Consider the following 56055-nt stretch of genomic DNA (forward strand, 5'->3'; position numbering starts at 1 on the left):
AGGCCTGCTGTTCTGCTGGCTGATCGCCGGCGGCGCGGCCATCAACCATGTGGTGGCCAGCCTGTTTGCATGAGCCTTGCCGGCTTCGGGCCGGGCGAGCCGACGCGGGAGCCGAAAACTTCGTACAATAAGCGTGTTTTGACTCTCAATCCGGCCCCGGCCCCACCCAGGAACACCCATGCATCTCTCGAACTGGCTGCTTTTCTGCAGCGTTGCCCTGCTCGTCACGTTTTCTCCCGGCCCGGCCGTCCTGCTGGCCATCTCGAATGCCATCGCCGTCGGCCCCCGCCGCGCCATGATCAGCAGCATGGGCAATGGTTTTGGCCTGTTCATCATTTCCGGCGTGGCCATGGCCGGCATGGGCGTCGTGCTGGCCACCTCGGCCACGGCCTTCATGCTGCTGAAACTGGCTGGCGCCTTGTACCTGGTGTACCTGGGCATCAAGCAATGGCGCAGCAAGACCAGCATCGTGGCCAATGCGCCCGTGGTACCGGGCGTGGCCAATCCGAATTCGTTCTGGAAACTGTTCCGCCAGGGCTTGACGGTGGCGCTGACGAATCCCAAGGCCATCCTGTTCTTTTCGGCCCTGTTCCCGCAATTCATCACGCCAGGCGAGCCCGTGGCCATCCAGTTCACCGTGCTGACGACTTCGTTTGTCGCCTGCGCCATGCTGGCCCACTTGTTCTACGCCAACCTGGCGCGCCTGCTGAAAACGCAGCTGGCCACGCCGGGCCGCGCCAGGCTGTTCAACCGCATCTCGGGCGGCGCCTTCGTGCTGCTGGGCCTGAGCCTGCTGCGCCTGCGCGCCAAGGCGGCGTAACTAGTCCTTTTCCGTCAAGAACGCCTCGATGCTGGCCGCCAGGGCCAGCGGCGTTTCATTCATCGGATAGTGTCCCGCATTGGCCAGCACTTCCAGCCTGGCCTGCGGGTACCACGCCAGATACGTGCGGCGCATCAGGTCCGCATCGAAACGGGGATCGTGCTCCCCCACCAGCGCCAGCAAGGGCAACGCACAGGCCGCCCGCATGGCTTCCCCGCTGAAATCCGTCCCGCTCCACGCCAGGAAATAGGCGGCAAACGCCGCCTGGTCAGAACTTTCCCACGAGTATTGCGCCTTCCAGTCCAGCCAGGTGGCGGGCAAGCGTCCGCCCGTGCTGCGGTCGATGATGGCGCGCCGCGCATCCACGTTCGCGCTGGCGTCGAGGAACAGTTGCCGGGCCGCCCCGTCCAGCGCCACGCCGCAGCTGGGCACGGGCGCCACGGCCACCAGCTTGCGCAAGCGCAAGGGCGCCAGCAAGGCCAGCCTTTCCAGCGCCATGCCGCCCATGGAATGGCCCACCACGCTGAACGTGGCAAAGTCCAGCGCATCGGCCAGCGCCAGCGCGTCGCGGGCGACCTCGTCCAGCGAATAATCGCCGGCCGCGCCCCGCATGCCGCCATAGCCGCGGCAATCCATGAAGACATAGCTGAAAGCGCCGCCATCGAGGGCCGCTTCCATGGGCGCAAACGCGTGCGCATCGCCAAACCAGCCGTGCAGGACGATGACGGCGTGGGGACCATGGCCCACGCGGTGATAAGTATTGATCATGCTCGCTCCCGACAAAGAGCCGATGGTAAGCGTTGATCCGGCGGCCCGCCTTCGCCGACAGGTCAAATACTGTAGAGTATGGGCCATGGATGATTTTTATACGGAAGTGCCGCGCGCCCTGATCGCCACCGCGCGCGACTATGCGCCCGACGACATATTCCCCAGCCACAGCCATGCGCGCGGGCAATTCGCATATGCGGCACGGGGCGTCATCACGGTGCATACGCCGCAAGGCAACTGGCTGGTGCCGCCGCAACGGGCGTGCTGGGTACCGGCCCATCTGGCGCACGGCATGCGCATGCATGGCGCGGTGACCATGCACAATGTGTTCATCGATCCAGCCGCCATCGCCGGGACGGCCTTGCCGTCCGCTTGCCAGGTGCTGGAAGCGGCGCCGCTGCTGCGCCAGCTGCTGGCCGAGGCCGTGACGGTGGATGCCTTGTACGGGGAACAAACGCGCGCGGGTCGATTGATGGCCTTGCTGCTCGACGAGATAGCCGCTGCCCGGCCCCTGCCCCTGAGCGCGCCCCTGCCGCAGGAACCGCGGCTGGCGCGCCTGTGCATGGAAATACTGCGGCAACCGAGCCTGGACACGGACCTGGACGCGATGGCGGCGCAGGCGGGCATGAGCCGGCGCACCTTTACGCGCCAGTTCCGCGCCCAGACGGGTCTCGGCTTTGCCCAATGGCGGCAGCAAGCGTGTCTGCTGGCGGCCATCACGCGGCTGGCCGACGGACAAGCCGTCACCCGCATCGCGCTCGACCTCGGCTATGCCAGCCCCAGCGCTTTCACGGCCGCGTTTCGCCGCGTGCTGGGGCAAGCACCCAGCGATTATTTAGCCTAGGAAATGATGGCGGCGATGCGCTGCGACAATGCCTGTGCCAGTTTCTGCACATGGTAGCCGTCGACAAAGCCATGATGGGCCTGGGCGGAAAACGGTATGCGCATGCGGCCGTCCTGCTGCACGGGGCCGAATTTGCCCCAGGTAAAGGTCGGAATATCGGCGTCGCGGTGGCGGAAGATCGGGTGTTCGATGGCCGCCAGTTCCAGCCATGGCAGGCAAGTGATGAAGATATTGTTGCGCTGCTCGCGCTCGGTCTCTCCTTCGCCCGTATTGATCAGCGCGGCGCTCGCTTCGGCGACGCGTTTCGCTTCCAGGCTGCGCGCGATGAAGAGATCAAGCTGGTCCGTCATCGCGAAACGCGTGTAATTGAGATTGTCGTCGCCGTTGATGACGGTGTAGGAAGCGGGAAAATCGTCGATCTTGATCACGTCGCCCTGGTAGATGCGGTACATGAAATTGTCTATGTCCCTGACCGTATTGAGCAGGCAAAACAGGAAAAAGTGAAACACGGGAATTTTTCCTTCCTTGCACCACGGCCGGAAATCCGGCACGTCGAGCTGGAAATTGATGTTGACGAGGGGATTGTCAAACGCCCGGAACAAGTCATAGCGGTCGCGCCGCTTTTCAAAATTTTTCATGCGGCGAGTGTAGACGATGGGGGGACTGGCGGGCAAGTCATGCCATAGGCGCATGAAAGGTTTTTTGATATTCCTTATTCGACAGTCAATGTGTTTTTTATCTGAATTTGGCCGCCGACCGGAATAACCGGGTCGCAAGCCTCCCCGTATCGGGAGGCATATTTTCGCTGGATTTCCTTACCCGGCCTGATTCATCTCGTCATCGATCATATTGGTAAACAGGTCGAAACTCAGGATACCCGTGCCGATGCATGAAAATACTGTCGTACCCGCCGCATCCTTGATCGTCAATCTCTCGGTCCAGTCATTCTGATTCATGCACTTCAGGCTGGCGCCAGGCCAGGTGACGCCGTCCACATGCAAGCCCTGCGCCGACAAGGCCAGTTCCTGTGTCTTGAAATTCAGGAAATTGCCGAACAAGCGCTTCTTGTACACGTCGCCGCTGCTGATATAGCGGAAAGTCACGCGCTCGCCGTCCGCCAGTTTCTGTGTCAAGACGGGCATGCGGTATTCCAGGTAACGGGAGCGAAATTCGTCCATGAACTCGTCAAAGCGCTTGAGTTCTCCGGTAGCCCATATCCAGGGCTGGTCGGCGCCCGTGCGGTAGGCAAGGTTATTGATCATGCCGGTCATGGCGGTGGAACCGCCGGCAAACAGATACAGGTCTTCGATATCGGCAAAGGCGGCGTAGCTGCGAATGCCGTTCAATTCATGCACCACACCGTCTTCATGCAATTCAAAACGGCTTTTCCGCCGCTTGAGCATTACCGCGCGCATGACCAGCACCAGCACGGCGAGCAGCAAGAGAAAAGCCGCCGTGCCATACAAAATAGTCAAATTGCTGTGCGTACCCAGCTTGGCGCCGTTACGCAAGGTCATGGCCTGCGTATCGGTCAGTGTTTTCTCAGGCATGGTCGTGCTCAGGTACAACACAAAACCTGCCACTGCCGCCAGGATCGCCGCAAATACCGCAAACAGCATAGGCACCGTCTTGCCATGAAAATACACGGCGAGTGCTTTATTGGTTTGCGGGATACTCAAATTGCCCATGTAATCTTCCTGTTAAATGATAGGGAGGGTTTTACAACCCGGAGGTCGAAATATATTCGGCCCGGATTGTCTCCCATCTATTACAGGAATGGCCACACGCACGTACACTCGATACTGATTTCTTACAGTAATGACCGTGATTACTGGCCGGCCACAGTTATTATCTGGCATTGCAGAATTTCCCGGGCCACCTCGGCCACGCCTTCTTCCAGTTCTCCCATTGTCGGTGCATGGGCGAAGCGTTGCAATTCCCCGTCCAATTCGCATGCCAGCTCCCGTGAATGGCGCACGATGCCCTGCAACACAAAATACTTCCATTGTTCGTCATTACCGGCCAGCACCGTTTTTATATGGGGCGCGAGGCGCACACCGATGCCGGCCAGGTACGGCAGCAGCACGCCGGCCACGGGCCAGTTCGCATCTTGCACCCATTCCAGGATCTGCGGCATGGCGGGAGCAACGTCGTCCCACGGCAAAGCGATCAGGGCTTGCGCATGCTGCGTATCGTGTTTATCGCGCGGCAATGGCAGAGGCATGGACGGCGTCCGTGTCATGCGGCGGCGCCGTGCGCCAGTCCCCGCTGCACTTTCCACGCCAACGGTAAAGTGAGCAGCAATACGGCCGCCAGCGCCAGCAGGGCCGTGGGCACGCTCGTATGGTCGCCCAGCGCGCCGAACAGCACGGGCGACAGCGCGCCGCCGCCGATGCTGCCCGTGTAGAACAGGGCAAACGCGTGCTCGCGCTTGCCGGGGGCAGCCAGTTCCGGCACCACGCCGTACAGCACGGACGAAGTGCCGTTCAGCGCCAGCCCCAGCAAAGGCAGCATGGCCATGACGCCGGCCAGCGGCAGCAACAGGGCCGCCACGATGAGCAAGGACGTCATCGATTCCGTCAGCCACACGGTCTTCATCATGCCGATGCGCGCGCCCAGGTAGCCGCACAGCAGCTTGCCGAAGGCGCCGCCCACGAACAGCAAGGATAGCGCCACGCCGATGCCGGCCGTGCCCGCGCCCTTGCTTTTCAATAAAAATGGCAGAAAGGTGAGAAAACCCATGCGCACGGCGCTGTCCAGGGTGCCCGTGGCCAGCAAGGCGCGAAAGCTGGCGGCCGAACCGCTGCCTGCGATGGGCTTGAGCGCTTTCTTCTGGCTGGCCTGGATGTCGCCCGGTTTCGGCAACAGCCACCACAGCAAGCCGGCGGCCGCCAGGCCCAGCAGTCCTAGCAAGGAAACGCTCGCTTGCCAGCTGCATACCAGCAACAGCAAGCCCACCAGGGCCGGGATCAGGGTCTTGCCGATATCGCCGGCGAAATTGTAGTGCGACAACGCTTCCTTCACGCCGCCGCCCGCCTCGTGCGTGTCGGTAACGATGGACGAGGCCAGCGGATGCTGCGTGCTGGCGCCCAGGCCGCCCAGCAGCAGGGCAAACAGCAGCACGCCCAGGCCGCCCGCCTGCCCCGCGACCAGGTAGGCAACGCCGGCCAGCGCCGTGCCGCCCACCAGCATGCGTTCGCGCCCCCAGCGCTTGGCCAGGCGGCTGGCCAGCAGCTGGAAACCGGCCATCATGCCCGAGTACGAACCGCGCAACAGGCCCACCATCGCGTAGCTGATGGCAAATTGCGCCTGCCAGATGGGCAGGAGCACATAGATCACGTCCGTCAAGCCGTCATGCACGGCATGCGCGCTGCAGGCGGCGAACAGCGAACGGCGGCGCAGGGATTTGTCGGAAGGAGACGATACGGAGGGAGCAGCAGCGGCGGATGGTTCAGTCATGACTTCGGCAGGAAAACGATGTGGACAGTGCAAGCTTACTACAGGGGCTGGCGGTGCAGCAGCACCTTGCCATACGTGCTCCAGCTACGCGTGCCGCCCACGCCAGGATCGATGGCGAAGCGGCAACCCTGCACATAGGTAATCGCCGCCTCGACCAGTTCCGCTGGCAGGCCCGGCGCTTCAGCCACGATGCGTGCGGGAGTTCCTTCGCTGCCGATAAACATGCGCAGCACGACGCCGCTGTCATTGCTGGCCGATTTGTCGAGGTTGTTATAGCCCTGGACGCGCTGGGAAGGCTGGCAGCTGCCGGGTACCAGCAAGGGACGCACGAGCTCGGTATCGTCGAGGCCCCATACATATTGAACGCTGAAATTTTCCTTGGCCGCTCTGTCAGCCGGGAACACGCACTGGCGCACATTGCTCAGCGCCGCATCGTCCAACACTTTCCACCCTGAACTGCGTGTCACGGACGCCGTTGCCACCTTGCCATCCTGCCCTACGGAAAAGCGCATGCTCGTCTTGCCATCGAGTTCATAGCGACGCGCTTCCTGCGGATACACCTGGGGCGGACAGGTCGCGCCCGGCATCGCCTGGCCAAGCCCGGGCAGGATGGCCAGCACCGCTGCCACACAGCGTAATGGGAAGCTTGCTTCATGCATCGGCATCGTGACTCCAGCAATTGCTATTAAATAAGTTTTCAATTTTAGCAAATTGCCATGGATACCAACAAGCCGCTGGACAAGCGACGGCAGGCGCGCCACCGTGCAACGATGGCGCGCCTGCCCATGCAGAACCTTGCTTGCCCGCTTATTTGGCCATCGCATCCTTGGCCATCGCATCCTTCTTCATTTCATCTTTTTTCATTTCATCTTTCTTCATGCCGTCTTTTGCCATGCCATCCTTGGCCATGTGATCCTTTTTCATGTGCTTCTTGGCCATGGGCTTGTGCATGCCATCCTTGTCCATCGCATCCTTGTGCATGGCATCGGCCGAGGCGTCCTTGGCCATCGGGTCTTTTTTCATGGCGTCCTGGGCGAACGCGGCGCCCGACAGGAAGATGGCGGAAGCGAGGATGGCGGCGAAGGTGGTGGTCGTGGTTTTCATGATATGTCCTTGTCTCAGTGTTGGATGGGCGAGATTGCCCGGTGGTAAAGCTGTTGCCGTGCTACGGGTGCTGCTTGCTGATAAATAAAAGGAAGGCCGGGAGGCGGTCAGGGCCAGGCGCATTGCCGCAGGCAGTACGATTACCGCACTGGCCGCCTCTCCGGCCGTCCTAGGAACCGCCGAACCAGTTGTAGCCCTGGTTCTCCCAATACCCTCCCGGGTAGGTATTCGTGACGAAAATGGCCTGGATGTGCTTGGGATTCTTGTAGCCCAGCTTGGTCGGCATGCGCAGTTTCATGGGGTAGCCATACTTGGGCGGCAATTCCTTCCCGTCGTAGGTCAGGGCCATGATGGTTTGCGGATGCAGGGCCGTGGCCATGTCGATGCTGGTAAAGTAATCGTCGGCGCACTGGAAGCCGATGTATTTCGCCGTCGTGTCGGCGCCTACCCGCTTCAAAAAGTGGGAAAACGGCACGCCGCCCCACTTGCCGATGGCGCTCCAGCCTTCCACGCAGATGTGGCGCGTCACCTGCGTTTCCTGCGGCAAGGCGCGCAGCTGCGGCAGACTCCACGGCTTTTTGTCGGCGATCAAGCCGCTCAATTCCAGGCGCCAGGCGTCGCCATCGACCTCTTCCACTTCGTCTTCGCCGTAGTACGCGTTGAAGGGAAACGGCCGCGTGATCATCGAGTCCGGGTAGGTCGGCGCCAGTTTGTTCGGGTCGAAGAGCCAGCCCTGCACCCGGTCGTTGAAGCGCGAGACGGCCGTCAGCGCTGTCTCGATGCCGGACGCGTCGCTGACGTTGCAGCCGGTCAGCAAGGACAGGCCGCCCAGGGTCAGGCTGCGCTGCAGGAACAGGCGCCGCGACGGCTGTTTGATCTGGCGCAAGGCATCCGCCAGCATGGCCTGGCCCTGCTCTTGCACAATGATGGTTTTTTTCATGATCGTTTCCTTTAGCGGCCGCGCAGCATGGCGACCAGGGTGCGCGGCACCAGCGCCACCATCAGCAGGTGCACGCCGACAAAACCCGTCAGCAGCGCCATGGCGATGAAATGCACGCGGCGCGCGCTGTCGTAGCCGCCCATCAGCTCGCGCAGCAGGGGGAACTGCACGGATTTCCACAACACCAGGCCGGACAGCACCAGCACGATGCAGTCGAGCATGACGAACAGATAGGCAGCGCGCTGCACCATGTTGTAATGGCGGGGGTCCGCATGGGTCAGCTTGCCTTTCAGCGCGGCGGCAAAATCGGCCAGCAGCAGGCGCGGCGTCAGGGGAAAGAACTGGCGCCGCAGCCGTCCCGAGGCGATGTTGATCGCCAGGTACAGCAAGCCATTGCCTACCAGCAGCCACATGGCGGCGAAATGCCATTGCAGGGCGCCGCCCAGCCAGCCGCCCAGGGTCAGCGCGCGCGGCAGCTCGAATGGGAAGAACGGCGCCGCGTTGTAGATGCGCCAGCCGCTGGTGGCCAGCACCACCACGGCCACGGCGTTGAGCCAGTGCGTGAGGCGCAGCCAGGCGGGGTGGATCGTGGCGGTGGACATGGTAGGCGTATGCATCACAACACTCCTTTCGCGCATTGCGCAGTACTGACGGCTTGCAGGATGGCGCTGCTGTCGGCCCGCTGCACGAAGGCCACCACTTGCAGCTGCTCCGGGCGCCAGCTGGCGGGCAGCTTGACTTCGCGGCGCAGCTGGGCGCGGCCTTGCGCCAGCGCAACCGGCCCCAGCCACAAGCGCACGGCCGCATCGTGATGCAGGGTGGCGCCCCGGTTCTCGCCGCGCAGCACTTTCGACACGATGGCGCTTTCGCTGATGGCCACGTACAGCTGGCCGTTCGTCTGCGCATCGGGCGCACTGGCATTGGCTTCCAGCAGTAATTTCCCGCCGGCCCCCGGCGTGGCGGACAGGCCGATGTTGACGGCTGCCGCGGTCGCGTTGATGCGGCGGATGGCGGCCGGCAGCTGCGCATCCCAGCCACGCAATTCCGTGCCGCCCACAAAGAACTGGGGCGTATAGGCTACGTGGCGGGGCTGGTGGCGCAGCAGTTCGGCCTGGCGCGCATCGAATTGCGCCTGCGCCAGCGGGTCCGCCCAGCCGATCTGGTCCCAGTACGTGACGTGCAGGGCCAGCGGCACGACCAGGCTGGCCGCCCCCGCTTCCTTGCGCAAGGCGTTCAGGCGCTGGTCGGCGGGCGGGCAGCTGGAGCAGCCTTCGCTGCTGTACAGTTCCACCAGCGCCGCCGTCTGCGGCCCGCTTTGCACGGCGCAGCGCTGGCTGGCGGCCAGCTGCGCCATGGCCGGAGCTGCCACGACCGTGCCCAGGACGGGAAGTAAAAGTATTGCCAGGCGGTGCTTGATGTCCATGGTCTTTCACCGGTATATTGAATGAAGAAGCGTGCTTGCCTGTCAATTCGCCGCGATGGGCGGATTGGTTACAGCCGCCTCCCATTATTTTTAAATTTATTTTTTCCATTGCCTGTCACCAAAGGCCTGCATGCAACGAATACCTGTAAGCGAACACCTGCATGGCACGGAATTGCGGCTGCATGGCCTGATGCTGCGCGGGCTCGACGGCGATGCGGCGGCCTACCGCAGCTTCCTGCAAGCCACCAGCGGCCATTTGCGCGCGTTCCTGCGGCGGCGCCTGCAGCGCTGGCCCGACGAGGTGGAAGATCTGGTGCAGGAATGCTTGCTGGCCATCCACAACCAGCGCCTGACGTACGATACGGGCGTGCCGCTGACGTCGTGGATCCATGCGATCGCGCGCTACAAATTGATCGACTGGCTGCGCCGGCATGCGCGGCGCGAAGCGCAGCACTTGCCGTACGACGAAGAAGATGGCACGCAGGAACTGTTTTCCAGCGCCGACGCGGAGGCGGCCGAAGCCAGCCGCGACCTGGGCAAATTGCTGGCCAGCTTGCCCGCGCAGCAGCGCGACGCCATCGTGCATACCAAGCTCGACGGCTGGTCCGTGCGCGACACGGCAGCCGCCATGGGCATTTCGGAAGCCAGCGTCAAAGTGGCCGTGCATCGCGGCTTGAAGGCACTGGCGGCCAATTTAAGGACAGGCAATGAAGGAGCTGCACCATGAAAACCGATGACTTGATCGCCATGCTGGCCAGCGGCCCCGACGTGGCCGCCGCTGAACCGCCGGGCGCGTACTGGCGCGCCGTCGCCACCCTGGGCGCCGGGCTGCTGGCCAGCGTGGCGCTGATGGCCATGCTGCTGGGCGTGCGGCCCAACCTGGAACAGCTGGCCCTGCTGCCGGATTTCTGGATCAAGGTCGGTTTCGTCATTTTCCTCTCCCTGGCGGCCTGGCAAGTCACCCGCCGCCTGTGCGTGCCGGGTGCGCAGACGCGCGCCCTGCCCCTGCTGATCGCCGTGCCCCTGCTGCTGATGTGGGCGCTGGGCGCCCTCATCCTGAACGAAGCGCCGCCCGAACAGCGCGCCGAACTGTTCTGGGGCGCCACCTGGCGCAGCTGCCCCTTGCTGATCGCCATGCTGTCGCTGCCCCTGCTGGCCGCCGTGCTGCGCCTGATGCGCCAATTGGCGCCCACGCGCCTGCGCCTGGCGGGTGCGGCCGCCGGTTTCGCCGCCGGCACCCTGGCCGCCCTCGTGTACTGCCTGCACTGCCCGGAGCTGGCCGCCAGCTTCGTCGGCTTCTGGTACGTGCTGGGCATGCTGGTACCCACGGCCATCGGCACCGCCCTCGGCCCCAGAGTGCTGGCCTGGTAAGGCACTCTCGCAGCAGGTGCGGCGCCCGTCAAGCGGCCATTGCACGCCTATCGACTTCATATCCGCAAAAGTCACGCATTCCCACGCGCAACCTTTGCCTTTGCATACGCGCTGACATAGAGCAACAGGCTATCGCCACCAGCCGCCGGATTGTCTTTTCTTGTCCACAAAATATTTATTCTTACTGATATGCAATACGCGCGTAGATTCGACTGCGTGCGCCAGCCCCTGACGATCGACGGCCGTTCATTCCGCTACCAAAAAATAAATTGTGGGGAATTGAATCTGATCGTGCTGGCGCCCCGTACAAGTGATGCAGCCCCGTAATTTCCGCAAGTCCTGCCACTGCGCATAACAATTCAGGGAGAATCGACATGTCTTTGTACCATTCGAGAACCGCACTGGGCACCGCCCTCCTGGGCAACCTGCTGGCCGTATCTTTCACTTTGGCCCTCGCGCCAGCCGCCCATGCTTCCAGCCACCGCGAAGCGCCATTCATCACGCAAAACCCGAAAGTCGACGCCACCGACTTCTATATGTTCCGCAGCTATGAAGCGGGCCGCGGCGCCTACACCACGCTGGTGGCCGACTATATTCCCCTGCAGGACGCGTATGGCGGCCCGAATTACTTCGCCATGGATCCCAACGCCCTGTACGAAATCCACATCGACAACAATGGCGACGGCAAGGAAGACCTCACCTTCCAGTTCCGCTTCACCAACACCATCAAGGATGGCCAGTTCACCGTGGGCGGCAAGAAAGTCTCGATTCCGCTCGTCATCAACGGCGGCGCCATCGACACGGTCAATCCGGCCGGCCTGAACGTGCGCGAAACCTACAGCGTGACGGTGGTGCGGGGCGACCGCCGCACGGGCACGCGCAGCAGCGTCACCAATGCCACGGGCGGCGGCACGACGTTCGACAAGCCCGTCGACAACATCGGCAACAAGGCCATCCCCAACTATGCCGCGTATGCCGCGCAGCACGTCTACACGGTCAACATCCCCGGCTGCGCCACGCCGGCCCGCATGTTCGTTGGCCAGCGCAAGGACCCGTTCGTCGTGAACCTGGGCGAAACGTTCGACTTGATTAACATCAAGGCACCCGCCACGGAGTTTGCCGCAAATGCGGAGTCGGCCGCCAAGGATGACCTGGCCCGGAAAAACGTCACGGCCATCGAGATGGAAGTGCCGACAGCCTGCCTGACGGCGGGCAGCGACCCCGTCATCGGCGGCTGGACCACGGCCAGCCTGCGCCAGGGCCGCCTGCTGAATCCGGCGCCCGGGACTACCACCACGGCGTCGAAGGAAGGCGGCGCGTGGGTGCAAGTGTCGCGCCTGGGTATGCCGCTGGTGAATGAACTGGTGATCGGCCTGAAGGACAAGGACCGCTTCAACGCCAGCAAACCGTCGGGCGATGCGCAATTTGCCGACTACGTCACCAACCCGACGGCGCCGGCCCTGGTGGAAGTGCTGTTCGGCTCGGCAGGCGCCAAGGCGCCCACCAACTTCCCCCGCAATGACCTGGTGGCCACCTTCCTCACGGGCATCAAGGGCGTGAACCAGCCTGTGACGGTGGTGGCCTCTGAAATGCTGCGCCTGAATACCTCGATTGCCGCCACGGCCGTCGGCGGGCAAAACCGCCTGGGCGTGATCGGCGGCGACAATGCGGGCTTCCCGAACGGCCGGCGCCCCGGCGACGACGTGGTCGACGTGGTGCTGCGCGTGGCCATGGGCAAGCTGTGCACGCTGAACATCGGCTGCGCCCCTGCCGATGCACCCGCCGGCGGCCTGCATTTCACGGATGGCGCTTTCCTCGACGAAACCTACTTCACGGCAGGCTTCCCCTATCTGAAAACGCCCGTGGCCGGTTCGCCGCAAATGTAAGCCCGACAGGAGAACGCGATGAAAAAACTGTATGCAATCAGCGCCCTGGCGCTCACGGCCCTGCTGGCCGGCTGCGGTGGCGGCGGCAGTAGCAGCCACGGCGGCGATAACGGCGGCGTCAATCCCCCGCCCGTGGTCTTGCTCGACGCCTTCTATGTGGCCGTCAGCAACGTCATCCTGACCACCAGCGATGACAAGGACGGCGTCGCCATCGACGCCATCATGGCGACGTCTCCGGAAAATACGGAGCCCGTGCCGCTGTAACGCGCAGTCAGCAAGTGCGGGCGCCGGAGACAGCGTTCTCCGGCGCCCCGCCCTTGCCGCCCCACTCCACCATCGACGGCGTCCACGATGAAAACACCGATTTCCCTGCTGTGCGCCTGCCTGCCCTTGCTGGCATGGGCCGCGCCCTACACGCCGAAGGATGGCGGCACCGTCATCGAACAGCTGCCGCGCCGCGCCGACGCCACGCAGATCGCCCTGCGCGGCCTGCGCCAGCAACTCAACGCCACGCCGGGCGACCTGGGCCTGGCCACGGGCCTGGCCCAGCGCTACATTGCCCTGGCGCGCAGCGAGACGGATCCCCGCTACCTGGGCTATGCGCAGGCGGCGCTGGCGCCCTGGTGGCGGCAGGCGGCGGCGCCCCTGCCCGTGCGCCTGCTGCGCGCCACCATTTTGCAAAGCACCCACCAGTTCGGCCCCGCCCTGCAAGACCTCGACGCCGTCATCGCCCAGGAACCGGCAAATGGCCAGGCCTGGCTGACGCGCGCCACCGTGCTCACCGTGCAGGGCGACTACGCGAAGGCAACGGCCGCCTGCGCGCGCCTGTCGGCGCTCACCACCCAGCTCGTCACCGTCACCTGCATTGCCAACGTGGCCAGCGTCACGGGCCGCGCCGCCACCAGCGAGCGCCTGCTGGACCTGACCCTGCAAAGGAGTGCGGGCGCCGCGCCCGGACTGGAAAGCTGGGCACTGACCCTGCTGGCGGAAATGGCCACGCGGCGCGGCGAAACGGCGCTGGCCGAGGCCCGCTACAAAAAAGCGCTGGCGCAGCAGCCGCGCGACAGCTACCTGCTGGGCGCCTACACGGATTTCCTGCTCGACCAGCAGCGCCCGCAGGACGTCGTCAAGCTGCTGCAAGACCAGCAGCGCATCGACGCCCTGCTGCTGCGCCATGCGCTGGCCCTGCAGGCGCTGCCCGGCCGGCAAACGGCATTCCTGGCCGCGAAAGCGGAACTGGCGGCCCGCTTCCGCGCCGCCATGCAGCGCGGCGACACCGTGCACCAGCGCGAGCAAGCCCGTTTCGCCCTGTTCCTGCAGCAGGATATCCCCGCTGCCCTGCAACTGGCGCAGCAGAACTGGGCCATCCAGAAGGAAGTGCCGGACATGCGCATCCTGCTCGAAGCGGCCCTGGCGGCGCGCAACTACGGCGCAGCCCAGCCCGTGCTGGCCTGGATCGCCGCCAACGGCGTGGAAGACACGGCCCTGCAGCGCCTCGTCCGGCAGCTGGGCCCTCAGGATGGCGCGAAAATCAGCGCCGCGCAAAAGGCAGGTGTGCTGTGAACGCCCGCCTCGCCCTGTGCCTGTTCCTGCTGTGCGCGTGGCTAGCACCCGCGCAGGCGCACAAGCCCAGCGACAGCTACCTGAGTCTGTCCGTGCATGGCCAGCAGATCGACGGCCAGTGGGATATCGCGCTGCGCGACCTCGATTTCGCCATCGGCCTGGACGGCAATGGCGACGGCGCGCTGACGTGGGACGAGATCCGCGCGCGCCACGAGGCCATCGCCGCCTATGCGCTGCAGCGCCTGCAGGTGGCCAGCGACCAGGGCGTGTGCCCGTTGAAAGCCGTCGAGCAGCTGATCGACAACCATACGGACGGTGCCTACAACGTGCTGCGCTTTACGGCTACCTGCCCCGGCAACGCCGCGCCAGCCACCTTAAGCATCGGCTACACCTTGTTCGCCGACCTGGACCCGCAGCACAAGGGGCTGCTCAAGATCGACAGCGGCGGCGCCACGCAGACGGCCATCTTCGACCCGGACAGCCCCCGCCAGACGATGTCGCTGGCCGCGCCCAACCGCCTGGCCCAGTTCGGCGCCTACGTCAAACATGGCATCTGGCATATCTGGATCGGCTACGACCATATTCTGTTTTTGCTGTCGCTGCTGCTGCCGGCCGTGCTGCTGCCGGACTTGCGCGACCAGCAGCAAGGCTTGCGGGCGGCGTTCTATGACGTGCTGAAGGTCGTCACGGCATTCACGCTCGCCCATTCCATCACCCTGACCCTGGCCAGCCTGTCGCTCGTGTCGCTGCCGTCGCGCTGGGTGGAATCAGCCATCGCCGCGTCCGTGATCCTGGCCGCGCTGAACAATCTGCTGCCCCTGTTCCGCGGCAAGCGCCCCGTGGCCGCCTTCGCCTTTGGCCTGATCCACGGTTTCGGCTTTGCCAGCGTGCTGCGCGACCTGGGCTTGCCGCAAGGCTCACTGCTGGCCAGCCTGTTCGGCTTCAACGTGGGCGTGGAAATCGGCCAGCTGGCCATCGTCGCCGCGTTTTTGCCCATCGCCTGGCTGCTGCGCAAGACCTGGCTGTACCGGCAGGTGCTGACCGTCGGTTCGCTGGCCATCGCCGTGGTGGCCGCCGTGTGGCTGGTGGAGAGAATTGCCGATATCAAGCTGATTTCCGCCTGACGGCTGCTTGGGAGCGTTGCTGGACCGCCACTGCCGGGCCACAAGTACCGGCAATCGGGCTACAATACGAACAATTCTCAATCGCATCAAGGCCACGCCGTCCCGCGGAACATGGCATGGAAAGGTTGCATGCTACGCCCCGAACTGGAACTGCACCGGCAAATCGAAGTGCTCTACAGCGACCACCATGGCTGGCTGCAGGGCTGGCTGCGCCGCAAGCTGGGCAATGCCTTCGATGCGGCCGACCTGGCGCACGACACGTATCTGCGCATCCTTTCGCGGGGCCGCGCGCCCGAACCCGGGGAATCGCGCCAGCACCTGGCGCAGATCGCCAACGGCCTGGTGGTGGACCTGTTCCGCCGCCGGCATATCGAGGCGGCCTACGCGGACGCCATCGCGGCGCAGCCGGAAGCGGCCGCACCCACGCCGGAAATGCGCGCGCTGATCGTCGAGGCGCTGCTGGAGATCGACGCCATCCTGGCCAGCCTGCCGCCCAAGGTGCGCGACGCCTTCCTGCTGTGCAAACTCGAAGGCATGGGCTACGCGGACATCGCCGCGCGCCTAGGCGTGTCCGTCTCGTCCGTGGAAAAATACATCGCCCGCGCGCTGCTGGCCTGCTGCATGGCGCAATGCGCATGAGCAGCGCGCACTTCCAGCCTGACGGCGCGCCCATCGCCCCCGCCGTGCTGCAGCGCGCCGCCGAATGGATGGCGCGGCTGTGGGCGGAAGACGCCAGCGCGGCCGATGCCGACGCCTGCGCCGCCTGGCGCGCCGCCCACCCCGAACACGAGCGGGCCTGGGCCCGGCTGCAGCGCTTCACCCAGCAATTCGAAGCCTTGCCGCGCGATGCGGCGCGCGGCGCGCTGGCGCCCGTTCCGCCCCGTGCCACCGGCCGCCGGCGCGTCTTGCAGCTGCTGGGCCTGATCGCGGCGGGCGGCGGCACGGCGCTGCTGGCGCACGACTCGCCGCTGTGGCAGCGCACCGCCAGCGACTACCGCACGGCTGTTGGCGAGACGCGCGCCATCGTGCTGGCCGACGGCACGCAGCTGGTGCTGGACACGGCCAGCGCCATCGACGTGCGCTACGGCGCCGGCGAGCGGCGCATCATGCTGCGCGCGGGCGCCCTCCTCGTCACCAGCGCGCACGAAGCGGCGGCAGTCTATCGTCCGCTGCTGGTGGAAACGCCGCAAGGCACGGCCACGGCGCTGGGCACGCGCTTTTCCGTGCGCCTCGGCGATGGCGCCAGCCGCGTGGCCGTGTTCCAGGGCGCCGTGGCCCTGCAGCCGTCGCAGGACGGCGCCGCGCCCGTGCACCTGCAGGCGGGCCAGCGCGCCGGCTATACGCGCCACGCCGTGCACGATATCGGCACGGTGGAAGACAGCGCCGCCGCCTGGGCGCATGGCAGCCTGGTGGCCGAGCGCATGCCGCTGGGCGAGCTGCTGGCGGAGCTGGGGCGCTACCGCCATGGCGTGCTGCGCTGCGACGAGTCCGTCGCCGGCCTGCGCGTGACGGGCGTGTTTTCCCTGAGCGATACGGACCGCTCGCTGGCCAACCTGGCCGCCAGCCTGCCCGTGCAGCTGGCCTACCGCACGCGCTACTGGGTCAGTGTGGGGCCGCGCCCCGCCTCTTGAACGGCACCGTCAAAAATAAATTCAAAATAAGTGAAAAACCGTTGAGGGTTTTTGCTTTTCGTTCGGAATACGGGAAGAACAAAATTTTTCTCCCCATTCCCAAGGATATGCACCATGCCCCACCGCTCCACCGCGCCCGCCCGCAAACTGCGTCCGTTTCCCCTTGCCGCCGCCATCCAGACCCTGTTCCTGGCAGGCGCCGCGGCGGGAACCCTGGCCATCGCGGCCCCTGCCGCCCGCGCCCAGGCGCTTGAGAATACGCAAGTCAAGCGCCAGTACGCGATCCCCGCGGGGCCGCTGGAGCGGGTCCTGACCACGTTCGCCAGCGCGGCCGGCGTGGAACTGTCGGCCGATGCCGCCCTCCTGCAGGGCAAGCGCAGCGCCGGCCTGGCGGGCAGCTATACCGTGCGCCAGGGCTTCGAGGAACTGCTGCGCGGCCAGGGCGTGCGCGTGGTCGACGGCGCCAATGGCGCGTATGCGCTGCGGGCCGAGGCCACGCAGCCGCAGCCGGGCGCACCGGCGCAGGCCAGCGCCACCCTGCCCGCCATCACCATCAGTGCCGCTGCCGACCGCGAGACGGCCACCGGTCCCGTGCGCGGCTATGTGGCGCGGCGCGCCGCCTCGGCCACCAAGACGGATACGGCCCTCAATGAAAACCCGCAATCCGTGTCCGTCGTCACGGCCGATGAAATCAGCGACCGCAATGCCGAATCGCTCGATGAAACCCTGCGCTACACGGCCGGCGTGACGCCGAACCAGCGCCCGCTGGGCAGCGACGATTCCTCGCTGCTGCGCGGTTTCACCATCGAGACGACGGGCATCCTGCAGGACGGCTTGCGCAATTCGGGCCGCACCTTTGGCGCTTCCATCGAGCCATATGGGCTGGAGCGCCTGGAAGTGCTGCGCGGCCCCGCCTCCGTGTTGTACGGGCAGATACCGCCGGGCGGCATGGTCAACGCCGTCAGCAAGCGTCCCAGCGCGGACGCCGTGCGCGAAGTGGGCGTGGAATACGGCAGCTACCAGCGCCGCCAGCTGAAGGCCGACGTGGGCGGCGCGCTCGATGCGCCCGGCGCATGGACCTGGCGGATCGTCATGCTGGGCCGCGAAGCCCGGACGCGGCTGGCCCACGACCGCGACAACCGCCTGTATGTTGCCCCCTCGCTCACATGGCAGGCGGGTCCCGCCACCCGCTTGACCCTGCTGGCCCGCTACGAGAAGGACAACCAGCAGTACGCATTCCCGAACCAGCTGCTGCAGCCGGGCCCGCGAGGCCAGGTGGACCCCAGGGTCAACCTGATGGGCGACGACAACCGCTTCAAGCGCCGCAACACCATGCTGGGCTACGAGTTCGAGCATGCGTTCAACGACACCTGGTCGCTGCGCCAGAACCTGCGCTACACGCGCCTGAACAACGACCGCACGGACATGTTCCCCGGCGGCCTGAACGACGACGGCACGGTGGAGCGCTATTTCTGGCCCGTCGACACGGATTCGAAAAGCCTGTTCGCCGACACGCAGCTGCAGGCGCGCTTCGCCACGGGCGCCCTGGCGCACCAGGTGCTGCTGGGCGTCGATTACGCCCATATCCGCAACACGGATGAATACCGCTACCAGAAAGGCTTTGTCGAACCGCTCGACCTGTACCGCCCCGTGTACGGCAAGCAGCCGCTGCTGCCGTCAAAAACACCGACCCGCGCGGACGCCCCGTCGCGCCAGCTGGGCCTGTACGCGCAGGATCAATTGAAATGGGAGCGCTGGGTAGTGACGGCCGGCCTGCGCCGCGACAAGGCCACGCAATCGCGCGACGTCATCGACCTGGCCAGCGGCACCGTCAAACCCGATTACCACCAGTCGCCATCGGCCACCACGGGCCGCCTGGGCGCCGTCTACCTGTTCGATGGCGGCTGGGCGCCGTACGTCAGCTACGCCAGCTCGTTCTCGCCCGAACTGGGCACGATGGCGGGCGGCGGTGCCTTGAAACCGTCGCGCGGCAAGCAGCTGGAAGCGGGCGTGCGCTACGAGCCCGCGGGCCAGCGCGCCAGCTACACGGCCGCCGTGTTCGACCTGGTGCGCGACAATGTCTCCACGTCCGACATCGGCAACCCGGGCTTCCTGCTGCAGACGGGGCAAGTCAAGGCGCGCGGCGTGGAACTGGAAGCGCGCACGGAATTGGCCAGCCATTTGAGCCTGATCGCCCAGTACACCTACCTCGACACGGAAGTGACGAAGAGCAATAACGGCGACCTGGGCCTGCAGCAGCCGGGCGCGCCGCGCCACAGCGCCTCGGCCTGGGCGCGCCAGTCGTTCAACATGGGCGAGGCCCTGCCCGCGTATGCGGCGCTGGGCATGCGCTTCCTGGGCGCCATGCGCTCCAATTCGGACGGCGACAACCTGAACATCCGCAATGGCGGCCTGACGCAGTGGGATGCGGCGCTGGGCGTGTCGCGCGGGCCCTGGCAGTTTTCCCTCAACGTCAACAATGTGCTGAACAAGCAGACCCTGTATGACTGCGGCTACCTGCCGGGCCTGTGCTACCGCAATGCCGAACGCACGGCCAACGTCAGCGCCATGTACAGGTTCTGATGCCGGCGCTGCACATGCGGCCCGCGCTGGCGGCCATGCACCGCTACGCGGGCCTGCTGATGGCCGGCTTCCTCATCGTGGCCGGCGTCACGGGCAGCGCGCTGGCGTGGAAGGATGAACTGGAGGCGGCCCTGCTGCCCGCCGTCTTCCGCGTGGCGCCGCCCGCGCCCGGCGCCGCGCCGCTCGACGCCCTGCAGCTGCGCGCGTCCGTCGCCGCGCGCTTCCCGCAGGCGAGCGTCACGTACGCGCCCCTGTCCGCGCCGTCCGGCCGCAGCATGCAGTTCTACCTGCGCCCGTCAGGCGACGCGCCGCTGGCCGGCAACGAAGTGTTCGTCGATCCGTACACAGGCGCGCTGCTGGGCCAGCGCCAGTGGGGCGATATCGGCCAGGGCGCCATCAACCTGCTGCCCTTCATCGAGCGCCTGCACTATGCGCTGGCGCTGGGCGATACGGGCTTGCTCGTGTTCGGCCTGATCGCCATCCTGTGGACCGTCGACTGCTTCATCGGCGCCGCCCTGACCTTCCCCGCACGCCTGAAAAAACGCTCGCCCGGCAGCAAGCCGTGGCTGCTGCGCTGGCGTCCTTCGTGGCTGCTGCGCCGCCAAGGCGGCAGCTATAAACTGGTGTTCGACCTGCACCGCGCGGGCGGCCTGTGGCTGTGGGCCATGCTGCTGGTGTTTGCCTGGAGCGGCGTCGCCTTCAACCTGTACGGCGTGTATGCGGCCGTGATGCAACCGCTGTTCCCGCACCAGGGGGCCGAGGAAATCGTGGCGCGGCACGCGCCGTCGCCAGGGCCGCAGCTGGATTGGCCGGCCGCGCGCGCGCAGGGCCGCCTGCTGATGAACGAACTGGCGCACCGGCACGCGTTTGACATCATCGAGGAAAACGCGCTCGCGTATGAGCGCGAACTGGGCGTGTACAGCTACCACGTGCGCAGCAGCCGCGACGTGCGCGCCCACAAGGGCCTGACCACGGTCTTTTTCGATGCGGCCAGCGGCCGGCAGCTGGCCGCGTGGCTGCCCACGGGCGCCGCCAGCGGCGACACCATCCGCAGCTGGATCAGTGCCCTGCACATGGCCTCGATGTGGGGCTGGCCTTTCAAACTGTTCATCTGCGCCATGGGCGTGCTGGTGGCGGGCCTGAGCGTGACGGGCGTGCTGGTCTGGCGCCGCAAGCGCCAGGGGCAAGCCAGGGCAAAAGCCCTCATTCATTAGCACGGCTAATGAGGCCATGCCGGTTCCAGCCGCTTATCAGCGGGTGGATTAGGCCGTAGAGTAGCTGCTGTCTATTACCGAAGGAGCTTGCCATGGACCGCGTCACCCTGAATAACGGCATCGTCATGCCCGTCGCCGGCTACGGCGTCTTCCAGATCCCGGACCCCGCCGAATGCGAGCGCAGCGTCATCGAGGCCATCGCGTCCGGCTACCGCCTGATCGATACGGCCGCGTCCTACCTGAACGAGGCCGCCGTCGGCCGGGGCATCGCCCGCGGCGGCGTGGCGCGCGAGGAGCTGTTCGTCACCAGCAAGCTGTGGGTGCAGCACACGGGCTACGAGCGCACCACGCAAGCGATCGACGATTCGCTGCAGCGTTTGCAGCTCGATTACCTGGACCTGTACCTGATCCACCAGCCGTTCGGCGACGTGCACGGATCGTGGCGCGCCATGCAGGACGCGTATCGCAGCGGCAAGCTGCGCGCCATCGGAGTGAGCAATTTCCACACGGACCGCCTGATGGACCTCATCGCCTTCAATGACGTCGCGCCCGCCGTCAACCAGATCGAGATCAACCCCTTCCACCAGCAGGCGGACAGCGTGGCCTTCATGCTTGAACACGGCGTGCAGCCGCAGGCATGGGCGCCGTTCGCCGAAGGCCGCAACCAGCTGTTCCAAAACGAACTGCTGCTGGGCATCGCCGCCAGGCACGGCAAGTCCGTGGGCCAGGTGGTGCTGCGCTGGCTGACGCACCGGGGCATCGCCGTGCTGGCCAAGACCGTGCGCCCCGAGCGCATGGCGGAAAACCTGGCGATCGACGATTTCGACCTGGACGAAGCGGACATGGCCGCCATCGCCACCCTGGAAACGGGCACCAGCAGCTTCTTTTCGCACCGCGACCCGGCCATCGTCCAGTGGATGGCGGCACGCAAGCTCGATATCTGAGCCCGCGCGGCCGGGGCAGTCCGTCCCCTCGTCAGGGAAAAGCGATGAAGGCCTGCGGCACGGCGTCCGCCAGCCACACGCCATTGTCCGACACGTAGAAGACGTGGCCGTGCGCCTGCATGGCGGCAGCATCCACCGTCAGCACGACGGGCTTGCCGTGGCGCCCACCCACGGCCACGGCCGTTTCGCGGTTGCTCGACAGGTGCACGTGATTGCGCGATCCGGGCAGCAGGCCGCCGGCGCGGATCGCCTCGACGAAACGGCTGGCCGTGCCGTGGTACAGCATGGCGGGCGGCGTGGCGGGCGGCAGAGCGATATCGACGGCGGCCAAGGAGTGGCCCTGGTTGGCGCGGATGCGCAAGCCGTCGGCGCTGATCGCATAGCGCGTCTTGCTGTCGCGCGCCACCACGTCATCTAATTGTTCACGGGAAAGGCGGCGGCCATGCCGGGCCGCCTGGGCCAGCAGCTGGCCGATGTCGGCCCAGCCCTGGGGATCGAGCGCGAGGCCGATTTTTTCAGGCGCGTGGCGCAATATGAGGGAAAGGAATTTGCTGGTGTGTACTAAATTATCTGTCATTCAATCTTGTTATTATGGGTAACTACAGGCGCCCACAGCGGGCGCCATGGCGCAGTCTACCTCTTTTAAAACGCATATGACAAGGTCAGGCGCGCGGAACGGGGTTCCACGGGATGAAAATGCCGGTCGTTCACGCCCTCCTGCGCTTCGCCGGGCAGGCGCGACGCGTAGTAATAATCGATGTCGCTGGCCCGTTTGTTGAACAGGTTGAACACGTCGAGCGACAGCCGCGTCCTGCGGTTGAGCTGATACGCCACTCGCGCGTACGCCAACGTCGTCGAGGCGGAACGCACGCTATTGTCTTCGATCAAAGGACGGGGGCCGAAGTAGCGCAGCTGGAAGGCGCCCGACCATGGCCCCTGGTCCGTCACGGTCATGCCGAACGAAGCCACCTTGTCGATCGAGCCGGGAATGAAATTGCCTGCCGGGTCATCTTGCGTGTAGCGCGAACGCGAGGCGGCCAGGTCCAGGTCGAACAGCAGCCATGGCGCGGCAATGTAATGGTTGTTCCATTCGATGCCGTGGCGGCGGCTGGCGCGGCTCGGTTCCGTTTCGCCTGCGTCGCCCACGAACAGCAGTTCGGACGCGATATCGAGGCGCCACAAGGCCAGCGAGCTTTGCAGGCCCGGCAGCCATTCCGTGCGCGCCCCCAGTTCTACGCCTTTCGTCGGCACCAGGGGCGTGACGGGCGCCGATGGCGTGCCGTCGGGCAAGCGCGTCTGCGTCGTGCCCCGTGCATCGTTGCTGTGAAACCCCTTGCCGTAGTTGACAAAAAATTCCGTCTTGCTCCACGGACCAAGAATCAATGACAGCTTGGGCGAGACCACATGGTCGTTCGCCGTGCCGCTGTTGCCGTCGATACTACTGTCGACTTTGAAACGGTAGGCGTCGTAGCGCAAGCCCGCCACGGAACGCAGCCAGGGCAGCCATTGCACGGTGTTTTCACCGTACAGGCCGATGCTGGCCTCGCGTACGCGGTCTTCGCGCACCGTGCTTTGCCGGACGCGCTCCACCGTGTTGTACAGGCCCACGGGCGACAGCCGGTCGTAGCGGGCCTGCACGCCCAGCTTGTTGCGCATGGAGAACCCCGCCAGCTCCGTGTTCCAGCTTTCGCTGGCATTCACGCCCGCCACTGTGCGCCGCTCGCTCTGCTGGAATTGGTCGCCTGTTGCCGGATTGGCCAGGAAATAGGTGAAATCGCTGTTCAGTTCCAGCTGCGAGCGGATCAGGTAGGCGTCGAACTCGAACAGGCGGTTCTCCGTGCGCTTGCGCATGGCGTACGACAGGCTGTAGCGCGAGGTGTCGCCGCCGTCGCTGGGCGCCAGCGAGCCGAAACGGCCGATCTGGCCCGATGCCACGGCGCGCAGCGGCACCTGGTCCGTGGCGTTCCAGCTGTTCTTGTAGGCCATGCCCGTCACGCTGAAACCGTCGTCCGCCGTGCCCTGGCTGTAGCGCAGCACGCCGCTGTATTTGCGCACGTGTTCCGGCACGTCCCAGGGACCATTGTTGCGGTTTACTTCCAGGCCGTACAGCAAGGTGCCGGGGCCGGCAGCGACCGAATCGGCCACCACGCCGCGCACATAGCCATGCTGGCCCACGGACATGCTGGCCTGGCCTTGCGGCAATTTGTCGGCCAGGCGGATGCGCGCCGCCCCGGCCGAGGCGAAATCGCCTTCGCCCGCGAAATACGGGCCCTTTTTGTAGTCGATGCGCTGCACCAGCTCGGGAATGAGGAAATTGAGGTCGGAATAGCCCTGTCCATGGGCGTGGGTGCGCATGTTGACGGGCATGCCATCCACATACGTGGCGAAATCCGTGCCATGGTCCAGGTTGAAGCCGCGCAGGAAATACTGGTTGGCCTTGCCGTCGCCGCTGTGCTGGGTAACGATCAGCCCCGGCACGAATTCCAGCAGTTCGCCCGTGCGCAAGGCGGGCCGGTTGACGATCAATTCGGTCGTGATGACGCCCTGGCTGGCCGCATCCGACGTGCCGACGGCGTTGTCGTAGTGGCCCGTCACGCGCACGGTGCGCGCTTCTTCGGCCCCTGCGGCGGCATCCGCCGGCCCCTGCGCTGCCACCTGGCGCCCCATGCCCAACAATGCCAGTGCACAAGCTGCCACCAGTTTGCGTTTTCTCAATAGCATCGCATCTCCAGTTTTTATGATGTCAGTAGAGGCTCCTACGGACTATATACGCTGCGGGTTGGTGCCTGGATTCAGCATTTTTCAAGGAGCGGCCGTGGACCCGAACGACAGCGTTGGCAAGGCAGCAACTACCGCCGCCGTGCGCAAGCGCGACGTGCTGCCGTACATCCTGCTGTTCATCCTGCTGGCGGGCTTGCTGGCCGTGCTGGCGGGCGCCCTGCTGCCGCCCTACTACCACGCCGTGCCGGCCCTCCTATGGAGCCTGGGCTTTTGCGTCAGCGGCATGCTGCTGGGATTTCTGTTCGGCATCCCCCGCACCCTGCCCTCGGGCACCGTCAACATGGCGCCGCCCGACGAGCGGACGAATGCCAAGGGCCGTCCCACGGACGAGCCACCTGCCGCAGCGGCCGATGCGGCCGCCAGCAGCGCCAGCAACACCCTGTTCCTGGGCACGCCCACGCCCATGGAAATCAATTCCAACCTGGTGGAAGTATCGGACTGGCTGACGAAAATCATCGTCGGCGTGGGCTTGATCGAGCTCAAAAGCCTGCCCGGCAGCGCGCGCAGCATGGCCGCCTTCATCGCGCCCAGCCTGGACACCGACACGCCCACGGCCATGGCCGTCGTGGGCGGCATCATGCTGTTCTTTTCCGTGCACGGTTTTTTGATCGGCTACCTGCTCACGCGCATCTATCTGTCCATCATGATCAAGCGCGCCGACAGCATGGTCAAGAACGAGTCCGTGCGCCTGGAAAGCGGCAAGGAAATCGAAGTGACGGAACTGAGCCGCTTGCAGCAAAAGTCGCTCGACGACATGCAGGAAGCCGTCACGCAGCTGTTGCTGGCCCATCCGCCGGACGGGGGCGCCGCCGTCACGGCCCTGGCCGGCATGCCGACGGCGCAAAAACCGGCGAGCCTGGTGCTGTGGCTGGACGACCACCCGCGCAACAATACCTTGCTGGTGGAACAGCTGGAACGGGAAAACATCAAGGTGGACCAGGCCGTGTCGATGCGGCAAGCGCTGGCCATGCTGCAACAGAAACACTATGCGCTGCTGATCACGGACATGGCGCGGGTGGAAAACCGCCGGCGCATCAAGGATGCGGGCGTGCGCACGGTGCGCGAAGTGCGGCAGGTCCAGCCCGCGCTGCCCATCGTCGTGTATTGCAGCAAAGATACGGTCGCCAGCTACGGCACGGAAGCGGAAGCGGCGGGCGCCCGCTTCATCACCACCTCGGGCACCAGCCTGCTGGCCAGCGTCAACAAGCTATTGCACGAAGGGCGCGAAGATGGCGCTCAGTCAGCGCCGTAGGCATAGCTGCCCACGTGGTGCAGCGAACAGCGCTGCGGATGCGCCAGCCGGTTGGGCGCAAACACGCAGATGCCCGTATCGGCCAGCACGCCTTGCGCATCGCCATCTGCGCAGGCCTGCGCCAGCCAGCTGTCGCCATACGACACGCCATCGAGCAGCTGCGCCAGCGGCGCGGGCGCCGCCAGCATCGCGCTTTCCATGCAGGCGGGCTCGTAATGCGTGAGACCCGTTTCCAGGAAAAACGGCGACGGCACGGCATCGCCATCGTCCGTGTACGTGGGCGACAGATACGCCTGCAGCGCTTCCCAGTCGGGGAAGCGGCCACTGCAGGCAAACACGTGGACGATGGGCACGCTGTCGGCCATGCTTACAGCTTTTCCATCTTTTGCCGCACGGCCGGCGCCGTCGAGGCCGTCGGCGCCAGTTCCAGATAGGTTTTATACGCGGCTTTCGCCTTGGCGGCGTCGCCGGCCTTGGCATACGCGTCGCCCAGGTTCAAGTAGGCAATGGCGCGCGACGGGTCCATCTTGACCGTGTTTTCAAACCAGCGGGCCGCTTCGCGGTATTTTTCCTGCTTGTAGAAGACAAAGCCCAGGTTGTTGGCCGCCAGCGCAAAATCGGGCCGCAATTTCAGCGCCTCCGTGAATTGCGCTTCCGCCGCCGCATATTGTTTCTCCTTGTACAGCTGCAAGCCCCGGTCGTTGGCCCGCTGCGCCAGCTGGCGCGTGGAGGTGGGCACGGCGCCCGGCGTGACGATCTTCTGTTCGCCGCCCTGCAAATCCTTCACCGTGACGCTGGCCGCTGCCGGCTTGGCGTCCAGCTTGCTATTGAGGGCGATGGCTTCCGTCGACAGCTGCGTCGTGTTCGGGCTGAGGAATTCCGTTTCGCCCGGCAATTCGAAGACGAAATCGCCCCCTTCCGAGCCGGGCAGGCTGCCGAACGCGGGCGTCTGGTTCGATACGCTGGACACGGCCGGCGCCACATAGGCGGCCAGTTCCGTGGCCGTGATCAAGCCGTCGCCGTTCAGGTCGCCCTTGCCCGCCAAGCCTTGCAGCAAGGTCCACGTGAACACGGAGTGGCCGTTCGGCCCGCCATCGGCCACCAGCTGGTCGCCGCCGCCCGCCGTCAGCATTTGCCGGCCGATGCGCTTGGCGTTGTCGCGCAGGAAGGAGCTGGAACCGGCGCCGCGCGTCAGGCCCAGGCCGCTGTAGCACGCATCCATGACGAAGAACGCATGCTTGGCCGTCAGGGATTCCGCGATATTCTGGATTTCCGTCATCGGAATCGCATCCGTGGCGAACTGGGCCGGGTCGGAATCGACAGGCACGATATAGCCGAGGTCGCGCCCGGAACTGAGCTTGCGCGTGGCGCCGTGGCCCGCGAAGAACACGAAGATGCGGTCATTCTTTTGCACGCCGCCATGGGCCAGCTTGTCGTGGAAGGCGGCCAGGATATTGTTGCGCGTCGCTTCGCCATTTTTCAGGGTCACGACGCGCTCGGGCGCGAACGCGAATTTCTCGATCAGGGTTTCGCGGATGCCCTGCGCATCGCGCACCGCATATTGCAATTTCGGCCATTTCACATAATCATCGATGCCGATCACGACGGCCCAGGAATTCGCGTAACCCGTGGTGACGGGCACTTTCTCGGGCGCGGGAGCCGTGCTTTTCGCCACCTGGAAACTCGTGCCATCCCAGCCCGCGAATTGATAGCCTTCGGCCATCAGCTTGTCGAGCACGGCCGGCAAGGCTTTCACCGTGCGTTCATGGATGTCGTGGAACAGGACGATGCCCCGTCCCGCCTTGTCGACGGATGCCAGCACCCGGTTCGTGATGGAGCTGGGCACGGGGTCGGCCCAGTCCAGCGAATCGATATTCCACATCACGGATTTCAAATGCGCATCGGCCAGTGCGGCCATGCCTTCGCTGTTGCGCGCGCCATATGGAAAACGGAACAACGCGGCCCGCTCGGGGCTGATGGCCTTCAATAAAGTGTCGGTACCGAGGATTTCGCCTTTCAGCTTGTCGCCCGTCTGTTTCGACAGCTGGGCGTGGCTGAAACTGTGGTTGCCCACGGCATAGCCTTCTTTCATCAGCTTGCGGCTCACTTCCGCGCCGGCGCCCAGCTTGGCGTGGCCTTCCGCGTCCAGGCTGCCCAGGTTGCGGCCCACGTTGAAGAACACGGCCGGCACGCCATATTGTTTCAGGATGGCGCTGATTTCTTCCGTGTAGCGGCGGTGCGGGCCGTCGTCAAAGGTCAGCACGATGGTTTTCTTCGGCAAGCCGAGGCCGAAGATTTCCGCCTCGTCCTTCTTGGCCGCAGGCTTGGCGTCGGGTATGGAACCGGCCGGCGGTGTTGCATAGGGCACGACGATGCCGTTTTCCTTGAGGATCTGTTCGCGGCTGTACAGCTTTTTCAGCTGCGCCACGTAGTCGTCCCACCGTTCGCGCTTGAGTTCGATGGCGCGCTGGCCCAGGTTGCCGAAGATTTGCCGGATTTCCTTCTCGTAATTGCGCTCGATCTCGCCCAGTGCATCGAGGTCTTCCGAAATGCGCTTGTGCAGCTTGATCGCTGGCAAGGAGGAATCCTTGGCCACGTCGGCCAGCATGCTTTGCAGCAGCTCGCGGAAAGCCAGGCGGTCCGCGTCGTACAGGCCGGGGTCGGACTCGATATAGGTGAGAAGGCTGTCGAGCGCTTCGAAGCGGCCCGGATTCGTGGGCGCCGTCAGCTGGTCCAGCGCCGCGTCCAGCCTGGCGATGCGTTCCTGGTTTTCATGGAACAGCGCTTGCCCCACTTTACGGGCTTCATCGCGCGCGCCTTCGGACAAGCTTTGCTCGTCGGCCAGCAGCACGATGATCTTGCGGAAATTGCCCAGCAGGTCGCGGAACTGGCTGGCCACGGCGGCCGTGTCGGCACCGGCCTGCGGCGCGGCGCCCTGGCTGCCGGACGCGCTGGCGGGAGTACCCGGCGTGGCGGTGGCGGCCGGACGGGTGTACGTATAAATGCCGGCCCCAGCGGCGAGTGCCACGACAACGGTGGCGGCGATCTTGATCGGCTTGGAAGTCACAGGCTTGTCATTCCCTTCACATACTATGCATAGAATTCAGATGGCGCGGATGCGCGAGATGCATAATTGTAGAGCACGCTTGGCAAAATGCTCATCCGCACGCTGAATTTCGGCAATAATATGGCTGTAAAGATGACAACCAAGCTCCATCGAGCATAAAAACAGGAAAGACGATGCACAAGAAACTCTGCGCCGCTGCGCTGATGCTGGGAATGGCCCTGATGCTGCTGCAATTGCGCGCGCATGCGGGCGATGGCGTGGTGAAACTGGTGGGGCGCGTGTGCCTGCCCCACTAAGCTGCGCCCCGCAGTGAACCGCCCCCTCCTCTTGCTGCACTACACCTTGGCCGGCTCCCAGTAACTGGCCAGCCCCAGTTTTTTCAAGCCCGCCGCCACGAAACGCGGTTCCAGCAACTCTTCCGCCGTCAACGGCTGGCGGATCAGCTTTTGTTCCTGCGCAAACGCCAGTACCCTGCGGTAATGGCGGTACACGGCATCGTCGTACAGGGGCGACCAGCGTTCCTTCCACTGCAGGCCGGGATCGTCGTAGCTGCGCCGCACCACGCTGTCGGGCGTGCCGTTGCGCGTGCCATCCTTGATCACGGCTTCGCGGTTGCCGTCGAGCGCCGCCCAGTGCTGGGCCCGCAGCCAGGCCGTGGCCACCAGTTCCGCGATGTCGGGATGGGCTTGCGTAAAGTCGCGCCGCGCCCACAGTTCCGCCCGCATTTTTCTCTCTGGCAAGCCCTTGCTGGACCAGATGATGCGGCCGATGCCCTTGTCTTCCAGCGGATAGCCATTGATCATGAACAAGGCATCGACGGCGCCCGTGGCCAGGGCCGCCGTGCCCGGTTTCAAGTCCATATTAATCAGCCGAAAATCCGTGGGCGACATGCGCTGGTCGGCGATCAGCTGGCGCAAGCCCAGTTCCCACGGCCGGCCCCGGTGCACGCTGATACGCTTGCCCTTCAGGTCCGCCAGCGACGTGGCGCGCGAACCGGTGGGCACCAGCAGGAACTGGTCCGTGCCCCGCCCCGCCGGCACGATCACCTGCGTGCGCACGCCGCCAGCGTTCAGTATCACGGACGGCAAGTCGCCATACGCGGCCATGTCGATGCGCCCGCTGGCGAACGCTTCGTTCATGGTGGCGCCCGTATCCCCCGTGACGGGCAGCCATTCCAGCCGCACGCCCCGCTGTTTGAGTTCGCGCGCCAGCCAGCCTTCCTGCTGCACCCGGTAAGCGATGCCGCCCAGTTCCGCCTTGCCGTTTTCCGCAAAGCCCGTCGAGGCGATGCGCAGGGCCGCCGGCGGCGCCCGCGTCGCTTTCACCGCGGCCGCGGCCGCCTTTCCCGCCAGGGGCAGCAAGGCCAGCCCACCCATCACCGTGCGTCGCCGCATCGCATTCTCCTCATCATCGAGCATGGCCACCGTTGACGTGCTTCCCGCTCAGGCTGCGCGGCGCGTCTGCGCCAGCGCCGCTTCGAAAGGACGGGGGTCGATCCACGCGCGCACGTCGACCTTGCTGGGCAAGAAGTTCCAGCGAAACAGGAAATCGCTGAAATCCTGCAAGCCCGCGACCGACGTTTCCGCCAGGTCCGTATCCAGGCGCAAATGCGCATCCTTGCCGTAAGCCACTTGCACCCAGTGCTCGCTGGCATTCGATTCGCGCGCGAGGAAGCGCCGCGTGTCGTCCGCGTGGCCCCGCGCCCACGCTTCGGCCCGCAGCACCTGCTCCACCAGGGTCACGGCGGAAGAAAAATGATTGTCCAGCAAGTGCGCATCGACGCTCAGGGTGCGCGGCGTGCCGTTGTTGGCGCGGATCAAAGGTTCGGGATGGCTGCCCGTGTCGATCACCGTGTGCAAGCCGAACTGCTGCGCCAGCTGGGCGGCCGAGGCGCCTTTCAGGAAGATCGCGTCCACCTCGCCCCGCAAGAGGCCCAGCAATTCCGGGCTTTGCCCGCCCCGCCGCGCGCCGCTGAACAGATTCGTTGCCGCGCCTTTCTCGGGCGGCGCTACACTCTGGCCCGTGTTGACCACATAATCGACCAGTTCCACGTCGGCAACCGTCAGCCCTTCCAGGCTCAGCGCATTTTCCAGCCCCCGCAACGCTTGCGCGCGCGCAAAATCGATCTGCGCCTTGGCCCACAGGGGCAAGCCGAAACGCCGGCCCTTCAAATCGCGCACCGTGGCGATGCCGCTGCCGGGCAAGGTCAGTATCAGCTGCGTCTCGTCCGACCACGACAGGCCGATCACGCGCGTCTCGCGTCCCGCCGCGCGCGCCCACAGGGCGGGGATATTGCCGCCGTGGCGCACGGAATTTTGCAGGGTATGGTCGAAATGCGATTCGCGCACGGCTTCCTGCTCCGATTCGCGCAAGGAGCGCAAGCTGGTGCCGTCGGCGCGCAAGGCCTCTTCCAGCCAGCCCTGCTGCAAGGCTATCCCCAGGCCCGTCGGGACGGGGCAGCGCGTGTACCACAGGGTGTCGAGTGCGTTGTTATTGCTCATCTTGTCTCTCCAGGTTGATGGATATCAAAAAAACTACAGCGCCATCCTGCGCGCCCATTCATTGCCATCCCATAAGCTGCTGGGATCTACCTGCTGCGCGACAGGCGCATGCGATTCGTCGAGGTCGCTGAAATCCCCATGCAAGCCGTCGCGGATGGCGACAAAGCCGGCCGATCCCCGCTGGCGCGGGTGGGCCAGCGGCACGTCCTGCACGCGGCGCACCTTGCCCGGGCGCGCGTCGAGCACGACGATGCGGTCGGCCAGGTAGACGGCTTCGTCGATGTCATGCGTGACCATCACCATGGTGATGCCCTCGTCCTGCCACAATCGGCGCAATTCCTGCTGCAGGCGCAAGCGGGTCAGCGCGTCGAGCGCGCCCAGCGGCTCGTCCAGCAGCAGCACGTCGGGCCGCCCCACGAGGGCGCGGGCAATCGCGGCCCGCTGCGACATGCCGCCCGACAATTGATGCGGATACGCATCCGCATAGCCATCGAGGCCCACGCGCGCGATTTCCGCCGCCACGCGCGCTTCGCGCTCGGCCAACGGCACTTTGGTGTTGCTGAAAGCTACGGCCACGTTCTGCTGCACCGTCAGCCAGGGGAACAGGCGGTGGTCCTGGAACACGAGGCCCCGGCGCAGATCCGTGCCACGGATGGGCACGCCATCGTGCAGCAGCAAGCCCGCGTAGTCCGTGTCCAGGCCCGCCAACAGGCGCAGCAGGGTGGATTTTCCGCAGCCGGAAGCGCCCACGATGGCGACGAATTCACCGGGTGCGATGGTCAGGGAAATGTCGTCGAGCACGGGCAGCGGCGCGCCTTTCAGCGCAAACGACTTGCTCACGTGCTGCACTTGCAGGCCACCGCTCAGCTGCGGGCGTTGCGGCAACAGGGCCGAGGGGGAAACGAAATCATTCATGGCGCACTCTCTGCGGTGGGGGCGAGGGAAGAAACGGCGGCGGGCGGCGCCCGGCGCAGCCAGCGGCTGCCGTGGAAAACCAGCCAGGCGGCCAGCCAGGGAAACAGCCAGATCAGGAACACATTGCGCAAGCCCGTCAGGTCGGCCAGGCGGCCCGCCGCCAGCGCGCCGGCCGTGCCGCCTACCATGCCGAACAGGGTCAAATGGGCGGAAACACGGGCCTTGTCGACGGGCGCGCGGGCAATATTGTCCGTATTGACGAGGTTATTCACGCCCAGGCCCAGTCCCAGCAGCACGGACGCGGCCAGGTAGGCGATGCTGGAGGGCCACAAGCCCAGGATCAGCAAGGCCCCCATGATGGCCAGGTGGGCGCCGCCATACAGCTGCTCGCGGTAACGGCTGGCCAGCACGAAGCGTCCCAGGAACAGCAGCACCAGCACGCAGCTCAATCCCTGCACGGCCATCAGCCAGACGGAGTGGTGCGCAGGCCAGTGCAGCACGCGGATGGCCAGCAGGATGGAGAACACGCCCACGCTGGACGCCGTGAAGCTGGCGAGGATTTCGAACAGGTAAGTAACGCGCACGACAGGCAGACGCAGCAGTTCGCGCAGGCGGGCCGCGCCCGGCTGCGACGCATGGCCAGCCTGCTTGCGGGGCGCCGTGTTGTCTGGCAACACTTGCCAGCCCAGCACGGCCAGGATGGCGAACATCAGGGCGGAAATCAAAAAGCCCGCTTTCAGTCCCAGCTGCGCGATCAGGTAATTGCCGCACAGGGGCCCCAGGAACTGCATGCCCAGGATCAAGGTGCCCTTGTACCAGCCCGCCTTGCCCTGCCCCAGTTCCGGCAAGCGCACGAGAAACACGGTGCTCATGGCCACGATGCGCAGCGAAATGCACAGGCCTACCAAAAACATCAGCAGGGCCACCCATTGCCAGCCGGGCAGCCATGGCAGCACGCAAAAGGCCAGCGCCAGGCTCAGGCTGACGCCGGCGTACAGATGCTTCGGGTTGCCGCGCGAAAGAATGTAGCCGGCCGGAATGGTGCCCAGCGCCATGGCCAGGGTTTCCGCGCTGCTGATCGTGGCAAGCTGGAAATTACTCACGTGTAAATGCAAGCCCAGCAAGGTGGCCAGCACCTTGTTCATGCCGATGGTCACGCCCGACAGCAGGGTCAAGCCGATAAAGCGCAGCAAAAAGGCGCGCAGCTCGCCGTCGCGGGCAGTGACGGCCGCGTCCGGCTGGAATGGCAAGGATTCACTCACTGCTGCGCCCCTTCACCAGCAGGCGCGCCAGCCGCGCAAACGCCACGTTCATCGCCTGCGCCAGCAAGGCGATCACGAGCACGGCCAGCAGCACGACATCCATGCGGCCCGATACCTCGCCGTTGAGCAGCAATGACCCCATGCCGGGGCCGGCCGCAAACAGCAGTTCGCCGCCCAGGCAGGCCAGCCAGGCGAACGCCAGCGCATGCGTGACTCCGGTGACGATGGCCGGCATGGCGCCCGGCAGCAACAACTGGCGCAAGGTCTGCGCGCGCGTCAGGGTCAGCACCTGCCCCACTTCGCGCAGGCGCCCATCCACCTGGCGCATGCCCGCATACGTGTTGAGCACGGTGGGATAAAAGGCGGCGATGGCGATCACCAGCAGCTTGGCGCCGTCGCCATTGCCCACCCACAAGCCCAGCAAGGGGATCAGGCCCAGCAACGGGACTTGGCGGATGCTGTGGAACAGGGGGCCGATCAGGCGCTCCGCCAGCGGCGACTGCGCCATCAGCGCGCCCGTGACGATGCCGGCGCTGCCGCCCAGCAGCAAGCCGGCCACAGTGCGGCCCAGGCTGGCGCGCAGATGCACCCACAGCTCGCCCCTGACGAGCAAGTCGCGCAGGCTGTGCGCCAGGTCGCCCAGCGACACAAAGATATACGCGGCGGCCGCGCCCTGGCCGGACGCCCATTGCCAGGCGCCCAGCAAGGCCAGCGGCAGCAGCGCACCCTTGATGATCTGGATCAAACGCTGCTTCATGTGGCGCCTCCCTTACCATCGCCACTACGCTTCCAGCGCATCAGCCGTGCTTCCAGCGCGTGGCAAGCGCGGTCCAGGCCGAAGCCGATCACGCCCGTCAGCACCACGCCCACCATCACTACGTCGAGGCGGAACATTTGCCGGCCCATTTCCATCATCTGGCCCAGGCCGCTGTCGGCGGCCAGCAATTCCGCGCCCACCAGCACCATCCACGAGCGCGACAGGGCGATGCGCATGCCCGTCAGCGCGGCCGGCACGATGGCGGGCAAGACGATCAGGCGGATGCGCTGCCAGCGCGAGAAACAATACACGTGCGCCACCTCAAAATAGCGCTGCGACAGGCTGCGGATGGCGTCATGCACAGCCAGCGCGACGATAAAGAAACTGGCCTTGGCGACGATAAACACCTTGAAACTCTCGCCGATGCCGAACAGCAGGATAAACAGGGGGATCAGGGCGACGGTGGGCAACTGGCGCAGGATATTGAAAGTGGGATCGACGTAGCTGCGCAAGCCGGGGGACAGGCCCAGCACGACGCCGAACGCCAGGCCGCCGCTGGCGCCCAGGCCGAAACCGGCCAGCAGGCGGAACAGGCTGATGCCCAGATGCTGGCCCAGCTCGCCGCTTTCGGCCAGGTCGGCGGCCGTCAGCAGCACTTGCCCGGGCGACATCAAGATGTGCGCGGGCATCCACGCGAAGGCGGTGGCCGCCGTCCACAGCAGCAGCAAGGCCAGCGGCGAGGTCCACACGGACCAGGGCGAGCGCACGAAGCGCTGCAGCCAGGGGACAGAGGCTGCACGCGCTGGTGCGGCGGCGCGCGGCAAGGCGATGGCGTTGACGAGGGAAGTCATGGCGTCCAGTAGGTTTGCAATTTCAGCTGCGCCAGCGCCTGGTTGACGAACTGGGGCGCGAACAGGCTGTCCACTTGCAGGGGCCGCCCGATCAGGCCCGCGCTTTTCGCATAGGCTGCCTCGCCCACGTAATGCTGGCGCAGGCTGGCCGTAAACAGGGGAGACCAGCGCGCCTGCCACGGCGTGTGGTCGCCCGCCAGTTCGCGCCGCACCACGCTTTCCACCTGGCCCGCAGCCGCCTCCGTGCGCACGTATTCGTCTTCGCCGCCCGCGCCGGCGGCCCGGTGGTGCTCGCGCACATAGGCCGTCACCACCAGCTGGGCCAGCTGCGGATAGCGCTGCAGGAAACCGCTGTCGGCCCACAGTTCGGCCCGCATCTTCCAGTCCTGCGGCGGCGCCTTGCTGGACCAGATGATCTTGCCCACCTTTTTATCTTCCAGCAGGAAGGCGTCGCTGAGGGTAAAGAAGGCGTCGGCGCCGCCCGTCGCCACGGCTGCCGCGCCCGCCTGCGGATTCAGGTTAAGGATTTTCACGTCGCGCATGGTCATGCCGTTCGCTTCCAGCAGGCGCGCAAACGGGTATTCCCACGGCCGCCCCCGGTGCAAGGCGATCTTCTTGCCCTTCAAGTCCTTGATCGAGCGGGCCGTGGAACCGTTCGGCACCACCAGATAGGTGTTGTTGGCGCTGCCGCCGGGCAGGATCAGCCGCGTCTGCAAGCCCGAGGCATTGGCGATAATCGACGGCAAGTCGCCATACTGGGCCAGGTCGATCGAGCGGTTGGCAAACGCCTCGTTGACTTGCGTCGCCACGGAATTGGTGGTGACGGGCACCCATTCCAGCTTCACGCCCAGCTTGCCCAGTTCGGCCGCCAGCCAGCCCTGCGCGGCCACCTGGGCGGCGGACCCGGCAAACACGGTCTTGCCGGACGGCGCCGTGCGGGCCACGACGGCGATGCGCACGGCGGCCGGCAGCGGTTCGGCGGCCGCCGCGAAGGCTGGCGCCAGCAGGCTGGCCGCCACGATGGCGGCAGACAGCTTGCGCCAGCTCAAACGTAATGATTGCAATGACATCTGGGGCCTGTTCTTGAAAGTTATACCAGGTCGGTGGCAGGTAACAAAGACAGCGCGCGCGCCGTATCGATCAGCTTGCTCATCTTCCATTGCTGCAGCAGCACGCCGGGACCGAAATCGCGCGAACCGCCGATGGCTTCGGCCGCGATCTGGATCTTCGCGCCCTCCTCCAGCAGCAGGATGAATTCGGCCAGCTTCAGCAAGCCCTGCTTGCCCCACACGGTGGCGCCGCCATTCGCTTCCAGGATGGCCGTGGCATGCGTGTTGCGGGCGATTTCGCCCAGGATGAAATCGACTTCCGGCTGGCGGCGGTCGATATAGATGGGAATTTCGCGGACCAGCTGGTAGCGCTGCACGGGCACATAGCGGATCGGCAGGGTGCGGTGCGTCTGCGCCCAGGCGCCCAGCGATGGCGAATGCACGTGCGAGATCGAGGTGACCTCGGGCCGCTCGCGGAACAGCTTCAGGTAGCGCGCGCCGCCGTTGTTCGCGTCGCCCACGAGCACCGTGCCGTCCAGCGCCAGCACGGCCGCCTTCAGGGGCTGGCCGCGGCGGAACGGGCCGGGATCGTTGACCACCACGACCTTGTCGCCCTCCGGCGTGCGCTCGACAAAGCCCACCGTGCCGTTAGCCGTCAGGCTGCCCGTCTCGCGCAAGCCATCGAAAGCGATCTGCGCATCGCGGCGTACCTGTTCCACGAAGGCCAGTTCGGCCGCCGTCAAATCCTGCACCTGTACTTGTTGTGCTTCTGCTTGTGCCACGTCCGTCATGTCATGCTCCATTCTGTGGGGTTGGGATACGGGTCAGTCGTGTCCCTACTTTCGCAAGACGCGTGCCAGCGCCGGGGCCGGGGAAAATGGTGGGGTGCTGCTGCCTGCGCAACAGCGGCTGCTGGCGCGGCAACAGCGCTGCCGGCACGCGCTGTCGGCCAGCCAGCAAGCGGCGCGGGCACGTTTCCTGCACGGTGCAAGGCTCCACCCACCACGAAAGCATCCCATGACTACCGTAACCGCCCCCGCCGTCGATACCGTCTGGTTCACCCGCTGCCCCGTGCCCACGGCCACGGGTCTCGCCTACAAACTGGGCTGGCTGGACGAAGAATTCGCCCGCGACGGCATCGCGTTAAAGACCCTGCAGGAAGTGGGCGGCGAACTGGCGCGCCACCATTACGACCATGGCCTGTCCACGCTCGTGCGCGAAGGGGGCAACCTGCTGGCCCTGCCCGCCCGCGCGCAAGGGGCGCCCACGCGCCTGATCGGCCTGACCTGGATCGACGAGTGGCAAGCCATCCTCGTGCGCCCCGGTTCCGGCATCACGAAGCCCGCGCAGCTGCAGGGCAAGCGCCTGGCGCTACCCGTATTCCGCGCCGAAGACTTGCGCGACAACCGGCGCGGACGCAGCATCGCGCGCGGCATGAGCCTGGCCGGCTACAAGGGCGTGCTGGCGTCCGCCGGCTTGACGCTCGACGATGTGCAACTGGTGGAAGTGGGGGCCGACGCGCCAGCGCAAGCCAATCTGGGCGCAGGCCTGTGGCAGGGCATCGCGCCGCTGCTGCGCGGCGAAGTCGATGCCGTCTACGTAAAAGGTGCGGCGGCGGCCGAAGCGGCCCGCGCGGCGGGGCTGGCCGTGGGCATCGACATCGACGCCCTGCCCGACCGGCGCTTCCGCGTGAACAACGGCACGCCGCGGCCGATCACCGTGCATGCCACGATGCTGGAGCAGCATTTCGAGCTGGTCGTGCGCTTTTTGACGCAGACCCTGCGCGCCGCGCACTGGGCGCGCAGCCACAAGGAAGAAGTGCTGGCCATCCTGCAGGGTGAAACGCGGGCCGGCGCCGACGCCGTGGCCGAAGCCTACCGCGACGGTTTTCATTTGACCCTGGCGCCCGACCTGTCCGAGGAAAAAGTGGCGCTGTTCCGCCAGCAGAAGGATTTCCAGCTGCAGCACGGTTTCCTGGACCGCGACGTCGATATCGATGGCTGGATAGACCGCCGCCCCCTGGAGGAAGCGCAGCGGCGGCTGGACGCGCTGCTGCGGCAGGCCGCATAAGGAAACGGGGCCAGCGCACGAACAGGCGCTGGCCCCGGAGACTACGGCATCAAGGCAAACGCGCCCTAGGCAGCCAGGGCTTCGTGCGGTGCGGCGGCCGGTTGCGCCAGCCGCTGCAGCGAGCGGATGGTGGCCGCACAAGCGGCGGCCAGTTCCGCACCCTTGACCTTGAAATGCTGGAAGTAGAATTCCTGGTGCTCGTGGCCCGCGTGGAAGTGGTGCGGGGTCAGCACGGCCGACAGCACGGGCACGCCCGTCGCCAGCTGCACCTGCATCATGCCGGAGATGACGGCATCGGCCACGAAGTCATGGCGGTAGATGCCGCCGTCGACCACCAGCGCCGAGGCGGCAATCGCCGCGTACTGGCCGCTCCTGGCCAGCACTTGCGCGTGCAGGGGAATTTCAAAGGCGCCTGCGACATCGACGATATCGATCTCGCTCTCGGCAAAGCCCAGGGCCGCCATGTCGGCGATGAAGGACAAGCGGCATTGCGCGACGATGTCGCGGTGCCAGCCCGCCTGGATGAAGGCGATGCGCTTGCCTGGTGCTGCGTGTGCTTGTGACATACAAAAGACTCCTGTTTTTAAAAATGACAAAAAACAGGGCATGGGATCGAAGGGGATATCGCCGGCGCATGAAAGCCACGCCCAACTGCGCATGCAGGCACGCGCGCCCGCGCACCGACGGCAAGGCCGCCCATGCGCCGGGCGTATGCCGGCACCAACACAATGATGCATCCCGCTCTCTCTTTATCCGGACTATACCGTCGGCCCCGGAATCACACCAGGTCTGCTGACCTTGCCGGCCAGGTCCGAAGACCGCGCCGGCAAGCGCTCGCGGGCTAGGCACGCATGCCATTACCGCCGGTGGGGAATCGCACCCCGCCCTGAGAACGTTGCGTAGCCGCCGCACCGGGTGCGGAAGCCATGCCCGGCGACTATAGCATATCGCCCCTGTCCCTGCCCCGCGCGATCAGAACTGCACCGTGTACGAGGCGCCCACCGTGCGCCCCTGGCCGATGATCACCGTGTCGCCGTTGACGGCGCCCGGCACGAAGCTGGTCAAGGTGTGATTGCGGTAGACCTTGTCGACCAGGTTGTTGGCATACGCCGTGATGCGCTGCTTGCCGCCCGGGAGCACATACGACAGGCGCGCATTGGCCAGCGCGAAGCCGCCCTGGTTCAGCAGGTCGCGCGACGCGCTTTGCGGGTCCACATAGTAGTACTGCTTCGACGTGTAGCGCACGTCGCCGCTCAACACCAGCTGCGCGCCATTGCCCAGCGGGTAGCGGTAGTCGGCCGCCAGCAGGGCCGTCACGTGGGGTGAGCGCACGAATTCATTGCCGGAGCGGTCGCCGCCATTGTTCTGGATGGCGAAGTCGTCGAATTCCGTGCGCAGCAGGCCCACGTTGGCGTTGATGTGCAGGTTATCCGTCGGCTGCGCCTCGATCTCGAATTCCGCGCCATTCACGTGGGCCTTGCGCACGTTCTGCAGGTAGTTCACGCTTTGCGTGGGGTCGCCGTTGTACACGCCCGTGATATTGACCTGCACGTTCTTGTAGTCGTAATGGAAGACGTTGGCGTTGAAATTGAGGCGCCCGTCCAGCCATTCGGACTTGATGCCCGCCTCGAACGAGTTCAGGGTTTCCGGCTTCACCGTATTGAGCGCGCGCACGTCCGTGGCGCTCGTGTTGTAGCCGCCCGACTTGATGCCGTGCGCGTACTTCAGATAACCGCGCAGGGTGCGGCTGAAGCGGTATTCGGGCGTCACGTCATACGTGAGCGCATTCCACGTGGTGGACGGATTCGACGTGAAATTGTTGTTGGCGACCGCCGCGGCCGTGTAATTGCCGCCCTTGACCGTATTCCACCAGTTCGACGCATCGCCGAACGTCACCGTGTTCGATGCGGCCTGCACGCGCTGCAATTCGAGGTCCTTGGTTTCCGTGGTCCAGCGCAAGCCAAACGTGGACAGCAGCTGCTCGCTGAAGTTGACGGTCGTGCTGCCGAAGATGGCCGCGCTGCGCGCCTTGTGCTGGTAGACGGTGCGGTTGTAGCCGACGGGCTGCGTGCTGCCCGCCAGCGCCGGCACCGTGCCGTTGGGCAGGCGCGCGCCGGCCGAATCGGAATCGATCTTTTCATTGAAGTAGAACAGGCCCGCTACCCAGCTCACCGTGCCGTTTTGCGGCGACGTCAAACGCAGCTCCTGCGACACCTGCCGGCTGCTCGCCTTCGAACGGCTGCGGCCCACTTCCAGCGGCGTGTTGTCGCTGTCGCCCGTGGCCTCGTTGCGGAAGTTTTCATAGCCCGTGATCGAGGTCAGGGTCAGCTCGCCCAGCGCATACTCGAGGTTCAGCTGGGCGCCGCCCTGTTTCACGTCGCTGTCGGCCGGCGCATTCGTGCTCACGTCGTCGGGATTGGTGCTGGGGACGTAGCCGTTGCGGTACACGCCATTGGCGCCGTAGCTGGCCACGGTGGTGGTCGCGCCCTTGGTCGTGTAGTCGCGGTAATGCAGGTTCAGATTGGCCGTCAGGTCGCGGCCGATCAGGGCCTTGAGCTGGCCGCGGATGGCGCTGTCCTTGAGTTTTCCATCGCGCTCGCCCGTAAACTGGTTGTGGAAGCGGCCCTCGCCTTGCTGTTCCGTGTGGAAGGACAGGCGCCCCGCCAGCACTTCGTCGACCAGTGCGCCGCCGATGGCCCCTTCGGCCAGCTTGGTGTCGTAGCTGCTGTAGTCAAACTTGGCGTAGCCGCTGGACTTGAACGACGGCTTGCGCGAAATCACGTTGATGGCGCCGCCCGTGGTGTTCTTGCCCCACAAGGTGCCCTGCGGCCCACGCAGCACTTCCACCCGGTCCAGGTCGAACAGGGGAAAGCCCGTGGCGCTGGAATTGCTGATGTAGACGTCGTCGAGATAGAAGCCCACGGGATTGGGAAAATCGATCTGCTGCTGGCCCGCGCCCACGCCCCGTATCCACCAGCGCGGACGGCCATGCTGCTGCGTGCCGGCCGACGCATTGGGCACATAGTTGAGGATTTCGCTGGCCGAGCGGCCGATGCCCGTGTCGAGCAGCTCCTTGCCGCCCAGGACGGTGATCGCGCTCGGCACTTTTTGCGCCGATTCCTCGCGCTTTTGCGCCGTCACCGTCACCGATTGCAGCGAGGCGCCTTCGCCGGCGCCGTTGGCGTCGGCAATTGCGACGACATCGGCGGGCGCCGTGTCGGCCGGCGCATCGGCCCACGCCATACCGGGCGCCAGGCACAGGCCGCCGATGGCAAAGGCCGAGCGCAGCGCGCGGCGCACTGGCGTCAAGTGAAACGGAAATGGGGAAGAGAGTACGGAAACGGCGGCGGGGGCAGTCGAACGGCGCATGGGTGATTATCCTTGATGAAAGTCAAAACGCGAGATGGTGATGACTGTCATTGCAAGGCGCATGCCCGCTGCCGCCGCGCAGCAAAATACGACTCAAGTGCTTGATTTAAAAGGAAGACTATCATCACGATAGCGCTGTTGATTTGGCAGCAGCGGCGCCGCCGCGTGCTGCCTGCGCGACAGCAGGCGGTGGCGCTGCTGTCGCGGCAACAGGTGCGGGGGTCAGGCGGCGCGCAAGAGCGCTGCCGTATGTCCGCGCACGAGGGGCAGCACTTCCTCGCCCACGCGGTACGCCTCTTCCAGGTGCGGCGTGCTGGCCAGGATGAAGGCGTCGGCGCCCAGCTGCACCAGCTCGTCGAGGCGTTCGGCCACCTGCTGGTAGCTGCCCACGATGCCCTGCGTCTGCCCGCCCCGCAGCAGGTTGAAGCCGGACCAGATATTCGGCGCCGTGATCAAGTCCTTGTAGCTGTTCAGGGTGCTCGGGCGATTGCCCCGCTGGCGCGCCGCGCCCACGGAATCGCCGCCGTCGGCGCCCAGGAACTGGCGCAGGGTGGCCGCATCGACGGCCTCGAAACCCTTGCGCACCTCGTCCCACGCCTCTTCTTCCGTGGCGCGGGCCACGATGTCGACGCGCACGGCGCACTTGATCTTGCGGCCCAGCAGCGCCGTCTTTTCATGCACGCGGGCGAATTTCTCGCGCAGCTGCTCGAACGGCTCCAGCCACGTCAGGTAGTAATCGGCATGCTTCGAGGCGGAACCCAAGGCCGCGTCGGACGAGCCGGAGAAATAGATCTCGGGGAAGTCCTGCTCCGACAGCGGCGTGGCCAGGCCCGCATCCTCCACCTGGTAGAACTTGCCCTGGTAGGAAAACGGTCCGCCGCGCCACACGCCGCGCACCACGTCGAGAAATTCCGTCGTGCGCGTGTAGCGGTCGTCGTGGCCGGCCGAATCGCCCCACCACAGCTGCGCCGGACCGCCGCCGCCCGTGATCACGTTGTACAGGGCCCGCCCGCCCGTGGCCCGCTGCAGGCTGGCCGTCATGCGCGCGGCCACCACGGGATTCAAAAAGCCGGGCTGGAACGGGATCATGAAGCGGAAGGTGCGCGTTTCGCGCGCCAGCAGCGCGGAAATGGCCCACGGCTCGTCCGTCATGGGAAACGAGGGAATCAGGCCGCCCTGGAAACCCGATATTTCAGCCGCGCGGGCGATTTCCGCCAGGTAGTCGATATAAGCAAAGCCGTCGGCGCCTCCGCCACCGAGGCCGGCCTGGCGCAGGTTGTCATTGCCGGGAAACCAGTCGCCGCGAAACGGCGTGCGGGCGCGGTGCGAACTCGGTTCGCCATGCGTGGGGATGCGCCAGAAAAAGTCGATAGCCATCAGGGTACTCCTTCAAAATAGGGGGATTCAGGCCGCTTGCAGGGCCGGGGCATTCAACGCGGCGCGCACGGCCGGCAGCACGTGTTCGCCGATGCGGTAGGCTTCCTCGAAATGGGGGATGGCCGCCAGCACGAAGCTGGCTACGCCCGCCTGCGCATACGCCTGCAGCGCCGCGGCCACCTGCGCATAGCTGCCGACCAGGGCGCCGCGGGCACCCGTTTGCGCCTGCGCGAAGCCGGGCCAGAAGGCTGCGGCACTGCCATCGAACGCCGCATCGTCGGACAGCCCCGCACCGCTGCGGTAGCGGCGCGCATCGCGCAAGGCTTCGTCGAACGTTTCCCGCGCCAGCACGTCGATGCGCAAGCCCGCTGCCACGCCGCGGCCCAGCTGGCGCGCCTGCGTCTGCAGACTGTCGATGGCCGGCTGCAGGTCCGCCACGGGCGCCGCATCGAACACGTGCACGTCGGCCTGGCCCGCCGACAGGGCCAGCGCCTCGGGCGACTCGCCCGTCAGGTAGATGCCGTTGAGCGGATGGTTTGCCAGCGGCCCCTTGAAACCGCCGTCCTGCACTTCGAAGAACTTGCCCTTGAAGCTGAACGGCGAGGTGCTCTGCACGCCGCGCGCCACCGTGATGAATTCATCGATGCGCGGCAGGATGTCGGCGTCCGGCGCCGCATCGCCCTGGCGCCGGCGCTCTGCCGCATCGCCGCCATGGCCGATCTGCCAGGCGAAGCGTCCGCCCGTGAAGCGCTGGAAGCTGACGGCGTTCTTTGCCGCATACACGGCCGAACCCCAGGCCGCGTCGAATTCGGCGATCAGTTTCAGATGGCGCGTGCTGCGGGCCAGGTAGCCGGCGACGATCCAGCTTTCATCGCCCTGCGTATCGTGGCGTATCTGGATGCCGTCGAAGCCCGAGAGATCTGCCGCGCGGGCGATCTGGTGCAGGTAATCGAAATAGTTGAACGGCGGACGCGCCCCCCGCGGGTCGCTCACGCCCGCCTGCAGGGGACTGGGCGCGCCGGCGGCCCGTTCGCCGCGGCGCGTGATGCCGGGCGCCGCATGGCGGCCATCGCCGCCGGTGGGCAATTGCCAGATGAATTCAATGATCATGCATGGACTCCTGTCGTGGGTCGAAGAAAAGGCCGTACGCGCATCGCGCAGCGGCCTGCCCTACCCTCCTCGCAGAAAACATGCCATGTCCAGGATGCCCGCCGCTGCCCGCCGCTGTTGATTTGGCAGCAATCCCCTGCCCCCATGGCAGCAATGTGCTGCGCGCGCAGCAGCCATGAAAAAAGCCGGAGCCGCATCGCTGCGGGTCCGGCTCCGGGAAGTGCTCGTGCGCCTAGTCGATGGCGCCCGCCTTTTTCAGGAAGGTGCGCAAGATGTTGCGGCTCAGGTTCAGGTGTTTGGCCGTGCGCACCTGGTTGCGCTCATTGCGCTCCCACGCGGCGCGCACCAGTTCCTGCTGCATGGCCTCGAATTCCACGGCCTCGCCCGAGTCGAGCAAGGCTTGCCAGGCACGGGCGAAGCGTTCGGCCGCCAGCAAGTCGTCCTGGCCCCCTGCGCCGTGGGCCGCGTAGGCGATGTCGGCGCCGCCCGCCCACGCGTCGGACGCGGGCACGGGGGCCGCTGCGGGGACGGCAGCCATCGGCCTGTGCCAGCCCGACAGGCTCAAGTCCTCGGCGCGCACCGCGCCGCTGCGGCACACGAGCAGCGCGCGGTGGATGACGTTTTCCAGTTCGCGGATATTGCCCGGCCACGGGTAGGCGAGCAAGGCCTGCTGCGCATCCTGGTCCAGCTCCACTTCGCCCAGGTGCAGGCGCTGCGCATAGATGGCCATGAAGTGGCGCGTCAGCGGCATGATGTCGCCCGGGCGCTCGCGCAGAGGCCGCAGCGGCAGGCCGATCACCTGCAGGCGGTAATACAGGTCTTCGCGGAAGCGCCCGGCCCGCACGGCTTCGGCCAGGTCCACATTGGTGGCCGCGATCAGGCGCACGTCGATGGGGATGGCGCGCCGCGCGCCCAGGCGCACCACTTCGCGCTCCTGCAGCACGCGCAGCAGCTTGACCTGCATCGCCAGCGGCAGGTCGCCGATTTCATCGAGGAACAGGGTGCCGCCGCTGGCCGTCTCGAACCAACCGGGCTTGCCCTGCTGCGCGCCCGTAAACGCACCCTTTTCATAGCCAAACAGTTCGCTCTCGACCAGGGTTTCGGAAAACGCGCCGCAGTTGATCGCCACGAAAGTCTGCTCGGCGCGCCCGCTCAAGCCGTGCACGTGGCGCGCAATCAGTTCCTTCCCCGTCCCCGTTTCGCCCGTGATCAGCACCGTCGCCTCGCTGGGGGCGATGCGCTCGATCAGTTCGTGCAACTGGCGCGAACGGGGATCGGCAAAGACAAAAGCCGTGGCGCGCACCAGCAAGCTCATTTGCTGCGGGTCGCGGAAGGCGACCAGCGCCTCGCTGTCGCCGTCATCGCCCGCGCCGCGGGCCAGGTGGGCGCTGCGCGCGAAATCGCTGCTGAAGTTGTGGGCTAAGAGTTCCATGGGCCGACTATACCGCGCGCCATCTTCAGGCGTGAACGAATGGTGCCGCGCTAGCTTATCCGGAATTTGCATATGCGCACGCGCGTCCAGTGCTGGCCCGAACCTTGCATAGTTATTGCGACGCGCGATGTCGCCAATCCACCACGGAGTTCCTCCCATGCCAGCACGCCAGCTCGTCCTGAACGTTTTTTTGCAACGCCACGGCCACCATCCGGCCGCCTGGCGCCATCCTTCCGCCAGCGCCAGCGGGCGGCCCGACCTGGCCTGGTGGCTGCACGCCGCCAGGCTGGCCGAGGCGGCCAAGTTCGACAGCTTTTTCATCGCCGACTTCATCGGCCGCTCCGGCGACGTCACTCCGGACACGGGCCGCGCCGCCATCGGCCTGCCCTTCGAACCCTACACCCTGCTGTCGGCGATCGCCGCCGTCACCAGCCATATCGGCCTGATCGCGACCGTCAACACCAATTACGAACACCCATATCACGTGGCGCGCAAATTCAGTTCGCTCGACCACCTGAGCGGCGGGCGCGCAGGCTGGAACGTCGTTTCCTCGTTCGGCGAACACACGGCGCGCAATTTCGGCATCGATGCAGCGCGCAGCCACGCGGACCGCTATGCGCGCGCCGATGAATTCGTCGCCTTGTCCAAGCTGCTGTGGGATAGCTGGGATGACGATGCGTTCGACCGGCCCGACCGCGCCGCCGGCCAGTTCTACCGGCCCGAAGCTGGCCACCCGCTGGACTTCCAGGGCCAGTACTTTGCCTCGCAAGGCTTGCTGGACTTGCCCCGTCCCGTGCAGGGCCACCCCGTGCTGGTCCAGGCGGGCAATTCCGAGACGGGCCGCGAATTTGCCGCGCGCCAGGCCGAGATGGTGTACTGCTCGGCCACCTCGCTGCCCGTCGCGCAGGCGTATTACAGGGACGTGAAAGGCCGCATGGCGAAATACGGCCGCGCGCAAGACCAGTTGAAGGTCACGCCGGGGCTGTCCGTGGTGGTGGCGGAAAGCGACCAGCAGGCGCAGGACCGGTTCGGCGAACTGCAGGCGCTGGTCGATTTCGGCAACCTGGAATTCGGCGGTTTCGATCTGTCCGGCTATCCGCTCGACGGTCCGCTGCCCGACCTGCCCTACCAGGCGGGCGACAACGGCAAGGGGCGCTTCCAGCAGCAGCTGGAGCTGGCGCGCCGCGAAAACCTGAGCTTGCGCCAGCTGGTGCTGCGCTTCAGGGTCGCGCGCGGCCACCTGCAGGCGATCGGCTCCGTCAAGACGGTGGCCGACCTGATGGAGCAATGGTTCGTGGAACGGGGAGCGGATGGCTTCAATGTCGTGCCGCCCCTGCTGCCGCAAGGCTTCGAGGATTTCACCCGGCTCGTGGTGCCGGAACTGCAGCGGCGCGGCCTTTTCCGCACGGAATACGCGGCCAGCACCCTGCGCGGCCACCTGGGTCTGGCGCGGCCCGCCAACCCGCACACGGTGGCGCAGGCGCGGGCCGCCTGACGATCATCCCTGGTCCGGGTCGAAATGCTTGCGCAAGCCCTGCCAGCACGCGTAATAGTCCTGTTGCAGCAATTCGCTGTTCAAGGCGAACGGCGTGGGCTTGAGGATGGTGCGCGTCTCGAACATGAAGGCCATGGTGTCGCCCACTTTCACGGGCGCGGACGTGTCGCTGTGCGAGGCCTTTTCGAACGTCTGCGCATCGGGGCCGTGGCCGGACATGCAGTTGTGCAGGCTGGCGCCGCCCGGCACGAAGCCTGCCGCCTTGGCGTCGTACACGCCGTGGATCAGTCCCATGAATTCGCTGGCCACGTTACGGTGGAACCAGGGCGGGCGGAACGTGTGCTCGGCGGCCAGCCAGCGGGGCGGGAAGATGGCGAAGTCGATGGCGCCCAGCAGCGGATTTTCGCTGGGCGCCTGCAGCACGAGGAAGATCGACGGGTCCGGGTGGTCGTAGCTGATAGAGCCGATGGTGTTGAAACGGCGCAGATCGTATTTATATGGCGCGTAATTGCCATGCCAGGCCACCACGTCCAGCGGCGAATGGTCCAGGGTGGTGCGCCACAGATGGCCGCCGAACTTGGCCACCAGTTCGCACTCGCCATCGATGTCTTCATAGGCCGCGTGCGGCGTGAGGAAATCGCGGGCGTTCGCCAGGCCGTTCGAGCCGATGGGTCCCATGTCGGGCAGGCGGAAGGCCGTGCCGAAGTTTTCGCACACATAGCCGCGCGCCTGCCCGTCCGGCAGGGTCACGCGGAAGCGCACGCCGCGGGGAATGACGGCGATTTCCTGCGGTTCCAGCTCGATCAGGCCCAGTTCCGTGGCAATCGCCAGCCGGCCTTCCTGCGGCACGACCAGCAATTCGCCATCGGCCGAGTAAAAGAAGCGCTGCATGGCGCGGTTGGCCGCATACACGTGGATGGCGCAGCCGCTCATCGATTCGGCGCTGCCATTGCCGGCCATCGTCTGCCAGCCGTCGATGAAGTCCGCCGGCGCGGTGCCGTCGGGCAGCGGCAGCGGGTCCCAGCGCAGCTGGTTCGGCGGCGTAGGCGGCATGGCGTGGAAATCGCTGACGATGCGCGTATTGTGCAGCAGGGTGAATGGCGGATGCTGGCTGGCGGGACGGATGCGGTACAGCCACGAGCGCCGGTTCTGCGCGCGCGGCGCCGTAAAGGCCGTGCCCGACAATTGTTCCGCGTACAGGCCCAGGGGCGCCTGCTGCGGCGAATTCTGCCCGTGCGGCAAGGCGCCGGGCACGGCTTCCGTGGCAAATTCGTTGCCGAAGCCGCTTTGGTAGCCGGCGCCTATCATGCCGGCTCCGCCAGGCCGTCGGCCGCGTCGCGCAGCAAACCGTGCACCACGTCGGCCTTGCCGATGGCCCCCATGGCCAGCAAGGCGAAACGGGCCAGGAACAAGGGCGAGCGCTGCTCGCCCAGGCCGCCCATGGTGTGGCACAGCTCCGTGTACAGATTATCCAGTTCGATGTCGGTCATATTGTCTCCTTGTTACTTGTATTCGACGATGCCGGCCGCCGCCAGTGCCGCCGCCACCTGCTCCGCCCGCGCTTGCCGCCAGCGTCCCAGCACATGGCCGTCCGGACGCACGAGGTAAAACGTGCCGGGCTGCGCGTCAAACAGCGAGAATACCTGCGCCGTGTGGTCCCAGGCGCACTCTTGCGCCCCGCTGCGGGAAATCGCCACGGTCGCCAGCGGCAAGGTGTCGCCCAGCGCCAGCAGTTCCGCAGGCACGGCGCCATCCTCGCTGAAGTACAGGCCCGTGAAACAGCCATCCGCGCGCGTCACCAGACCGGTAATATACCCCGCTTTTTGCGCGCCGTCGTGCAGCAGCGCCAGCGGACATTCAGGCAAGACCGTGCCCGGAGGGGGACCGGCAGCAAAGCCATCGACCTCGCGTGCATTCAGCGGCGACTGCGCATACGCGATGGCGCTCGTCTGGCGCGGGTTGATCAGCGAGCGCACGTGCGCATGCCTGCTTGCCAGGCCCAGCACGGCCGTGCGCATGAGGTCGAAGGCGAACGTGGGCGGCGCCATGAATTCCGTGCTTTTCGTGCCGTGGCGCAGGTTTTCACGGGCGGCATACACGCGCTCGTCCGAATAGCTGTCCAGCAAGGCATGGGGCGCCTGGCCCTTGACCACGTAGGCGAGTTTCCAGGTCAGGTTGTCCGCATCGTCGATGCCCGAGTTCGCTCCGCGCACGCCGAAGATGGGCACCAGGTGGGCCGCATCGCCCGCGAACAGCACGCGGCCGTGCCGGTATCTGTCCAGGGTCAGGGCGTTGGCTTTATAGATGGTGATCCACACGGGATGCCACGGCGCCGTTTCCCCCATCATGGCCAGCAGGCTGTCCACGCGGGGCGCCACGTTTTCCAGCAGCACGGCCGCCTGCGCATCCTCGTCGTCGCGCAACTGGTAATCGATGCGCCAGATATCGTCGGGCTGCTTGTGCACCAGCACGGTCGAGCCGGGATTCGACGGCGGATCGAAATACGCGAGGCGCTCCGTGGGGCGGCTGCTTTTCAGGTGGATGTCGACGATCACATAGCGGCCTTCATAGCTGGTGCCCTGCAGTTTCAGACCCAGCGCCTCGCGCACCACGCTGCGCCCCCCATCGGCCGCCACCAGCCAGTCCGTGTCGATTTTGTAGGTCTCGTGCGGCGTCGCCACGGTGACGGTGGCGCCGTCGGCGCGCTGCTCCACGCCGGTGACCCGCGTCTGCCAGCGGATATCGATCCATTCCGGCTGGCGTTCGGCCGCATCGAGCAGGAATTGTTCGATATGGTATTGCGCCAGGTTGACCATGGGCGGCAGCTTCTGGTTGGCGTCTTGCGGCATCGTGAAGTGCAGCACCTCTTCCTCGCGGTAAAAGCTGCGCCCGCCTGCCCACGGCAAGCCCTTGGACAGGAAACCGTCGAGCGCGCCCAGGCGTTCGATGATTTCCAGGCTGCGCCGCGAAATGCAGATGGCGCGGCTGCCCGTGCACACGCCGTCGTCCGCCTCGATCAGCACGCTTCGCACGCCGTGGCGGGCCAGGCCCAGGGCCGTGGCCAGGCCCACGGGGCCGCCGCCCACGATCAGGACGGGCACGTGCTGCGTGCCTGCGCCGGCCGGTTTGCCGGGCGGATACACTTTCGGCACATGGGGATAAGGGTGAAACGTGTCGCTCATGATGGTGTCCTCTTCAAGATTGTTCTTTGCTGCCGCGCGCGATGGGCAGGGTCAGCACGATGGCCGCACCGGCCACCAGCAGCACGCTGGCGTACAGCAAGCCCGTGGCAAAGCTGTGCGTGAAATCCTTCAGCCAGCCCACGACGACGGGATTCAGGGCCGAGCCGATATTGCCCGTGGCATTGATGACGGCGATACCGATGGCGCGCGCCCCCAGGCTCAGGGCCCGGTCCGGCGTCGTCCAGAAGACGGACATGGCCGTGTAGGCGCCCGTCGAGGCCATGCACACGCCCAGCAGTTGCACAACGGGATTGCCGGAATATGCGGTGAGCAGCCAGCCAAGCGCCGACAGCAGCATGGGCCAGACGATGTGCCAGCGGCGTTCCTGCAGGCGGTCCGAGCGGCGGCCCCAGGCAATCATGCCGATGACGGTGCACACTTGGGGGATGGCGGCCAATAAGCCGATTTTTGTATTGCTGGCGTCGCCGCTGAAACTTTTGACGATCAATGGCGTCCACACGGCCACCATCGCCAGGGTATTCACCAGGCAAAAGTAGGCGATGCCGAATTTCAATACGGTGGGCGAACACATTTCCGCCAGCACCGAGGTGTTTTGCCGGGGCGCCACGGGTTTTTGCTCGGCCGCCAGCATGCGCGCCAGCACTTGCCGTTCCAGCTTGCCCAGCCAGCTGGCCTTGGCGGGCGAATCGTCCAGATAACCGTACACGGCCAGGCCCAGCAGCACGGAAGGCATGCCTTCGAGCAAGAACAGCCATTGCCAGCCCTTCAAGCCCCAGTGGCCGTCCAGGCCCAGGATCAGGCCCGACAGGGCCGAGCCGATGGCGGCCGTCACCGGCATGGCGATCATGAACAGGGCATTGGCCCGCGCCCGATAGGCGCTGGGAAACCAGTACGTCAGGTACAGCAGCATGCCGGGCAGGAAGCCCGCCTCCGTCACGCCGACGAGAAAGCGCAGCGCATACAGGCTGGCCGGGCCGCTGGCGAACAGGGTCGCAGTCGAGGCCAGGCCCCAGGCGATCATCATGGAGCCTATCCATTTACGGGCGCCGATACGGGCCAGCACGATGTTGCTGGGAATGCTACAAGCGATGTAGGCGATGTAGAACAGGGTGGTGGCAAAACCGAACTGGGTGCCGGACAGGCCCAGGTCTTGCATCATGGTCAGGCCGGCAAAGCCGATATTGATGCGGTCCAGAAAGGAAAACACGAACAGCAGGAACAAAAATCCCAGCAGATGGCGCGAAACCTTGCGCATCACCTGCTGTTCCAGTTGCAAGGTGGCAGCGTCGGGGACGGGCGCCGTAGTGGCGGACGTGGCGGGGCTGGCCGCTTGGGCGATGGTCATGCTGGTCTCCATAAGGTGTCGCTCTCCCCTTGTAGATTTTATTGGGTGAGAGTGGCCGGATGCTCCGGCTTGAGACACAGTATGCAGATGACTACGCCGACGGCTGTCCCCATTTTGGGGACAAACGCTGGCCGGAAGAACTAGAAAGCAAACGCAAAACGGCGGCGCTCCCGGAAAGAGCGCCGCCGCCCAGGCAGGCTGCCGTCAGCGGGCGTGCCTAGCCGCGTTTCTTGACCGGCACGTCTTCGACCTTGTTATGGTCATAGGTAAACGAGGCGCGGCCGTTCCAGTTGTTGTCGGTAACGAAGATCGCCTCGAACTTGGCCAGGTAGCTGCCGATGGCCGGTGGCGGCACGGACACCACGTACTCGCCGCTCAGGTTGAAGGCGCGCGTGGCGCCGCCAATGCCCAGGCCGTACACGGAGCCGCTGACGGGGCGGATCACCACGCGGCCATGCGGTGGGGCGATCGCTTGCGTGATCAGGGCTTCGCCGCTGAGGCTGCCGTCGTCGGGATTGTAAAACAGGGCCAGATTCAGGATGGGCGCGCCGGGCAGAGCGAGATTGCCGGCGGTCAGATACACATGTTCTACCGCATTCAGTTCAGATGAGGACACAATGGACTCCTTCGGGGGGATGGTTCCTGAGCCATGAAAAGGCGGAGATCGCGCGCGGCGACAGGCACTGGCTATCAGCCTTGCCGATGCGGTTCAGCGCATCGACACTCTGCCGCCAGCATAGCCGCTATTTTCGTGTCAATATGCTCACATTATTGCATTGAAATTCAGAAAATTTATGCAATGCCCCTTGGGCGGGGGCAGCTAGCATTTATATCGCGTGCGGCCCTAGACATAGCGCAAACAATTGTCGCTGGCTGGAAATGCCCAGGCGTTTATAGGCGCGCTTCTGATACGTGATGACGCTCGATGGCTGGACGCCCATGGTGTCTGCAATTTCCACGGCCGTCAGCCCCTCGAGCACGCCGCGCAGCACGTCGAGCTCGCGCTTGCTCAGTTGCGGACCGTGCTGGCGCAGCCGGGCCAGCATCATCGGCGAGACGCCTTGCGGGGGCTGGCCGTTCAGGCTGTAGTGGTGTCTGGCCGCATACGCGAGCAGCGGCGACAGGGTTTCGATGGCGGCGATTTCGCCGGGCTGGAACTGGCCCTGGCTGCTGTCGCGGTAGAAATTGACGGACAACCAGATATCGCTGGCCGGCTGCACCAGCAGGGCCAGCCGGTCCGACACATTCGGCCGCTGGTAGCACGCGGCGCGGTAGCCGGGGTGGCGGATCTCGTCGCTGGCTTGCTGGTGCAGCACGATGGCGGGCTCGCGCCTGGGCCGCGCAGAGGGCGCGATGATGCTCTGGTTGCCGTCGAGCGCATAGTAATGGCGCGCGTAGCTGTCCGCGATATCCTGCAAAAACCGCCCGCCGCGCCGGTCGGCCACGGCCACCGTGCGGGGCCGGTTGCCGAATTCATAGGCGAAGATCGTGCACTGGGCGATGGGCGCGGCCGTGCTGGCGGTTTTCAGGATGGCGCCCGCCATGGCATTGACATCCGCATGGCCGATGGCAACCACCAGATCGAGGGCGCGCCCCAGATCCAGCTGCCCTTCCGCCTGCCGCCGTTCCACCTGCCAATAGCGCATGCCGCCTCCCCTGCCCGCCAGGTCTTATTGCTGCCGCTGCGGCAAGACCCAGTCCGGCCGGATGTAGTGGCAGGTATAGCCGTGCGGCAAGCGCTGCAGATAATCCTGGTGCTCCGGTTCCGCTTCCCAGAACGGGCCGGCCGGCGCCACTTCCGTCACCACCTTGCCTGGCCACAGGCCGGAAGCGTCGACGTCGCGGATGGTGTCCTCGGCCACCAGCCGTTGCGCTTCGCTCGTGTAGTAAATGGCCGAGCGGTAGCTGGTGCCGCGGTCGTTGCCCTGGCGGTTTTCCGTGCTGGGGTCGTGGATCTGGAAGAAAAACTCCAGGATCTTGCGGTAGCTGATGGTGTTCGGGTCGAAAATGATTTCGATCGCTTCCGCGTGCGTGCCATGGTTGCGGTAGGTGGCGTTGGCCACGTCGCCGCCGCTGTAGCCCACGCGCGTGGCGATCACGCCCGGATAGCGGCGCAGCAAGTCTTGCACGCCCCAGAAGCAGCCGCCGGCCAGGATCGCGATTTCGTTGTCTTGTGTCATGTTGATCATTCCTTGATCTGAGATACGGAATCGTTCATCTTACCCTGTCGCGCGATTTTCTTCAGCGGGCCAGCAAGCGCTTGAGCTGCGCCGCCTGGTAGGCGCCGATGGCGTCGTTGAACAGGCAGCGGATCAAGGGGTCGTCGACGATATCGGCCTCGCTTAATGCAGCCTGCGTGGCCCCGTCGAAATCGCCATCGTTGATGCGCATGTACATCGACGTCAGCGATTCGCCCAGCACCAGCGCCGCATGGCATTTCACCAGCGGCACTTCCGTCGTCCAGCCCGGCGCCTCGTCCGTGGCGGGCACGAGGTCGATCAAGTCGCCATGCGTGCGGTAATGCAGGACGGTGGCCGCGCCGTCATGGCCGTACAGCGACAGGCGCCACAGCCGCGGCGCCTGGAAATAGCTGTCGTCGGACAGTTCCATGTCGCGGTAGCGTTCGAGCAAGCCGTTGCGGCAGAAATCGAGCACCAGCGCTGCATCGGCCGCGTTCAAGGGCGCGAAACGCCGCGCGATGTCCGCCGTGGCCGGCGGCGGCGCCTCTGGCCGGTAATCGAAATCCACGTCCTGCGGACCCACGGGCACGACCCAGGGCAGCGGCGCGGCCGGCGCCAGGCCCTGCGCATCGAGCAGCACGGACGTGGACGGGTCGAGCCGGAAGATATGCGCGTCCGGCAGCGCGGCGCCCATTTCCTCGGCAAAGCGGCGGTAGGTGATGGGGAACATCGCGTGGTTGTACCAGGACCAGTCTTCCTGCACGAACTGGCAGGAACTGGGCACGAGGTAGCGGGGAGCGAGCGCGCGCAGCTGCGGCACCCAGTCGTCCGGAAAATCGACGTGGCCGCGCGCCGCCTGCGACGGCGCGATGACGGCGATCTCGCGCATGGTCTGGAACGGCCACAGCACCATGTCCCAGGGCGCGAACGCGGCCAGCTGTTCGAGCGTCCCGGGGCCAATCCAGGAATCGACGACATTCAACACGTTCAAGCCGGCAGCGCGTACCTGGAACAGCGAATCGACGTCGTCGTCCAGCGCGCGGCGCGGAATCACCTCGATGGCGCCCACCCGCACGGGCACGTCCACGTGCAGGCACTCCACCTGCGTAAAGCCGAGCGCGCGCAGCATGGCGAACAGTTCGTCGAAGACGCAGTACAGGTAGATGGGCGTGGCGCGGTCGAGCGCATCGAGGCTGTCGAGCGAGCAATGGTCGTCGTGGAAGTGCGAAATGAAGACGGCATCCCAGCGCAGCCGGCGCACGGCGTCCAGGTCGAAGCGCACGGGCGGAAACGCGTGGCAGTTGCGGCTGAACGGGTTTTCGACGATGGGGTCGAAGGCGATGGCCGTGCCTTCGCATTCGAAGACATAGCCGGCGTGCAGGATGCGGGAGATTTTCAGGGGCATGGGGAAATCGGAGTAGACCCAACAGCGGGTACCGGGGTCGGCCCCTGAGGGTCCGACCCCGGACTTTGCTTTTGGGTTGAAGAAGGATTGCTAGCGGTACGCCGCCAACTTGCCTCATTATGGATTGTTCAGCACATCCATCGCAAAATACGTGAAGATCATGTCCGCGCCCGCGCGCTTGATGGCGCCCAGGGTTTCCTGCACCACGCGGCGCTCGTCGATGGCGCCTGCCTGTGCGGCGAACTTGATCATCGCGTATTCGCCGCTGACCTGGTAGGCGCCGATCGGCAGGCGCGTCGCTTCGCGCAGGTCGCGGATGATGTCCAGGTAGGCGCCGGCCGGTTTCACCATCAGCGCATCGGCGCCTTCCGCTTCGTCGATCAGGGATTCGCGCACCGCTTCGCGGCGGTTCATCGGGTCCATCTGGTAGGTCTTGCGGTCGCCCTTCAGGGTGCTGCCGGCCGCGTCGCGGAACGGGCCATACAGGCCGGAAGCGAACTTGGTGGAATACGCCATCACGGGCGTATCGTGGAAGCCGGCCGCGTCGAGTGCGCTGCGGATGGCCGCCACCTGGCCATCCATGGCCGCCGACGGGGCGATGATGTCGGCGCCCGCCTGGGCCGCGATGACGGCTTGCTTGCCCAGGTTCAGCACCGTGCTGTCATTGTCGACCGTGTCGCCATGCAGGATGCCGCAATGGCCGTGGTCCGTGTATTCGCAGAAGCAGGTGTCGGACATGACCACCATTTCCGGCACGGCGTCCTTGATGATGCGCGACATGCGGGCCACCAGGCCGTCCGGGTTCAGGGTATCCGTGCCGTGGCTGTCCTTGTGGTGCGAAATGCCGAAGGTCATGACGGAACGCAGGCCGGCGCGCGCATAGCGCTCCACTTCCTGCGCCAGCTTCGCTTCGGGAATGCGGCGCACGCCGGGCATGGACTTGATGTCGATGAAATCGCT

At 65.7% G+C, this 56055-nt stretch carries 54 protein-coding genes and 1 riboswitch (2 of these 55 running past the window's edge); of the genes, 18 read left to right on the top strand and 36 right to left on the bottom strand.

Annotation, left to right across the window (positions count from 1 at the left end; translation table 11 throughout):
- Together VPH41_RS11275 and VPH41_RS11280 are read left to right on the top strand one after the other, a co-directional pair.
- On the top strand, positions 1–73 hold the end of the coding sequence (locus tag VPH41_RS11275; protein WP_328570051.1) for a YeiH family protein. The gene continues 1004 nt to the left of window position 1, outside the view; 73 of the gene's 1077 nt are visible here — the last part of the coding sequence; its start codon lies beyond the left edge, outside the window; the stop codon is at positions 71–73.
- Between the two features lie 105 nt (positions 74–178).
- On the top strand, positions 179–820 hold the full coding sequence (locus tag VPH41_RS11280) for a LysE family translocator (RefSeq protein ID WP_287771805.1): 642 nt from the start codon (positions 179–181) through the stop codon (positions 818–820).
- Here VPH41_RS11280 and VPH41_RS11285 read toward each other — a convergent pair whose 3' ends face one another.
- Positions 821–1588 (bottom strand): alpha/beta fold hydrolase, encoded by a 768-nt coding sequence (locus VPH41_RS11285; RefSeq protein WP_328570052.1) that lies wholly within the window; start codon positions 1586–1588, stop codon positions 821–823. It abuts the gene before it with no gap.
- An 85-nt stretch (positions 1589–1673) separates the two neighbouring features.
- Here VPH41_RS11285 and VPH41_RS11290 point away from each other — a divergent pair, with 85 nt between their 5' ends.
- Entirely contained in the window at positions 1674–2432 is a 759-nt protein-coding gene (locus tag VPH41_RS11290) for an AraC family transcriptional regulator (protein ID WP_328570053.1), read from the top strand.
- On the opposite strand, the gene VPH41_RS11295 is transcribed toward VPH41_RS11290, so the two are convergent.
- The 9 genes from VPH41_RS11295 to VPH41_RS11335 all read right to left on the bottom strand — a co-directional run bounded on the left by VPH41_RS11295 (position 2429) and on the right by VPH41_RS11335 (position 9358).
- Entirely contained in the window at positions 2429–3124 is a 696-nt protein-coding gene (locus tag VPH41_RS11295; RefSeq protein WP_328570054.1) for a CatA-like O-acetyltransferase, read from the bottom strand. The genes VPH41_RS11290 and VPH41_RS11295 overlap by 4 nt on opposite strands.
- Before the next feature lie 123 nt (positions 3125–3247).
- The gene (locus VPH41_RS11300) at positions 3248–4120 is read right to left on the bottom strand and encodes a hypothetical protein (protein WP_328570055.1); all 873 of its coding nucleotides are present in this window, start codon (positions 4118–4120) and stop codon (positions 3248–3250) included.
- A 140-nt stretch (positions 4121–4260) separates the two neighbouring features.
- Positions 4261–4656, bottom strand: a complete 396-nt coding sequence (locus tag VPH41_RS11305) for a DUF5071 domain-containing protein (protein ID WP_328570056.1) — start codon at positions 4654–4656, stop codon at positions 4261–4263.
- A 14-nt stretch (positions 4657–4670) separates the two neighbouring features.
- A complete protein-coding gene (locus VPH41_RS11310) occupies positions 4671–5891 on the bottom strand; it encodes an MFS transporter (RefSeq protein ID WP_328570057.1) in 1221 nt (406 codons plus the stop codon).
- Between the two features lie 38 nt (positions 5892–5929).
- Positions 5930–6556, bottom strand: a complete 627-nt coding sequence (locus tag VPH41_RS11315; RefSeq protein ID WP_328570058.1) for an energy transducer TonB — start codon at positions 6554–6556, stop codon at positions 5930–5932.
- A 142-nt stretch (positions 6557–6698) separates the two neighbouring features.
- Positions 6699–6995, bottom strand: coding sequence for a pentapeptide MXKDX repeat protein (locus VPH41_RS11320; protein ID WP_328570059.1), 297 nt, complete (start codon positions 6993–6995; stop codon positions 6699–6701).
- 169 nt (positions 6996–7164) lie between these two features.
- Positions 7165–7896 carry a molybdopterin-dependent oxidoreductase gene (locus tag VPH41_RS11325; protein WP_442906266.1) on the bottom strand — a complete coding sequence of 244 codons (732 nt, stop codon included), beginning with the start codon at positions 7894–7896 and terminating at the stop codon, positions 7165–7167.
- A gap of 50 nt (positions 7897–7946) precedes the next feature.
- Positions 7947–8552 carry a cytochrome b/b6 domain-containing protein gene (locus VPH41_RS11330; RefSeq protein WP_328570061.1) on the bottom strand — a complete coding sequence of 202 codons (606 nt, stop codon included), beginning with the start codon at positions 8550–8552 and terminating at the stop codon, positions 7947–7949.
- Positions 8552–9358: a DUF1223 domain-containing protein gene (locus VPH41_RS11335; protein WP_328570062.1), complete on the bottom strand. Its 807-nt coding sequence runs from the start codon at positions 9356–9358 to the stop codon at positions 8552–8554. Before VPH41_RS11335 ends, VPH41_RS11330 begins: the two co-directional genes overlap by 1 nt.
- A 130-nt stretch (positions 9359–9488) precedes the next feature.
- On the opposite strand from VPH41_RS11335, the gene VPH41_RS11340 reads away from it, so the two are divergent.
- The 11 genes from VPH41_RS11340 (at position 9489) to VPH41_RS11390 (ending at position 21674) form a co-directional block, all read left to right on the top strand.
- On the top strand, positions 9489–10085 hold the full coding sequence (locus tag VPH41_RS11340) for a sigma-70 family RNA polymerase sigma factor (RefSeq protein WP_328570063.1): 597 nt from the start codon (positions 9489–9491) through the stop codon (positions 10083–10085).
- A complete protein-coding gene (locus tag VPH41_RS11345; protein WP_328570064.1) occupies positions 10082–10729 on the top strand; it encodes a DUF1109 domain-containing protein in 648 nt (215 codons plus the stop codon). Before VPH41_RS11340 ends, VPH41_RS11345 begins: the two co-directional genes overlap by 4 nt.
- 374 nt (positions 10730–11103) lie before the next feature.
- Positions 11104–12615: a DUF4331 domain-containing protein gene (locus VPH41_RS11350; protein ID WP_328570065.1), complete on the top strand. Its 1512-nt coding sequence runs from the start codon at positions 11104–11106 to the stop codon at positions 12613–12615.
- A gap of 18 nt (positions 12616–12633) precedes the next feature.
- Positions 12634–12879: a hypothetical protein gene (locus tag VPH41_RS11355; protein ID WP_152280783.1), complete on the top strand. Its 246-nt coding sequence runs from the start codon at positions 12634–12636 to the stop codon at positions 12877–12879.
- An 87-nt stretch (positions 12880–12966) separates the two neighbouring features.
- Positions 12967–14178, top strand: a complete 1212-nt coding sequence (locus tag VPH41_RS11360; protein WP_328570066.1) for a tetratricopeptide repeat protein — start codon at positions 12967–12969, stop codon at positions 14176–14178.
- A complete protein-coding gene (locus VPH41_RS11365) occupies positions 14175–15302 on the top strand; it encodes a HupE/UreJ family protein (RefSeq protein WP_328570067.1) in 1128 nt (375 codons plus the stop codon). The genes VPH41_RS11360 and VPH41_RS11365 overlap by 4 nt, the downstream gene beginning before the upstream one ends.
- Before the next feature lie 129 nt (positions 15303–15431).
- Positions 15432–15941 (top strand): sigma-70 family RNA polymerase sigma factor, encoded by a 510-nt coding sequence (locus tag VPH41_RS11370; RefSeq protein WP_328570068.1) that lies wholly within the window; start codon positions 15432–15434, stop codon positions 15939–15941.
- Positions 15938–16933 carry a FecR domain-containing protein gene (locus VPH41_RS11375; protein ID WP_328570069.1) on the top strand — a complete coding sequence of 332 codons (996 nt, stop codon included), beginning with the start codon at positions 15938–15940 and terminating at the stop codon, positions 16931–16933. Before VPH41_RS11370 ends, VPH41_RS11375 begins: the two co-directional genes overlap by 4 nt.
- Before the next feature lie 114 nt (positions 16934–17047).
- A complete protein-coding gene (locus VPH41_RS11380) occupies positions 17048–19516 on the top strand; it encodes a TonB-dependent siderophore receptor (protein ID WP_328570070.1) in 2469 nt (822 codons plus the stop codon).
- Positions 19516–20730 (top strand): PepSY-associated TM helix domain-containing protein, encoded by a 1215-nt coding sequence (locus VPH41_RS11385; protein WP_328570071.1) that lies wholly within the window; start codon positions 19516–19518, stop codon positions 20728–20730. Before VPH41_RS11380 ends, VPH41_RS11385 begins: the two co-directional genes overlap by 1 nt.
- Positions 20731–20822: 92 nt before the next feature.
- Positions 20823–21674 (top strand): aldo/keto reductase, encoded by an 852-nt coding sequence (locus tag VPH41_RS11390; RefSeq protein ID WP_328570072.1) that lies wholly within the window; start codon positions 20823–20825, stop codon positions 21672–21674.
- Positions 21675–21705: 31 nt separating this feature from the next.
- Here the strand turns inward: VPH41_RS11390 and VPH41_RS11395 are convergent, their stop codons facing one another.
- Positions 21706–22251: an RNA 2'-phosphotransferase gene (locus VPH41_RS11395; protein ID WP_328570073.1), complete on the bottom strand. Its 546-nt coding sequence runs from the start codon at positions 22249–22251 to the stop codon at positions 21706–21708.
- A 65-nt stretch (positions 22252–22316) separates the two neighbouring features.
- Positions 22317–24395, bottom strand: coding sequence for a TonB-dependent receptor (locus VPH41_RS11400; RefSeq protein WP_328570074.1), 2079 nt, complete (start codon positions 24393–24395; stop codon positions 22317–22319).
- 94 nt (positions 24396–24489) lie between these two features.
- Here VPH41_RS11400 and VPH41_RS11405 point away from each other — a divergent pair, with 94 nt between their 5' ends.
- Complete coding sequence (locus VPH41_RS11405) at positions 24490–25707, top strand: response regulator (RefSeq protein ID WP_287771794.1); 1218 nt, start codon at positions 24490–24492, stop codon at positions 25705–25707.
- On the opposite strand, the gene VPH41_RS11410 is transcribed toward VPH41_RS11405, so the two are convergent.
- Together VPH41_RS11410 and VPH41_RS11415 are read right to left on the bottom strand one after the other, a co-directional pair.
- Positions 25692–26072 carry an immunity 22 family protein gene (locus tag VPH41_RS11410; RefSeq protein ID WP_287771796.1) on the bottom strand — a complete coding sequence of 127 codons (381 nt, stop codon included), beginning with the start codon at positions 26070–26072 and terminating at the stop codon, positions 25692–25694. The two genes, VPH41_RS11405 and VPH41_RS11410, sit on opposite strands and share 16 nt — an antisense overlap.
- 2 nt (positions 26073–26074) lie before the next feature.
- Positions 26075–28774 carry a polysaccharide deacetylase family protein gene (locus tag VPH41_RS11415; protein WP_328570075.1) on the bottom strand — a complete coding sequence of 900 codons (2700 nt, stop codon included), beginning with the start codon at positions 28772–28774 and terminating at the stop codon, positions 26075–26077.
- A gap of 173 nt (positions 28775–28947) precedes the next feature.
- Between VPH41_RS11415 and VPH41_RS11420 the strand changes: the two genes are divergently transcribed.
- The gene (locus VPH41_RS11420) at positions 28948–29070 is read left to right on the top strand and encodes a hypothetical protein (protein ID WP_264372532.1); all 123 of its coding nucleotides are present in this window, start codon (positions 28948–28950) and stop codon (positions 29068–29070) included.
- Positions 29071–29109: 39 nt separating this feature from the next.
- On the opposite strand, the gene VPH41_RS11425 is transcribed toward VPH41_RS11420, so the two are convergent.
- Genes VPH41_RS11425 through VPH41_RS11460 form a run of 8 tightly spaced genes read right to left on the bottom strand, consistent with a single transcriptional unit; the run spans position 29110 to position 36900 of the window.
- Complete coding sequence (locus VPH41_RS11425) at positions 29110–30168, bottom strand: ABC transporter substrate-binding protein (RefSeq protein WP_328570076.1); 1059 nt, start codon at positions 30166–30168, stop codon at positions 29110–29112.
- Positions 30169–30216: 48 nt separating this feature from the next.
- Positions 30217–31275, bottom strand: a complete 1059-nt coding sequence (locus VPH41_RS11430) for an ABC transporter substrate-binding protein (protein WP_328570077.1) — start codon at positions 31273–31275, stop codon at positions 30217–30219.
- A gap of 33 nt (positions 31276–31308) precedes the next feature.
- Positions 31309–32190 carry an ABC transporter ATP-binding protein gene (locus tag VPH41_RS11435; protein WP_328570078.1) on the bottom strand — a complete coding sequence of 294 codons (882 nt, stop codon included), beginning with the start codon at positions 32188–32190 and terminating at the stop codon, positions 31309–31311.
- Positions 32187–33452 (bottom strand): MFS transporter, encoded by a 1266-nt coding sequence (locus VPH41_RS11440; RefSeq protein ID WP_328570079.1) that lies wholly within the window; start codon positions 33450–33452, stop codon positions 32187–32189. Before VPH41_RS11440 ends, VPH41_RS11435 begins: the two co-directional genes overlap by 4 nt.
- Entirely contained in the window at positions 33445–34209 is a 765-nt protein-coding gene (locus VPH41_RS11445; protein ID WP_328570080.1) for an ABC transporter permease, read from the bottom strand. Before VPH41_RS11445 ends, VPH41_RS11440 begins: the two co-directional genes overlap by 8 nt.
- On the bottom strand, positions 34206–35060 hold the full coding sequence (locus VPH41_RS11450) for an ABC transporter permease (protein ID WP_328570081.1): 855 nt from the start codon (positions 35058–35060) through the stop codon (positions 34206–34208). Before VPH41_RS11450 ends, VPH41_RS11445 begins: the two co-directional genes overlap by 4 nt.
- Positions 35057–36130, bottom strand: a complete 1074-nt coding sequence (locus tag VPH41_RS11455; RefSeq protein ID WP_328570082.1) for an ABC transporter substrate-binding protein — start codon at positions 36128–36130, stop codon at positions 35057–35059. Before VPH41_RS11455 ends, VPH41_RS11450 begins: the two co-directional genes overlap by 4 nt.
- A 20-nt stretch (positions 36131–36150) precedes the next feature.
- The gene (locus VPH41_RS11460; RefSeq protein WP_328570083.1) at positions 36151–36900 is read right to left on the bottom strand and encodes a class II aldolase/adducin family protein; all 750 of its coding nucleotides are present in this window, start codon (positions 36898–36900) and stop codon (positions 36151–36153) included.
- 226 nt (positions 36901–37126) lie between these two features.
- Between VPH41_RS11460 and VPH41_RS11465 the strand changes: the two genes are divergently transcribed.
- Complete coding sequence (locus VPH41_RS11465; RefSeq protein ID WP_328570084.1) at positions 37127–38179, top strand: ABC transporter substrate-binding protein; 1053 nt, start codon at positions 37127–37129, stop codon at positions 38177–38179.
- A gap of 65 nt (positions 38180–38244) precedes the next feature.
- Here VPH41_RS11465 and VPH41_RS11470 read toward each other — a convergent pair whose 3' ends face one another.
- The 5 genes from VPH41_RS11470 to VPH41_RS11490 form a co-directional block, all read right to left on the bottom strand.
- Positions 38245–38745 carry a 6,7-dimethyl-8-ribityllumazine synthase gene (locus VPH41_RS11470; RefSeq protein ID WP_328570085.1) on the bottom strand — a complete coding sequence of 167 codons (501 nt, stop codon included), beginning with the start codon at positions 38743–38745 and terminating at the stop codon, positions 38245–38247.
- 170 nt (positions 38746–38915) lie between these two features.
- A riboswitch (FMN riboswitch) is annotated at positions 38916–39077 on the bottom strand.
- A 74-nt stretch (positions 39078–39151) separates the two neighbouring features.
- On the bottom strand, positions 39152–41548 hold the full coding sequence (locus VPH41_RS11475; RefSeq protein WP_328570086.1) for a TonB-dependent receptor: 2397 nt from the start codon (positions 41546–41548) through the stop codon (positions 39152–39154).
- Positions 41549–41770: 222 nt separating this feature from the next.
- Complete coding sequence (locus tag VPH41_RS11480) at positions 41771–42925, bottom strand: LLM class flavin-dependent oxidoreductase (protein ID WP_328570087.1); 1155 nt, start codon at positions 42923–42925, stop codon at positions 41771–41773.
- A gap of 27 nt (positions 42926–42952) precedes the next feature.
- Positions 42953–44035 (bottom strand): LLM class flavin-dependent oxidoreductase, encoded by a 1083-nt coding sequence (locus tag VPH41_RS11485; RefSeq protein ID WP_328570088.1) that lies wholly within the window; start codon positions 44033–44035, stop codon positions 42953–42955.
- Positions 44036–44267: 232 nt separating this feature from the next.
- On the bottom strand, positions 44268–45467 hold the full coding sequence (locus VPH41_RS11490; RefSeq protein WP_328570089.1) for a sigma-54 interaction domain-containing protein: 1200 nt from the start codon (positions 45465–45467) through the stop codon (positions 44268–44270).
- Between the two features lie 157 nt (positions 45468–45624).
- On the opposite strand from VPH41_RS11490, the gene VPH41_RS11495 reads away from it, so the two are divergent.
- Complete coding sequence (locus VPH41_RS11495; RefSeq protein ID WP_328570090.1) at positions 45625–46962, top strand: LLM class flavin-dependent oxidoreductase; 1338 nt, start codon at positions 45625–45627, stop codon at positions 46960–46962.
- Between the two features lie 3 nt (positions 46963–46965).
- Here VPH41_RS11495 and hmgA read toward each other — a convergent pair whose 3' ends face one another.
- The 9 genes from hmgA to hemB form a co-directional block, all read right to left on the bottom strand.
- Complete coding sequence (gene hmgA, locus VPH41_RS11500) at positions 46966–48270, bottom strand: homogentisate 1,2-dioxygenase (protein ID WP_328570091.1); 1305 nt, start codon at positions 48268–48270, stop codon at positions 46966–46968.
- Positions 48267–48452, bottom strand: coding sequence for a hypothetical protein (locus VPH41_RS11505; RefSeq protein WP_152281481.1), 186 nt, complete (start codon positions 48450–48452; stop codon positions 48267–48269). Before VPH41_RS11505 ends, hmgA begins: the two co-directional genes overlap by 4 nt.
- Before the next feature lie 12 nt (positions 48453–48464).
- Positions 48465–50144, bottom strand: coding sequence for an FAD-dependent oxidoreductase (locus VPH41_RS11510; RefSeq protein WP_328570092.1), 1680 nt, complete (start codon positions 50142–50144; stop codon positions 48465–48467).
- A gap of 13 nt (positions 50145–50157) precedes the next feature.
- Positions 50158–51510 (bottom strand): MFS transporter, encoded by a 1353-nt coding sequence (locus tag VPH41_RS11515; protein WP_328570093.1) that lies wholly within the window; start codon positions 51508–51510, stop codon positions 50158–50160.
- A 217-nt stretch (positions 51511–51727) separates the two neighbouring features.
- Entirely contained in the window at positions 51728–52126 is a 399-nt protein-coding gene (locus tag VPH41_RS11520; protein WP_328570094.1) for a DUF1842 domain-containing protein, read from the bottom strand.
- Between the two features lie 211 nt (positions 52127–52337).
- Positions 52338–53156: a helix-turn-helix transcriptional regulator gene (locus tag VPH41_RS11525; RefSeq protein ID WP_328570095.1), complete on the bottom strand. Its 819-nt coding sequence runs from the start codon at positions 53154–53156 to the stop codon at positions 52338–52340.
- A 24-nt stretch (positions 53157–53180) separates the two neighbouring features.
- Positions 53181–53690: a peptide-methionine (S)-S-oxide reductase MsrA gene (msrA, locus tag VPH41_RS11530; protein WP_328570096.1), complete on the bottom strand. Its 510-nt coding sequence runs from the start codon at positions 53688–53690 to the stop codon at positions 53181–53183.
- A gap of 61 nt (positions 53691–53751) precedes the next feature.
- Entirely contained in the window at positions 53752–55095 is a 1344-nt protein-coding gene (locus VPH41_RS11535) for an MBL fold metallo-hydrolase (protein ID WP_328570097.1), read from the bottom strand.
- A gap of 117 nt (positions 55096–55212) precedes the next feature.
- Positions 55213–56055, bottom strand: partial view of a porphobilinogen synthase gene (gene hemB, locus VPH41_RS11540; protein WP_328570098.1) — the 3' portion only. Its footprint extends 129 nt past the window's final position; the window shows 843 of its 972 coding nt (coding positions 130–972); its start codon lies off the right edge, out of view; it ends in the stop codon at positions 55213–55215.

The sequence above is a fragment of the Janthinobacterium sp. P210006 genome (assembly GCF_036231885.1).
In the GTDB taxonomy this organism is placed as follows: domain Bacteria; phylum Pseudomonadota; class Gammaproteobacteria; order Burkholderiales; family Burkholderiaceae_D; genus Janthinobacterium; species Janthinobacterium violaceinigrum.

Bases quoted from the DNA above. Each gene is read 5' to 3' on its own strand.
- VPH41_RS11280 (WP_287771805.1), top strand. From the start codon at position 179: ATGCATCTCTCGAACTGGCTGCTTTTCTGCAGCGTTGCCCTGCTCGTC.
- VPH41_RS11285 (WP_328570052.1), bottom strand. From the start codon at position 1,588: ATGATCAATACTTATCACCGCGTGGGCCATGGTCCCCACGCCGTCATC.
- VPH41_RS11290 (WP_328570053.1), top strand. From the start codon at position 1,674: ATGGATGATTTTTATACGGAAGTGCCGCGCGCCCTGATCGCCACCGCG.
- VPH41_RS11295 (WP_328570054.1), bottom strand. From the start codon at position 3,124: ATGCGCCTATGGCATGACTTGCCCGCCAGTCCCCCCATCGTCTACACT.
- VPH41_RS11300 (WP_328570055.1), bottom strand. From the start codon at position 4,120: ATGGGCAATTTGAGTATCCCGCAAACCAATAAAGCACTCGCCGTGTAT.
- VPH41_RS11305 (WP_328570056.1), bottom strand. From the start codon at position 4,656: ATGCCTCTGCCATTGCCGCGCGATAAACACGATACGCAGCATGCGCAA.
- VPH41_RS11310 (WP_328570057.1), bottom strand. From the start codon at position 5,891: ATGACTGAACCATCCGCCGCTGCTGCTCCCTCCGTATCGTCTCCTTCC.
- VPH41_RS11315 (WP_328570058.1), bottom strand. From the start codon at position 6,556: ATGCCGATGCATGAAGCAAGCTTCCCATTACGCTGTGTGGCAGCGGTG.
- VPH41_RS11320 (WP_328570059.1), bottom strand. From the start codon at position 6,995: ATGAAAACCACGACCACCACCTTCGCCGCCATCCTCGCTTCCGCCATC.
- VPH41_RS11325 (WP_442906266.1), bottom strand. From the start codon at position 7,896: ATGCTGGCGGATGCCTTGCGCCAGATCAAACAGCCGTCGCGGCGCCTG.
- VPH41_RS11330 (WP_328570061.1), bottom strand. From the start codon at position 8,552: ATGCATACGCCTACCATGTCCACCGCCACGATCCACCCCGCCTGGCTG.
- VPH41_RS11335 (WP_328570062.1), bottom strand. From the start codon at position 9,358: ATGGACATCAAGCACCGCCTGGCAATACTTTTACTTCCCGTCCTGGGC.
- VPH41_RS11340 (WP_328570063.1), top strand. From the start codon at position 9,489: ATGCAACGAATACCTGTAAGCGAACACCTGCATGGCACGGAATTGCGG.
- VPH41_RS11345 (WP_328570064.1), top strand. From the start codon at position 10,082: ATGAAAACCGATGACTTGATCGCCATGCTGGCCAGCGGCCCCGACGTG.
- VPH41_RS11350 (WP_328570065.1), top strand. From the start codon at position 11,104: ATGTCTTTGTACCATTCGAGAACCGCACTGGGCACCGCCCTCCTGGGC.
- VPH41_RS11355 (WP_152280783.1), top strand. From the start codon at position 12,634: ATGAAAAAACTGTATGCAATCAGCGCCCTGGCGCTCACGGCCCTGCTG.
- VPH41_RS11360 (WP_328570066.1), top strand. From the start codon at position 12,967: ATGAAAACACCGATTTCCCTGCTGTGCGCCTGCCTGCCCTTGCTGGCA.
- VPH41_RS11370 (WP_328570068.1), top strand. From the start codon at position 15,432: ATGCTACGCCCCGAACTGGAACTGCACCGGCAAATCGAAGTGCTCTAC.
- VPH41_RS11375 (WP_328570069.1), top strand. From the start codon at position 15,938: ATGAGCAGCGCGCACTTCCAGCCTGACGGCGCGCCCATCGCCCCCGCC.
- VPH41_RS11380 (WP_328570070.1), top strand. From the start codon at position 17,048: ATGCCCCACCGCTCCACCGCGCCCGCCCGCAAACTGCGTCCGTTTCCC.
- VPH41_RS11385 (WP_328570071.1), top strand. From the start codon at position 19,516: ATGCCGGCGCTGCACATGCGGCCCGCGCTGGCGGCCATGCACCGCTAC.
- VPH41_RS11390 (WP_328570072.1), top strand. From the start codon at position 20,823: ATGGACCGCGTCACCCTGAATAACGGCATCGTCATGCCCGTCGCCGGC.
- VPH41_RS11395 (WP_328570073.1), bottom strand. From the start codon at position 22,251: ATGACAGATAATTTAGTACACACCAGCAAATTCCTTTCCCTCATATTG.
- VPH41_RS11400 (WP_328570074.1), bottom strand. From the start codon at position 24,395: ATGCTATTGAGAAAACGCAAACTGGTGGCAGCTTGTGCACTGGCATTG.
- VPH41_RS11410 (WP_287771796.1), bottom strand. From the start codon at position 26,072: ATGGCCGACAGCGTGCCCATCGTCCACGTGTTTGCCTGCAGTGGCCGC.
- VPH41_RS11420 (WP_264372532.1), top strand. From the start codon at position 28,948: ATGCACAAGAAACTCTGCGCCGCTGCGCTGATGCTGGGAATGGCCCTG.
- VPH41_RS11425 (WP_328570076.1), bottom strand. From the start codon at position 30,168: ATGCGGCGACGCACGGTGATGGGTGGGCTGGCCTTGCTGCCCCTGGCG.
- VPH41_RS11430 (WP_328570077.1), bottom strand. From the start codon at position 31,275: ATGAGCAATAACAACGCACTCGACACCCTGTGGTACACGCGCTGCCCC.
- VPH41_RS11435 (WP_328570078.1), bottom strand. From the start codon at position 32,190: ATGAATGATTTCGTTTCCCCCTCGGCCCTGTTGCCGCAACGCCCGCAG.
- VPH41_RS11445 (WP_328570080.1), bottom strand. From the start codon at position 34,209: ATGAAGCAGCGTTTGATCCAGATCATCAAGGGTGCGCTGCTGCCGCTG.
- VPH41_RS11450 (WP_328570081.1), bottom strand. From the start codon at position 35,060: ATGACTTCCCTCGTCAACGCCATCGCCTTGCCGCGCGCCGCCGCACCA.
- VPH41_RS11455 (WP_328570082.1), bottom strand. From the start codon at position 36,130: ATGTCATTGCAATCATTACGTTTGAGCTGGCGCAAGCTGTCTGCCGCC.
- VPH41_RS11460 (WP_328570083.1), bottom strand. From the start codon at position 36,900: ATGACGGACGTGGCACAAGCAGAAGCACAACAAGTACAGGTGCAGGAT.
- VPH41_RS11465 (WP_328570084.1), top strand. From the start codon at position 37,127: ATGACTACCGTAACCGCCCCCGCCGTCGATACCGTCTGGTTCACCCGC.
- VPH41_RS11470 (WP_328570085.1), bottom strand. From the start codon at position 38,745: ATGTCACAAGCACACGCAGCACCAGGCAAGCGCATCGCCTTCATCCAG.
- VPH41_RS11475 (WP_328570086.1), bottom strand. From the start codon at position 41,548: ATGCGCCGTTCGACTGCCCCCGCCGCCGTTTCCGTACTCTCTTCCCCA.
- VPH41_RS11480 (WP_328570087.1), bottom strand. From the start codon at position 42,925: ATGGCTATCGACTTTTTCTGGCGCATCCCCACGCATGGCGAACCGAGT.
- VPH41_RS11485 (WP_328570088.1), bottom strand. From the start codon at position 44,035: ATGATCATTGAATTCATCTGGCAATTGCCCACCGGCGGCGATGGCCGC.
- VPH41_RS11490 (WP_328570089.1), bottom strand. From the start codon at position 45,467: ATGGAACTCTTAGCCCACAACTTCAGCAGCGATTTCGCGCGCAGCGCC.
- VPH41_RS11495 (WP_328570090.1), top strand. From the start codon at position 45,625: ATGCCAGCACGCCAGCTCGTCCTGAACGTTTTTTTGCAACGCCACGGC.
- hmgA (WP_328570091.1), bottom strand. From the start codon at position 48,270: ATGATAGGCGCCGGCTACCAAAGCGGCTTCGGCAACGAATTTGCCACG.
- VPH41_RS11505 (WP_152281481.1), bottom strand. From the start codon at position 48,452: ATGACCGACATCGAACTGGATAATCTGTACACGGAGCTGTGCCACACC.
- VPH41_RS11510 (WP_328570092.1), bottom strand. From the start codon at position 50,144: ATGAGCGACACGTTTCACCCTTATCCCCATGTGCCGAAAGTGTATCCG.
- VPH41_RS11515 (WP_328570093.1), bottom strand. From the start codon at position 51,510: ATGACCATCGCCCAAGCGGCCAGCCCCGCCACGTCCGCCACTACGGCG.
- VPH41_RS11525 (WP_328570095.1), bottom strand. From the start codon at position 53,156: ATGCGCTATTGGCAGGTGGAACGGCGGCAGGCGGAAGGGCAGCTGGAT.
- msrA (WP_328570096.1), bottom strand. From the start codon at position 53,690: ATGACACAAGACAACGAAATCGCGATCCTGGCCGGCGGCTGCTTCTGG.
- VPH41_RS11535 (WP_328570097.1), bottom strand. From the start codon at position 55,095: ATGCCCCTGAAAATCTCCCGCATCCTGCACGCCGGCTATGTCTTCGAA.